Here is a 55,978-nt window from a genome sequence, read left to right on the forward strand (position 1 = left end):
GCGCTCCTGCGCAGCCGCGGCGAGCATCCCGTCAAGGTGCACTCGGCCGTCTATGGCGAGATCAACACCTACCCCGACGACGTCCTCCGCGAAGCGTTCATCCAAGTGCCGCGGTGACCCCCGTGCACGGCACCGACTCGACCATCTCGCCGACCGACCACCGCTGTGGCGGTGGCCGGTCGCTGCGCCGCCCCGCGCGCGTTGGGCGGCAGACCCTGTAGAGGAGACCCCTGATGATCGTGGAGGGCGACGTGCTCGCCGTACTGCCCACGCTCGACACCGGCATTGTCGACGCGGTGATCTGTGACCCGCCGTACAACTCCGGCGGCCGGACCGCGGCCGAGCGGCGCCGCGGGTCGAGCCGGGACAAGTACACCACCGGCCGCCGCGGCGACCTCCGCAACGAGTTGCCGGAGTTCCCGGGCGACAACCGCGACCAACGCAGCTGGGGCTACTGGTGTTCGCTGTGGCTGTCCGAGTGTCTACGCCTCACGGTGCCGGGCGGGTCGCTGCTGGTGGCGTGTGACTGGCGCCAGCTGCCCGCCGCGTCGGATGCCGTCCAGGCGGCCGGGTGGGTGTGGTCGGGGGTGGTGACGTGGGTCAAGCCGCGCCACCGGTCGCGGCCGACACGCGGGGGGTTTTGGCGGCAGACCGAGTACTACCTATGGGGCACGGCCGGGCCGGTGCGCACGGATCACGAGGTGTACCTGCCCGGGGTGGTCGAAGCTACCGCCCCGGCCGCCACCGAGCGGCAGCACCCCACGGAGAAACCGCTGGAGCTTATGCGGGAACTCGTCCGTGTGGCGCCGCCGGGCGGCACGGTGTTGGACCCGTTCGCCGGATCCGGGTCCACCGGCGTCGCCGCCGTGGCCGAGGGGCGCCGGTTCGTCGGCGTCGAGCTGTCCGCCCACTACGCCGAGGTGGCCCGGACCCGGCTCGCCGCTGTCCAGCCCGCCCTCGACGCCCAGGAGGCATAACCCATGACCACGGGGGGAACCTGCCGCGTACCCGAGTGCGACACGCTCGTCGCCGACGCGCACGTGTGCGCCCAGTGCGCGCACCGGCTCACGATCGCGCTCGACGACGTCGCCGACCTTGCCGACGAGCTCGACGTCTCGCTATCGCGCCAGTCGCGCCGTGGTGGCCGGGTCGGCGCCCGATCCGCCGAGGTCCCGCTCCCGTTCGACGTGGGCGCGTCGATCGTCCGGGCCGCGCTCGTCGAGACGCTCGCGACGTGGGCGCGTGTCCTGTCGGGGGACGTGCTCGCCGACCTGCCGGGCATCGACACCCCAGCGTCGGCCGCGGCGTGGCTGGCCGAGCGGGTCGAGGAGATCCGCCACCACGTGGACGGCGGGCACCTGGTCGACGAGGTGATCGCCGCCGTTGAGGGCGCCCGCGACGAGGTGCACGGGCCGCGCTCCGGCGCGTCGATACTGGCCGGGCAGTGCCCGCGGTGCGGTCAGCCGGTCTACGCCCGACAGGGCGCGCCCACGGCGCGGTGTCGCCGGGAGGGGTGCGCGGGGGGGGTGGACGTCGAGGCGTGGCGCGCCGACGCGCTCGCCGCCCTGGCCGACGCGGTGCTGCCCGCGGCCGACGTGGTGCGGGCGCTGGCCGCGGTCGGCCACCCTGTCGAGGCGGGGACGCTCCGGTCGTGGGTGGCGCGCGGCCACCTGGCGACGGCCGACCACCAGGGGGCGGGGGGTCGGGCACGGTACCGGGTGGCCGACGCGCTCACCCTCGCCCGCACCCGTCGACACCAGGGGAAAATCGCCTCGTGACCAGGTCACTTGCTGTTTTTCGAACACGTGTGCAACACTCGGATGCAGCACCACACGTGTACCCAGACCACAGGAGCCCGGCGCCGCGCCGGGCTTTCTCGTGTCTGCCCTCCGGCGACGGGGGCGGAGGGCAGACACACCACACTCCCGGCTGGTGGGACTCGGCGAACGGGGGTGGCCACGGTGGCGCAACCCAACCGCCGCGACGACCCGCGCATCCGCAAGCGGGTGCGTAAGCTGCACGCCCAGGGCGCGTCCCGGAACGCGATCGCGCGCGACGTCGGCGTCGCTAAGGCCACGGTGAGCGCGATCGCGCAAGACCTCGGGTTGAGTTTCGACCGGTCCGGTACGCGCGCCGCTACCGAAGCCGCGCAGGTCGACCACGCGGCCCGCCGCGCCCGGCTCGTGACCCGTTTTTACGACCAGGCCGAGCGGATCATGGACCGGCTCGACCGCGACGAGCACGAGCTCGCCGATGTGTCAGCCGGAAAACTCATCCGCTACACGGTGCGCGACCTGCCCCCGCACGACGTCAAAGCCCTTGTGCACTCGGCAGGGCACGCGACCGACAAGGCGATCCGGCTAGAGGCCGTCGACGCCCACGACGGCGCCGAGGAGGCCGCGTCCATGCTCGCCCGACTCGCCGCCGGAGTCCGCACAGCGTGGCAGACCGGGGAGGGTAGCGCCGGTGCTCGACGACCTCCCGATGAGCCGGAGACAGGTGGAGTCGGTCGCGACGAGTGACGGCGCGGTCAACATCTGGGACGGCAGCATCCGGAGCGGGAAGACGATCGCTAGCCTGCTGCGTTGGCTGATGTTCGTCGCCACCGCGCCCCGCGGGGGCGAACTGGTCATGATCGGCCGCACACGCGAGAGCATCGCCCGCAACTTGTTCGGGCCGTTGCAGGATCCCGCCTTGTTCGGCCCGGTGGCTGCCCACGTGCACTACACCAGCGGGGCGCCGACGGCGACCATCCTGGGGCGCCGCGTACACGTCATCGGCGCCAGCGACGCCAAAGCCGAGCGGGTCATCCGGGGGATGACGGTCGCCGGGGCGTACGTCGACGAGATCACCGTCGTGCCAGAGGAGTTCTTTACGCAGTTGCTCGGCCGCATGTCGGTCGACGGGTCGCGCCTGTTCGGCAGCACCAACCCCGATTCGCCGTCGCACTGGCTCAAACTCAAGTTCTTGGACAAACTGTCAGCCTTGCCGCATTGGCGGTACTGGCACTTCACCATGGAAGACAACCCGGCACTCTCACGGCAGTACATCGACCAGAAGCGCACCGAGTTCACCGGGCTCTGGTACCGGCGGTTCATCTCCGGCGAGTGGGTCGCGGCCGAGGGCGCGATCTACTCCATGTGGCGCCCCGCTAGGCACGTCGTTCCGTGGGCATCCCTGCCGCCCATGCGTCGCCTGCTGGCGGCCGGGGTCGACTACGGCACCACCAACGCCACCGCCGCCGTCCTACTCGGCCTTTCCGAGGGTGGGCGCCTCTACCTCGTCGACGAATGGCGCCACGACCCCCGCACCGGCGCCCCACGCCTCACCGACGGGCAGCTGTCCGGCCGTCTACGGTCGTGGCTCGACGAGCCCCACCTACCCGCACAGCCCGAGATGCGGCCAGAGTGGGTCGCCGTCGACCCGTCGGCCGCGAGTATGCGGCTCCAGCTCTACCGCGACGGCATCACCGCCGCTGCCGCTGACAACGACGTCGGGCGCGGCATCTCGCTCGTCGCCACGCTATTGGCCGAGCGGCGCCTCCTCGTCGCCGACCGGTGCCGAGGGTGGATCTCCGAGGTATCCGGCTACAGCTGGGACCCGGACGCCACCGAGAAAGGCGACGACCGCCCGCTGAAGGTGGCCGACCACAGCCTCGACGCTGGCCGGTACGCAGTGGCCACCACCGAGGCGCTATGGCGCCCCCACCTGCTCGACCCCGTCGGCCTAGCTGCTTAGGAGACTGCAATGCATGACATGCCGCGCCGATTCCGCCTCGCTCGCGACGTCGACGTCACCGGGGTGAGCGGAACGGGAGTGGTCGCCCTCGGCGTGCAGTGGCCGGACGGGACAGTCGTCGTCCGCTGGCTGTCCGAACGTCCCTCGACCGTGTGTTGGAACAGCCTCGACGACGCGATCGGTATCCACGGCCACCATGGCGCCACGCGTGTCGAGTGGCTCGACGACGAACGGGGGTGACCCCCGTGCCCCTTCCCACTGGCAATGTGGCGTGGCCGCCGGAGGACACCCGCCGCCCCCGCGAACTCTACGAAACGTGGGGCGCCTGGTATACCGGTGATCCCGACGAGCTCGCCGCCGTGTATGGCGGTGGCATAGGCGCGGGGCGAGGGTTCTATGAGGACCCGCACCGCGGCGTCATCGGGCGCGCCATCACCCGTGTGGCCCGCTGGTTCTGGGGTCAGGCGCCGACGCCGGGGCAGGCGCCGACGCGGCTACACGTGCCGCTAGCAAGCGATATCGCCGAAGCCAGTGCGCAACTGCTGTTCGAGGAACTCCCGGCGATCACCGTCGACCAGGCTCAGGACCGGCTTGACGCGATCGTCGACGAGGCCGGGCTCCACGCCACCCTCTTGGAGGGGGCGGAGATCTGTGCCGCCTACGGCGGGGTGTACCTGCGCGTGTCGTGGGATACCGAGGTGGCCGGGGTACCGCTGGTCGACGCGATCACCCCCGACACCGCCGCCCCCGAATGGCGGCGCGGCATGTTGTCCGCGGTCACGTTCTGGCGCGTGGTCGCCGACGACCACGGCCGCATCTGGCGCCACTTGGAGCGCCACGAACCCGGCCGTGTACTGCACGGGCTCTATGAGGGGGCGCGGGACCGGCTCGGCCGCCCCGTGCCGCTGGCCGACCACCCCGACACCGCCGGTCTTGCCAAGCAGGTCGACGCCGACGGCGCCATCCCCACCGGCCACGAGCGGCTCGCCGTGGTCTACGTGCCCAACATCCGTCCGAACCGGTCGCTTCGCGGGTCGCCGTTGGGGCGCGCCGACATTGCCGGAGTCGAGCCGCTGATGGACCAACTCGACGAGGTGTGGTCGTCGTGGGGTCGGGAGCACCGGCTCGCCGTCGCCCGCGCGATCGTCCCCCGCTACCTGCTCCAAGACCTCGGAGCCGGGGCGGGCGCCCGCTTCGACGAGCTGCGTGAGTTTTTTACTGGCGTTGATATCCCGCCGACCACCGACGCGACAACCAGTCAGCTAGTGCAGATGATGCAGCCGGATATCCGCGTCGAGGAGCACGCGCGCACGTGTGAGGCTCTGGCCACGCAGGTGATCCGCGGTGCGGGGTACTCCGCGTCGACGTTCGGGGAGGACGGCGGGCAGGCGGTCACCGCTACCGAGGTGCGCGCCCGGCAGCGTCGCACGTATCAGACCAGGGCGCGGAAAATTGGCTACTGGCGGCCCCAGCTGGTGAGCCTCGTCGAGGCGCTACTGGCCGTAGACGCCAGCGTGTTCCCCGGCGCGGGCGCGGTGGCCGAGCGGCCGGTCGTCGAGTGGCCCGACGACGTCGCCCCCGACCCCGAGGCCCTGTCCCGAACCCTGGTGAGCATCGCTACAGCCGAGGCCGCGTCGGTGCGCACCCGCGTGAGGATGCTGCATCCGGATTGGGACGAGGCGGCGGTCGCAGAGGAGGTCGAGCGGATCCGCGCCGACCGGGTCGGCGAGGCGGACCCGTGGGCATCCGGCGCCGAGCTGGCCGGGAACCTCCTCGACGACCGCGACCAGGGCGACCGCGTCGAGGACTGACCCGAGGGGGTGCGCACCCCTATGCCTGGTGTGGACCCTGCCGATATCGAGGAGATCGTCGCCCAGGTCTCGGCGATCTACCGGGAAGCGGAGTTGGCCGTCTATCGGCAGATCAGCCGCCACCTGATCCGCTACCCGGGCGCCCCCACCGCGGGAGTCGGGGAGCCACGCCTCGAGGCGATTGGCGACCTCCGTCGCTCTGTCGAGGCGATCCAGGCCGGGCTGGAGGCTGACGGGTCGCGGGCTCTGCGTGAGGCGGTCGCCCGTGCGTGGCAGGTCGGGGACCGGTCGGCTCTCGCCGATATCCCCGCCCGCTGGTATGCGGCGTCGGGGATCGGTGACGCGGCCGAGGAGGCGCGCACGCAGGTGCCGCAGTCTGGCGCGATCGAGGCACTCGCTACCGCCCTGGTCGCCGACGTCGGCGCCAGGGTGCGAAACGTCTTGCGTGACGCGCTCGATGCTTACCGGTCCGCGGTGGCCGGGGCGACGGCGCGCATGCTCGCCGGTGGCCAGACACGGCGTGAGGCGGCACAAGCCGCATGGGCGGCCCTGGTCGATCGAGGTGTCTTGGGTTTCACCGACCGGGCGGGGCGCCGGTGGCGTCTCCACACCTATGTGGAAATGGCGGCCCGCACCGCCTCGGCGCGCGCCGCGGTGCAGGGGCAGGACGACCGGCTCGGCGCTCTCGGTGTCGACCTGGTGTACGTCTCCGACCACGGGCAGGAATGCCCGCTGTGCCGACCGTGGGAAGGAAAGATCCTTCACCGCGTCTCCGGCCCTACCGGGGAAATCCGGGTACCGCACGCACTCACCGACGAGCCCATGACGGTCGAGGTCGCCGGGACGCTGGCCGAGGCGCGCGGTAAGGGCCTATTCCACCCCAATTGCCGCCACTCGATCAGCGCCTACCTGCCGGGGGTCACCACGATCCCCACCCCGGTCGCCGAGCCGGCCGCCTATGAGGCGCGCATGCGGCAACGCGAAATCGAGCGGAAGATCCGCCGATGGAAGGAACAAGCGACGGCCGCGACGACGGACGAGGCGCGCACGGCCGCGCGCCGACGCGTGCGCGCATGGCACGCCGAGATGAGACAGCATCTCGCCAACCACCCCGAGCTGAAACGTCTGCGCTACCGCGAACAGGTCGGCGCCGGGTCGACTCCGCCGGACGACCGGCGCGACGACACCGTCGCCCCCATAGGCCCCGACGTGCAGCCGTCCCTCGACGGGACCGGCGCCGAGGCGGTGCGGCGCACGTCCGTGCGCGACGAGGAGCCCGCGGCCGGCGCCGACGAGCGGACCCCGGCCGCCGGTCAGCCGGAGCTAACCGAACTCACCCGCACCGAGCTACGCGCCCTGTCGGACGACGAGCTCGACGCCCGCATGGGTGCGGTGATCGCGACCGGCGACTACGAATCGGCCACGGCGCGGCAGTTGCGCCGTGAGATGGACCGGCGCGACCAGGTGGCGCGCCAGCGGGAGCGGCGGCGTCGGGAGCGTGAGGCGCGCGACCAGGCGCGGCACGCGGCCATGGCCGAGCTGGTCGAATCCGGCGTGCCATGGGAGGAGGCCGCGGCCGAGGTTCTTGGAACGCCTGTCGAGGCGATCCGGCGGCGCGAGTTCACGCGTGAGCACCGCGCAGGCGAGAGTGACCGGCGTAGCTTCACGCAGTTGGCGCGCGAACAGTACCGGCTGTTCATCGAGCGCACCTATGTCGCCGCAGAGACGGAGACCCGCGGGTTTCTGCTCAACGCCGCAGGTGAGGCAGCGGGGATCGATCCCATGTCGTTGTTCTCCGGGCCGAGAGCGCGCGTCGAGCGTTACGCTAGCGAGGAACTCAAGCGCTGGTTTGACGAGCATGGCCGCACGATGTTCGCCCAGTTCGTCGAGGAGATCGAACAGGGTCGCCGTACCGGCGCCCCGGGACGCGACTTCAACCGGTAGGAGGCACCCGCCGTGTCGTTCGCTGGTGACATCCTCGACGCACACGCGGCCGGGCGTAGGGCCGCCCAGCAGGGCGCCCTCCGGTCGACGTGCCCGCACGACCCGGACAGCAGCGACCCCCGCACCCGGAACCTGTTCGTGTCCTGGATGCGGGGGTATGCGTCGGTCGTGCCGACGCCGGTCGACTACTCCGGCTGACGCGCCCTGGCGCGTCCCTGTGTGGGCTGACCGAACCATGCGCGGATCTCCGGAAGCTGGCTAGGCGCCCACCCCGGGGTGCCGCCGATGTAGACCCGCGGCTGTGGGAATGGACGGGCACTAGTCAGGCCGTTGCGGCGTAGGGATGTCGTGATGGTCGAGCGGGTGACCCCGACCTCCTCGGCCACCTGCGCAGAGCTCAGATACCGCGACGACGTCCCCGCGATGTTGTCCCGTACTCGGCGCGCGACCGCCTCGACATCAGCCCCGGGGGCGAGCCGTGAGAGCTGCTTACGCGCTGGTAGCCGCGTGGTGTCGCGGTGGCCGAAGTCGGTGGTGATGGCGACCGTGCCATCGCTCCGCTTCACGGTGGCGACCCTGGACAGGTAGCCGCCGAGGATCACCCAATCCCCCCGAGCGACTTTTCCGGCCGTGGTCTTCTCAAGGTCAGACATGTGTCTCGCTTCCTAGAAACCGATGCCGAACAGGGCGCCATCGCGGGTCGGGGCGGTCGTGGGGCGGAGGGCGAACAGGGTGCCATCGCTCGGCATCCCGGGCGCCGCCTGCCCGGTGGCGGGCTCGTCGAGCGCGTCGGCGACCGCGTCGAGCAGGTCGGTCTGCCCGGTCATCTGCTGGCATTCCCACTCGGAGAACAGCGCGTCCATGTCTCTCCCTAGGTGTCGCCGTTGTTGACAGTTTCGAGACTATGACTCTCACTCACAGGTGTCAACGACGGAGACAAAATATCTGCCCCGTACTGCCGTCGGTGCGGGGTTTTCGCATCCCCGGGGCCGGGTGCCCCGGCCGACACGCCCCAGGAGGGCACCATGACCGAACCCACCAACCCCACCAACCCCCAACCGGCGGGCGACGACCCCAGTGGCGACCCGGCCGCCCGTTCGGCACCCGCGGCCCCGGCGCCGACCGACGACGCCGCGCCACACAACCAGGGCGACGGCGACGAGCTCACGCGCCTCGACCCGGTCGACCTCGCGCGCATGGTGCGCGACCTCCGGAAAGAGAACGCGTCGGCGCGCACCAACGCCAAGAGCGCCGCGGCCGAGGAGGCGCGAAAGCAGCTGGCCGCGGAACTCGGCAAAATCCTTGACCCCAACGCCGACGAGGAGGCGGACCCGGCGCAACTTGCCGTCCAGCTCACCGCGGCCCAGCGGGAAGCGGCGACGCTCCGCACGGAGCGCGCCGCGGAGAAGGCGGCGCGAAAGGCCGGGATCGACGCCGACGCCCTCCTCGATTCCAGGTCTTTCGCCGACAAGCTCGGCAAGCTCGACGCGTCCGGCGATGACTTCTCAACCGCGCTTGACGCGCTGGTCGCAGAGTTCGCCGACGACCCCCGATACAAGACCGCCGGGCAGGCTCCGGCGCGCTCCGGTGGCGACTTCTCCGGCGGGACCGGAGACACGCCCGACACCCCCCGATCCGTCGACGACTTCCGCCAACAGCGCCGCAAATGGCGCCGCGGAACCACCTAGCTAGGAGCCGCCACCATGGCTAACACCCTGCTCACCCCCAACATCATCGCCCGCGCCGCACTGGCCAACCTCTATGAGACGACGGTCATGGCGCCGTTGGTGCACCGCGACTACGAACCCGAGTTCGCCGCACGCCGCGGGGACACCATCACCATCCGCAAACCGGCCGTGTTCACCGCCGAGGAGTACGTCCGGGCGAACGGGATCACGATCCAGGACGCCACCGAAAGCGGCGTCGACGTGACGCTCAACCACTTCGCCGATGTCTCGTTCGCGGTGACGGCGGAAGATCTCACGCTGAAGATCCAAGATTTCAACGAGCAACTTCTCGCCCCGGCAATGGAGGCGATCGCGCAGAAGATCGACCGCGACTTGTTGGCGATCCGCGACGACATAACCGCGGAGGTCGGACAGGCCGGAACGACCGGCACCCATGATTGGGATGATCCGCGCGTCATGATCGACGCGGGCAAGACGCTCAACCAGGCCAACGTGCCCCTGACCGAACGTCGGTTCGTGTTCGGCCCGGTCACGGCCGCCGCCTACCAGGCCGACCCGCTGTTCCATGAAGCCGACCGGCGCGGCGACACCGACGGCCTGATGGAAGCTGCCATTGGTCGAAAGTTCGGCCTGGACAACTACATGACACAGAACATCAGCGTCCCGCCACAGACCAGCGGCAACTCGACGACGGAGGTCGGGGTGGCGTTCCACCGCACCGCCGTAGCGTTGGCGTTTCGCCCGCTGGCGCTTCCACGTGGTGCGCAAAACGCGGCGATCGAGACCTACAAGGGGTTCGGTCTCCGCGTGGTCTATGACTACGACATCGACAAGAAGCAGGATGTTGTGTCGATCGATTGCCTGTACGGGGTTAAGACGTTGGACGCTGACCGGGCCGTGTTGGTCAAGGGGGCCGACGTTGTCTGATGACGTGTACGTCTACCGCAACCGCAACACCGGCGACGAGGTCCGGCGGGCCGGGCGGTCGGTCCGTCTCGACCACCTGCCGAACTGGGAGGTCACTGACGTGATCGGCCAGACTCCGCGTCGGCGTGCCAAGAAGACCGCCCACGACGACACCGACGAGGGTGGTGGTGAGTGATGCCGCTGTATGAGTACCGCCGTGGCGGGGACGTAGTCGAGCGCGTGCGCACCGTCCCGAGCGGTTATGAGGACACGCGGCTCGGACTCCTAGTCGACCACCGCACGGGCGCCGACGGGTGGCGCAAGGCCGACGAGCCGACGCCCACACCGGCTCGAACTGTCCGACGGCGTCGATCCCAGCGGGGGGTGACCGGTGATGGCGCGGACTGAGGTCACAGCGCAGACGGCCACGCGCGACGGCCTGTCTCCGAGTATGACCGCCGCCACCAGTGATGGCCACATGTTCGTCAACAACGGGCGCCGGTACGTGAGGATCACGAACACCTCCGCGTCCCCAGTGACCGTGACGATCCCAGTCGGTGCGACCGTCGACGGGCAGACCGTCAGCGGCCGCCAGATCTCCGTGCCCGACACCGACGGCGACGTGTCGACGGGGTTCTGGCCGGTGGCCTACAACCAGCCAGACGGCATGGTGCATGTGGACTACAGCGCGACGAGCGGCGTGTCGGTGGCTGTGGTCGAGTGCCCGCCCGTATAGGGGGTGAGCAGCGATGGCCTATGCCACCGTCACCGAGCTGGAGGACTACCTCGGCCACACGGTCGAGGGGGCGGGCCGGATGCTCGACCGTGCGTCCCGCCTCGTCGACCGCGAACTAATCAGCGCCGTGTACGACCCGGCCGCCCCCGACGTCGTCGAGGCGCTCCGCTCCGCGACGCTGGAGCAGTGCGCCGACTGGGACGAGGCCGGGACCGACGGCACCGAGGCCGGCGACCCGGACCGGTGGTCGTCGGTGTCGGCAGGGAGTGTGTCACTATCCCGCGGCTCCCGTGAGACAGCAGGCTCCGCCTCGACGACGGTCCGGCTGTGCCACCAGGCCCGGCTGATCCTGCAACAGGCCGGGCTGACCAGCCACGCGCCGCAGGTGGGGCGGTGGTGACCATGCCCGGCACCCTCCCCGGATGGATGCTGAAGCGCATGGGGTGGGACGTCACCGTCGAGCCCTACCAGGGCGCCGGACCCTACGGCCCGACCTACGGGGCACCGGTCACCGTGCGGGCGCTCATGGACGCGAAGCGGCGCCTTGTCCGCGACGCACAGGGCGCCGAGACCATCTCGGAGACGACGCTCCGCGTCCGGCTCGACCACGTCGACGATTTCCCGCCCGGGTCTCGGGTGACCCTGCCGGACAGCACACAGCCGACGGTCATCACCACCAGCCGCCACGACGGCCGGTCCTTGCCGACCCCGTCGCATCTGGAGGTGGCACTCACATGACGCTGAAAATGCGACTCCGGCTCACCCAAGCGCGGAAGGGCGCCGAGGCGGCCACCGCGCGCGGACTCGGCAAAGCCGCCGAGCACCTCCTCGGCGAATCGAGGCAAGAAGTGCCATTGGAGGAGGGGACGCTCTCACGCTCGGGTACCTCGGTAGTCGACCGGAGCGACCTGAACGCCGCCGTCTACTACGACACTGTGTACGCCGTCCGACAGCATGAAGAACTGACCTGGCGGCATGACGCGGGACGCAAGGCGAAATACCTGGAAGATCCCTTGAACCGGGAACAGCAAACCATGCTTGCCCTGGTCGCCGCGGAGGTACGGCGGGCGCTCACATGACCCTGACTGAGGAGGTCGCGCAGCTGCTCGACGAGCTCGGCGTCGGCGACTACCGCGCCGACGGCACGCCGGGCGGGACCATCTACCTCACCGCCCTCCCCGATTCTCCCGACGCGTGCATGGCGGTCGCCCGCTACGGCGGCACCGAGGCCGACTCACGCGAGCCATACGACGAGGTGAGCGTCCAGGTCCGGGCGCGTGGCACCGCTACCGACGTACGTACCGGTGAGGCTTTGGCGCAATCGGCCTATGACGCGCTGCACGGACTCGGGTACCGGACCCTGCCGGGCGGGACCTGGTTGCAGCTCGCCGTGTGTACCGGCAGCGGACCGGCCTACATCGGTCGCGACGCGTCCGGGCGCGACGAGTGGACGGTGAACCTGCATGCCGAGGTCATGCGTGTGACAGAAAACCGGCCCGGCTGACCCCTGACAATCTGATCACGCCCCGCCGTGTGCGGGGTTTTCGCATGTAAGGAGGCCCGGCAATGACGCTGGTCAAGGTCAACGCCAGGGACATCATCATCGAAGCGTCGGACGGCGCCGCGACGCCGACGTGGGCGGAGATCGGCGGACTCACCAGCGTGACCGTCAACGCGTCGGAGAACGAGGAGACCGCCGACACCACCGACTTCGACAGTGATGGCGCGTATGAGCAAGACATCATGCAGAGGGGCGCCACCCTCGAAATGGAAGGGTTTCTTAAGAAAGACGACGCTACCGGCGTGCTCGACCCCGGTCAGGCGCAGGTGACGACCAACGCCGGGCAAGACGCTCTCGGCGTCGCGTCACACGCTATGTACCGCTTCCGCTACCCCGTGGATGACACCTGGACTGTGTGGGATGCGACCACGACTGTCGGCGAACAGGGTGGGGGCAACAACGACAAGACGTCCTTCAACGCCACCCTCACGCGGTCCGGCCGGTCGACCACCGAGGCGGTGGTGTGATGGACGTGCACGAGAGCCTCGAGCGGGCCGCGGAGATTCAGGCCGAACGAGACGCCGCGAACCCGCAGGCGAGCGATCATGAGTCGTTCGACGCGTTCTGGGCCGAGGTCGAGGCAAAGCAGAAGGCCGAGAAAGCGCCCCGCACAGAGACCATCCTCGGCGTGACGGTTCAGGTTCCCACGCCCGACACGATGACGCTCCGGTTCCGCCGCCAGCTCGACCAGCTCAACATGGATCGCCGCGGCACCACCGAGGCCGAGGTCCGCGCCGTGCTCGCCGACCTGTTCGGGCCGGATGCACTGGACGCGTGGACCGATGCCGGAATGACGGAGCAGCAGCTAGCTGTCGTCATGGCGTGGGGGATCGCTTGCGCGTCCGGGACCGAGATCACGTGGCGTGAAGCGTACGAGGCGGTCACCGAGGGAAAAGCGCCGGACCGGCTGACCGCCGGGGCAGCGGGGGCGGCCACCTCGACGAGGCGATCCGGCGGCACTGGTGGGCGATCGAAGGGTGGGCAGCGGCGCAAGGGTGGACGCCGGAAGCGCTAGCTGACATGCCGCTCCGCCGGTTCTACAACCTCGTTCTCGCCATGCCGAGAGAGTCGGTGTTCTGGCGCCTGGTCGACAACGAACCGCGCGCCGTCGAGGGCGACGACGCCGCCCGGCTACTCCGCCGCATCTAAACCAGCTGTGAGGGGGTGACCCCCTCATGGCGATGAACGTGGGCGAATTGGTCGCCTACTTGCGGGGAGATGATTCGCATCTACAGCGGGTACTGAAACGGACCGAAACCAGCCTTGCCAGGGTGGGCAAGTTCGCGGGGTTCGCCACCCTCGCCTCTGCCGCGGTATCCCTGTCGTCCGCGATCGCCCCCGCATCCGGGGCGGTACTCGCTCTGCCCCCGGCTCTACTCACTGCCGGAGCGGCGGCCGGGACGCTGGCCGTCGGTGTGTCCGGCGTCGGCGACGCGCTCGCCGCGGCCGGGGGTGATGCCGAGGAGTTCGAGGCGGCGCTCGACGGGCTCGCACCGTCGGCGCAAGGGTTCGTGCGGGCGTTCGCTGGTTTCAAAGCGGCGTTCGCCCCCGTACAGCAGGCGGTACAGCAGCAACTTTTTCAGGGTCTCGGCGCGCAGGTCGAGCGGCTCACCACGACCGCACTGCCCACCCTGCGATCCGGCATGGTGGGTGTGGCCGGTGCGCTGAACACCGCGGCGCGGAGCGCGGGCGACACCCTCGCCAACCCCGTGTTTAACGGGACTCTCGCGCAGGTGTTCGCCGGTACAGCGCAGGCGACACGCACACTCGGCACCGCCGTCGGGCCGCTGCTACAGGTGCTCGCGTCACTGGCCGTGGTCGGCATGCCGCTCGTTCAGAGTTTCGCGGAGTGGGCGGCGGGCGCGACCCGGTCGGCCGCGGCGTTCCTCACCAGTGAGCAGGGCGCCGCGACCATGTCGGCGATGGTCGAGCGCGCCGGACAGGTGCTCGCACAGCTCGGCCGAATCGGCGCCAGCTTAGGTGTGGCTCTCGGCGGGATTTTCGGCGCCGCATCCGTGTCCGGCGAGGGACTCCTCGACACCATCGAGCAGCTCGCCGCGCGTTTCGCCGCGTGGGCGCAATCCGCCGAGGGACAGCAACAACTCAGCGCGACGTTTGACACGCTCGGTCAGGTCGCCACAAGCCTCCTGGAAATCCTGCCCCTGTTGGGCGGGGCACTCGGCGTCGTCGCGTCGGCGTTCTCCGCGCTACCCCCGGGAGCTCAGGGCGCCGTCGCTCAGGTATTGGCTTTCTCGGTGGCGGGTGGCGCGCTGATCTCCCGCCTGTCCGCCCTGTCCGGCGCGGTCAAGGGCATCGGATCAACGCTCGGGTTTCTCGGCGGGCAGATCGGCAAGCCGGACAGCGCGTTCCGCAAGGCGGGGGCGTCGGCCGCGGGATTTGCCGCGCGTACAGCGGCGACCACCGCCAGCGTAGTCGCCAGTGGTACCCGCATGGCCGCATCAGCCGTCGCCAGCGGCGCCCGGGTGGCGGCCACGTGGACCATGATGGGTCTGAAAGCCCTCCTAGCAGCTGCGAAGATGGCCGCGGCGTGGCTGCTGGGATTGGGGCCTATCGGCCTGGTCATCGCCGCCGTTGCCGCGGTGGTCGCCCTGGTCGTCGTTTACTGGGATGAGATCGTCTCGGCGATCACGACCGCGTGGGACTGGATCACGGAAGCGACGTCCGCGACGTGGGCGTGGATGAAGTCCGCCCTCGGCGCGGCGCTCGACTTCATCATCGGCCTGTTCATGAAGTGGCACCCGGTGGGGATCGTCATATCCCACTGGGGCCAGATCAAGGCGGCGACCGGTAGGGCCTGGTCGTGGGTCAAGAGCAAAGTGTCGTCGCTCTGGTCGTCGACGGTCGGCGCGATCTCCAAGGGGATCGCCCGCGCAAAGGCTTACGTGTCGGCCGGGTGGTCCGTAGTCAAAAGCGCGACCGGTAGAGCCTGGTCGTCGGTGAAGTCCAAGGTCTCGTCGCTTCTGTCGGGCACGGTCCGCTTCGTGTCGTCGAAAATCCAGCAGGCGCGCGCATACGTGCTCGCGGGGTGGTCGGCGATCAAGGGCGCCACGTCGCGCGCCTGGTCGGCGATCCGGTCCGCGGTGACGCGGGCGATCCGCGGCGCGTACACCAAGGTGCGCTCGATCGTCTCCCGATTCAAGTCGGTCGGAAAGAACATCATCAGCGGCGTCATCCGCGGCGTGACCGGGTCGGCGTCGAGGCTCTACAGCAAGCTAAAGGGAGTCGCGAAGTCGGCGCTGAACGCCGCGAAAAGCGCACTCGGCATCTCGTCGCCGTCCAGTGTCTTCGCTGATCAGATCGGCCGGTGGATTCCCGCCGGTATCACCAAGGGGCTCGACCAGGGCGAGCGGGCGCTCGACCGGCGCATGTCGGCGATGGCGTCCGGCCTGGTCGACCCGGTCGCCGCCGCGGCCGGTCCGCGGGAGGTGGCGGTGGCCGGAGCAACCGGCGTCGACACGACCGGCCCAGCCGTGGTCATTGAGCGTTTCGAGGCCACCGAGCGGATGAGCGCGCACGACGTCGGCGAGGCACTATACGGCCTGGTCACGGCGAGGGGGTGACCGATGGTCGACGGTCAGATCACATGGGGCGGGCTCACCCTCGGCCGCCCCAGCGTCTACCGGTGGCGACAGCTCGACGGGTGGGAGGACCTGCCCGGCCTCGACTCCAGCGACGAGGCGCGCCCGTCGAGGCACGGCGCATGGGCGGGACGACCACTCGCCGAAAGCCGGACCGTGACGCTCGAGGGATCCATCCGCGCCCCGGCCGCCGAGGTCGGGGCGGCGGTGCGTGCCCTCCGCTCGGCGACGGCTGTGGCCGACGATGCCGACCTCCAGCCCCTCACGATCGCGGCACTCGGCGAGACCCTGACCGCCTACGCCCGCTGCACACAACGCACCATCAGCCTGACCCGAGACGCCCGCCTCGGGCACATCCGCTACACGCTCCAATGGGTGTGTCCAGACCCGACCCGCTACGGCGCCGAGCGGTCGCTCACCATCCCCGCGCCGAGTCAGACCGTTGACGGGCTCGACTACCCGGTGAGCTACCCGCTCGACTACGGGGCGCCGATCACCGGCGGCGCCGGAACCGCCATCAACAACGGGTCGACGTCGGCGCGGCCGGTCATCACGATCACCGGCCCGGCCTCGACACCCCTCATCGCCAACCAAATCACCGGGCTCACGTTGGAGTTCGCCCTCGACCTAGTCGAGGGGGATTCGCTCACGATCGACACCGACGCCGGGACGGTACGGCTCAACGGGAGCGCCGACCGGCTGTACACCCTGACCGCACGAAGCGCGCCCGTGGAGGCGTTCACCCTGCCGCCCGGGGCGTCGTCGATCCGGTACCGGCCTGAGTCGACCTCGACGCCGTCGGCCGCTGCTCTCACATGGAGGGACGCACACCTATGACCGACATCCTTGCCCATGAGTCCGGGGTGACCGGGCTCCAGCAACACCGGCGGCTTATCTCGTCGCTGCTGGCTGGGCTGGACAGTGGCTCGACGCTGGCGCGCCGGTCCGGCCTGCTGTGGACCGGCCAGGATCCCGCTCTGCTGACTGGTGACGACGGCGCGATGACGGCGACCGTGTCCCCGTGGACCGGCATCGTGCAGGGCGCCGCGTCGGACGTGCAGGGCGCCTACCTCGCCAACATGCCCGACCCAAAAACATTGACCTTTGCCGACGGCGACGCGGGCGCCGCCAGGTACGACTGGGTGGTCGCGCGGGTGCGCGACGACGTCGAGGACGCGTCCGGCTTCACGGACGCCGATGTCGTCATCGTGCCCGGCGACGCATCCGGCCCGACCGTTCCGGCAGGCGTTAGTTACATGGTGCTGTGGCGCGTCGAGGTCCCCGCAGATGCGTCGGCCGGGAACGGCGGCATCCCCTGGGGGTCGGCCGTCACCGACTACCGCACCTACACCAGCGCGTTCGGCGGGGCGACCCCCGTGCCCGACATCGCCGCGCGGAACCGGCTCACCGACGTGCGCGACGGCCAGCTAGTGCACGTGTGGTCGCTCGACACCCTGTACATGCGGGTACTCAGCAGCTGGGACCCCATCGCCGGAAGCGGTTTCGTCGACGCGCTGAACGCGACATATCAGCCCCTGCCCGGGGCCTGGACAGCCGTGCCGGACGGCACCGACTACACGAGCACGCTCCGGTGGCGCCGGGAGGGTGACACAGTGCGGCTCGACGGGTCGCTCGTGTCGACCCGGGCGGACACCCCGTACTGGGATTTGGACTCGACCATCAGCGGTCTTGCTCTCCCAAGCGACGCGCGCCCTGCCGCGACGACGGCTTTTGCTATCGGCGGGCAGCAATCCGACAGTTCGTCCACGCGGTCGCCGGTCGTGCGCGCCACGATCAGCGCGTCCGCAGGCACGATCTACCTCCGCGCGGTTGGGCAGTCGACGTACATCGCTCAGCAGCTGGACTTCAGCGGCATCACCTACGTGGCGGGGACCTGATGACCGCGCGCTATAGATACGTGTTCGCCGACCTCGTGTCAGACCGGACCATCGACGAGCTCGATCTCGCCGACGTGAAGTTCGACCGGCGTATCTGCCAAGCCGGGGCTTTCTCGGCGACCCTGCCCGTGCCCAATAGGGCGATGGCGGACCGCGCCGCGCGCGTGGTGCCGCGCCTCGACGGCGACCTGTCGACCGGGCCGGGCCGCACCGTCATGCACGTCTACCGGGCCGGGGCTCTGTGGGGGTCGTACATCATCTGGTCGGCCACGCCAGAGTCTGACGACCGCGGCCGGGTCTCCATCGGTCTCCGCGGCGCGTCCCTTGAGTCCTGGCTGTGGCACCGGGAAATCCGGACCGACATCACCTATGACCAGACGGATCAGTTAGAGATCGCGCGGTCGCTGGTCTTCTTTGCGCAGGAGATACCGGGGCAAGCGGGCGTGAGCGGCGCGGACATCGGCATTACCTTCCCTCTACCGCCTCCCGAGTCGGGGATCCTCCGAGACCGGGAGTACAAGGCGAGCGAAGCGGAGACCTACGGCAAGAGACTGGAACAACTTTCCGAGGTGATCGACGGTCCCGAGTGGGCGATCCGCACCTATACCGACGCGTCCGGCGAACGCGTGCGGGAATTCGTCGCCGAGCAGCAGCTAGGGCAGGGATCAACGGATCACGTGTTCAGCCAACCCGGCAACATCATTGCGTGGTCGTATCCGGCTGACGCCACTGACGCCGCCACGTCGTGGCAGGCCCGCGGGGACACCCCGAACGACGATGTAGCAGCGGATAGTGAGCCGCTGCTTAGCGATTTCTGGTATTCGACGAGGCATCTCGATTCGGGGTGGCCGCTGCTGGAACGCACCGAGGACTACCAGAGCGTCACGGACATCGGCACGCTCAACGGCTACGCCCGGTGGTGGGCGAGCAGGCGTAGCGGCATGGTGCGCATCCCCCAGGTGACCGTGCGGCTCGACGAACACACGTCGTTCTCACCCAACCGGATCGGCGACTACGCGCGCCTCACGTTGGTGAACCACTGGTTTCCGCCGCTGCCTGACGGGTCGCCCACCTTTCGCCGCACGTGGCGCGTGATCGGCGTCGAGGTCACCCCGACCAGCCGCGCGGACGGCCAAGAGCGCGCGAAGCTCATTTTCGAGGAGCCGACCGACCAGCCCGCCGGATCGCTCACGGGGGTGACACGTGCCTAGACCCCTCTACCCGTCCGACATCGGCGGACGGATCCGCCGCCTAGAAGACCGCACACGGGAGGCGTGGACGGCCGCGCAGTCGCGCGCCCGGTTCGCGGCGATCCGGGCCGCGTCCATCGTCATCGGCACCGCCACGGGCAACCAAATCACGATCGACCCCGACAGCTCCGGCGCCGAGCCGCGGATACGGTTCACCCTCCCCGACAGCGCGGGAACCGCGCGCCTGTCGGCGACCCTCGACGGTACAGACCCGGTGATCGCGCTCGCCGTGTACGACTCGGCCGACACCCTCCGGTCCGGCATCCGGGCCGGACCCGACGGGGCACGCATCACGGCCTATGACACCGGGGGTGCGATCGCCTCCTACGTGTGGGCGCAGCCGGACGGGACCGTGCACTACCTCGGCACGCTGATTCAGGACTAGGAGGCCACGCGTGAGCGACGAGAAACCGTATGCCGTGGTGACGGTGGCCGACGTGTTCGCCGAGGTGCGGACCCTGTCCGGGCAGCTGTCCACCATCAGCACGCAGCTGGCCGCGATGGAACGCCGCGTCGCCGATCTAGAGCAGCGGGCGGACGCGGTCGACCGGTGGCGCTATGCCCTGCCGGTGTCGACCGTGTCGGCGCTGGTCGCGGCTGTGGCCGCGGTGTTGGCGGCGGTTCTCGGCTGACCCCCACTCACCAAATCCCACCACCTGACCCCGGCCGTCTGGCTGGGGTTTTCGCATTTCAGGAGGCCATTGTGGTCGACATCATCAGCCGCTCACGCTGGGGCGCCCGCTCCCCACGCCACCGTGTCCGGGTGCCGTGGTCGAGCCGGACGGAGTTCATCGTCCACTACACCGAGGGACCGGCCAGCCAGAGCCCGCGCAGTATCCAGGATTTCCACATGGGCAAACGCGGCTGGTCGGACGTGGGCTACAACCTGCTCGTTGACGACCAGGGCCGCGCCTATGAGGGGCGCGGCTGGTCGGTGCAGGGCGCCCACGCCATCGGACACAACCGCTCGGGTATCGGCGTGGCGTTCATCGGGCGGGACGGCGACGCCACCCCTGCCGCCCGGCGCACCATCCGGGCGCTGTACGACGAGGCATGCCGCAGGTCCGGCCGGACTCTCGCCATACGCGGCCACCGTGACGTCAACAGCACCAATTGCCCCGGTAACGCGCTCTACGCGTGGGTGCGCGCGGGCATGCCGGCCGACGAGTCCGACGAGTCAACGCCGGCCGGCGTAGGGAGCCGGCCGGGCATGTCGGCGCCGGACTACCCGTTGCCGGCCGGATGGTATTTCGGGCCGCGCTCCGGCCCGGTCTCCTCCGTGTCCGGCTACTACTCCCACCGGTCCGACCTCCGCCGGTGGCAGCAGCGAATGAAGGACCGCGGTTGGACGATCGCGGCCGACGGGTTGTACGGGCCGCAGACGCGGCGGGTCGCGACCGCATTCCAGCGAGAGAAGTCTTTGGCCATTGATGGCCTGATCGGGCCGGAGACATGGGGCGCCGCGTGGACCGACCCCATCACCTAGCCCCATGGTTCACCGCAGATACGACAAGGAGCGCGTCATGTCCCGCGTTGAAACGAAGGTGACAGCGTCGTCCGCCTCGGCCGCCGCCGTCACCGTGATCATCTACGTGACCGGGCTCGTCGGGGTCGAAGTGTCCGGCGAGGTCGCCGCGGCCGCAGTCACCCTGATTGCTGCTGCGGCTGGATACTTAGCGCCGCACACCCCACGACCCGACCACGACTGACCTGGTAATATTCGTACACGCGTTCGATGAGGAGGGGAAGCCTCGCCGGACGCACCGCGCCCCCGTCGCCATCATGGCGACGGGGGCGCCTTTTCTTTTCGGTACTGATCAGTGCGGGATGCCGTCGATCAGGTCCCGACCCCCCTTGCGGAGTAGGGTCGCGCCGACGAACGCGCCGAGCTCTGCGGCGCGCTCGGGCTTGTCCCACTCCTTGGCGTACACCCAATCCGAGCCGTCGCGGGTGAACACCTTCCCGAACAGCGCGATTTGCCCATCGGGGGTCGTGGTGGCGTGCCCGGCGATCGGTGAATTGCAGTGGCCGCGGAGCACTCCGAGCATGCTTCGCTCGGCCGTGATGTGAACGCGCGTCTCGGCGTCGTCGAGCTCCTTCAACAACTCGTCGACGCCGTGGTCGGCCGACCGGCATTCGAGACCGAGAATGCTCGCCCCGACGGCGGGGCACATCATGTCGAGCGGCACCAGCTCGACAGCGCGGTGCGCGAGCTCCGCGCGCTGGAGACCGGCGTAGGCGAGTACGGCGGCGTCGTACTCCCCCTCGTCGAGGCGCGAGATGCGGGAATTGATGTTGCCGCGGAAGTACTCCACTTTCAGGTGGGGGTAATGCTGCCCGAGCTGCGCCCGGCGCCGCACGGCCGACGTGCCGACCCGGGCACCCGGGGGCAGGTCGGCGAGGCTCCGCGCCTTGGAGACAGCCGGGACGAGGAGGCAGTCGCGCGGATCCTCGCGGGGCAGGTAGGCCGACCAGGTGAACCCGTCCGGGCGGGGGACATCGCCGGGGACGTCCTTCATGCAGTGCACGCACAAGTCGACCTCGCCGAGGGCGAGTGCCCGGTCGAGTTCCTTCATGAACGCGCCTTTGCCGCCCAACTGGCTCAGGTCGCCGCGCCACTTGTCGCCCGCGGTCGTGATGGGCACGATGTCGGTCGGCTGGTCGGGGGCGACGTCAGCGAGGAAAGCTTGAACCTGTCGGGCTTGCGCCATGGCCAGGGGCGAGGAGCGTGTGCCGATACGGAGCGGAGGGCGGTCGTCGAGCATGCGACCAAAGTACTCGGCCGCGGTTGCCGGTCTGACGCGTTCGGGCAGGTCATGACGGGTCGTCACGATCTCTCTTGACTCGGGCAAGGGGGTCCTTCCTGGGCTGAGTGAGTGGATACAGGGCCGCGCCCCGGCCGGGGCCGGGGCGCGGCCCCTACTGGCGCCGCCCCGGGGGCACCGACCAGGCCCCAGGGGCGGCAGGGGCAGGGCGCCATATCCCCTCGACGCGGCCCCGCCCCCGTGTGCCGGGGCGGGAAGCGTCACCCCGGCACGGTGGTGGCCGCCCGGCCCCAGGAGGGAGTCACCGGGTACCAGGCGGCAGCTCATCTAGCCGGGCGACCGCGGCCGCGTGGCGCGGTCCGCTATCCGCCACGCGGCGCGGTGCGCCGCCTCGTGCGCCAGGTCGGACAACCGCCACATGGCCTCGGCCGCCTGGTCGGCGCCGTCACCGGTGGTGGGCACGGTGATGCGCGCGTCGCCGAGCATGATGTGCACGCATGTGCCGTCGGCCGACTCGGTGATGCGCATGGCGTCGGGGTCGAGGTCGGCGACATCGATGGTGGTCGACCAGGTCTCTCCGGTGACGTCCATGTGCGGCCCGGCGTGGTCGAGCGGGCGGGCGCACGGCAGCCATGCCACACCGGGCGCGGTGTGCTGGTGGCCGGGGCGCCGCTGGGAGCACCGGGGTTCACTGGCCGCGCCATGGCGTGAGAGGTAGGAGGGGGTCACCGGGGCACCTCCTCGCCGTGGCCGAGGGTGCCCTCCACACGGCGGGACAGCTCCCGCACCTCACCCCACACCGCCATCAGACGGCGTCCGGCCGGGGTGAGGGGGTGGTCTCCGGTGTGGGGGTCGACCTGGTCGGGGTCGCGCAGGTGGTCGAGCACGTCGGCGATGATGCTGTCGGCCTGCCGCACCATGCCGAAGGCGGCGCGGAGCCGACGCTCGTCGGCTGGGGTCGGCTCGGCCCGGAAGTAGCTGCGCGGGACGGCGGTCATCGGGCCACCCCCGCCCGTGCGTAGCTGTCGAGGGCGGCGCGCTCAGCGGCTGCGTGAGCGGCGTCGTCCGCCGCGGGGGTCCGCGTGGCCGCCGCGTAGGGGCGCAGCATGGCGGGCGGGTCGAGCATGTCCAACACGGCCTCCAGCCCGGCCACCGACGAGGCCGCAAAGATGATGGCGGGGTCGACACGGTGCCGCGCGACATAGGGCGCCAACGCCCCGTGATCGTAGGTGAAACCCCAGATGCCGGAGTGCCGGGTCAGCTCGGCGAGCCGGTAGAACGCATCCCGATCCGGGATCCGGCGCGGAGACGGCGCCGGAGCGGGGGGCGACGGCTTCGCATACGGGCGCGGACGGTGGGTCGAGCGCCGCAGGGGCGGGGTTTCACCGCCGGGGCGCGTCTGGGGTTCGGGCGACTCAGGCGTGTGGCCACTGGCCGCGTGCCGACCAGCCGGAGACGGCGGGCGACCGGTGAGGCGGAGCAGCAGAGCCACTAGAGGGATGAGCAGGGACACAAAAACGTGCATTGAAACCCCTAAGGGGTCGGGCCGGATGGGAGGTCCGGCGGGATCTTCAGGTAGTCGCCATAGTCCCGCAGCGGCTAGAAAAATTCAATGCACACTTTGAAACTGGTACACGCATTCAGACAGGCATCATGTTTCTGTGATGACGGACCACTACTACATGGGCGGTGTACCGATTTGTCCGATTCACCTGTGACGGGCGTAGGATCTGCTGAGGTCAGCAGGTCACAAGCGAGGAGCGACCCCGAGATGGCCAGTAGCCCAACCTTGCGGCGTAGGCGCCTGTCCCGGCACCTACGCGAGCTACGTGAGGCGAAGGGGTACACCGCTCAGTACGTAACTACCGAAGCGAAGAAGCGCGGTGTCGGCAGGTGGTCGCGCGGCAAGCTGACTCGGATCGAGAACAACGAGTGGACACGGCCTTCCCCGAAAGACGTTGAGGTCCTGCTCGACATCTACAAGGTGACAGACCCCGAGCAACGCCAGGCATACGTCACGCTCGCGAAACAGGCCCGTCAACGCGGCTGGTGGGTCGGCTACTCCGACGTTCTCGGCAAGGGCGCATACGTCGGCCTTGAGATCGAAGCGTCCCGGATCCGCACCTATCAGGCGCTACTGATCCCCGGTCTCCTCCAGACGGCGGGCTATGCCCGATCCGCCATGCGGTCTGCGGGTATCACGGATACGGACGAGATCCAGCGCCACGTCGAGGCGCGCATGCTGCGCAAACAGATCCTTGGGAACCCCGATTCTCCGCGGGTTTGGGCCATCATCGACGAAGCGGCCCTGCGCAAGATCCCACCGGAGATTCGCGAGGAACAGATCCGCTATCTACTCGACGTACAGCGGCCGGAAGTGGGCGTACAGGTCCTGCCGGACTCGGCCGGGCTGCACGCCGCGACGGCTGGAAGCTTCGTGATCCTGGACTTTCCAGAGGATCCCTCGGTGGTATACCGAGAGGACATCCTGGCATCGGCTTTCTATGAGGACCCTCGCGAGATCTCACGCTGTGAAGTGATCTACGACCATGTACACGCGTCAGCTCTCAGCGTCGAGGACTCCCGGGCATTCCTAGAGGCCCTGCTGACGACCTGAAGGACCCCAATGCTTACCGAATCCCACCTGACATTCCGCAAATCCAGCTACAGCCAGGGCGGCCGTGAAGACTGTGTCGAGGTAGCCGACCTCACAGGAGGTGCAGCCCTGCGCGACTCCAAGCACCCGCACCTCGGGCACCTGGCGTTCAGCGCTAGTGAGTGGCGTGCGTTCCTCACTGACGTAAAGAGCCACCGTCTGTAGCCGCCTGCGAAAACAGTGAAGGCCCCGGCACCAACCGGGGCCTTCACTGTGCTTACCTGAAGCATCCCGCCGCGAGTCTATCCCGGTCGAGCCTGGTGCCGCCACGCGTGTCGCCCGCTCAGGACTCGGCCCGGTTCGTCGGCCCATAGCCGGTGGGTGCCGTTCGGGGTGATGGTGAGCCCGAGCCGGTCGCGGCCGGGGCGCCCTGTCCGCTCCCACGCGGCGCGTGCGGCGCCGATCTCCGCCCACAGGTCCCGGGGACCGGACCGCTTCGCTTCGTACCCGTCCTGGCCGACCTGGGGCACGTATTCGCCGAGCGCCCACGAGTCGCCGTCGCGGTCGACGACGAACACCGACGCCTCACCCGCGGCCGCGAAATCGTCTTCTGCCGCTTCGTAGGACGCGTACCCGAGACCGGGCACCAAGTGGCCGAGCATGACTGTCCAACCGGGGTGACGGTCGCTCACCCACCGCGGGTTGACGGTGGTGTGGCCGGTGGTCACGCTCGGCGCGTCCTCATTCACGAACGCGGAGATGCCTACCGCGTCGTACCGGTGGTCGCGCATGAGCATGAACGCCGCATCCCCGATGATCCGCCCCGACGCCGCCCCGGTCTCTTCGACGACCAGGCGCACCAGCACCGCCGACGAGAACCCCGGCCCCGGTGCCCATGGGGTCACGATCACCCCGCCCGGACGCACCGCCGATAGCCACGCCGGGGGGATTCTCCGAACGGCAACGGTCGACAACAACCGGTCGAACTGTTCACCGTCGACCGGTTCCGCGCCGTCCGCGACGAGCAGCCGCGGCTTATACCCGAGCCGGTCTAGAGTCGCGCGCGCCTGCTCGGCGACCCCCTCGTCGACTTCGACCGACGTCACGTTCTCGTCGCCGAGACGCTCGCAGAGAAGCGCGCAGTTATATCCGGTACCCGTGCCGACCTCCAGCACGCGCATGCCCTCGGCGACGTCGAGCGCCTCCAGCATGGCGACCACGAGCGAAGGTTGGCTAATGCTGCTCGTCGGCGTCCGGCCCGACCCGTCATCCCCAACCGGATGCCCGTCGTCGACCTGAATCATCAGCGCGTAATCCTCATAGATCCACCGCTGTATGTCCGGGTCAGTGTCACGAGGGTACGGGCGGAACACCGCGGGGTCGCCGGAGTCTCGCACCCACACGGTTTCGGGGATGAACGCCGCGCGATCGACAGCGAGTACCGCCCGGTGCCATGCCGGATCCTGTATCGCTCCGCGGGACGTGAGGAACCGGGCGAGTCGCGCGCCTGGTCGTGGGCCGGTCACTTGTTCGGATCCTGTCCATCACCGGACTGGTCGGGGAAGCCCTCGCTGCCATGTTTCGAGGGGTTTTGCCCGTCGCCGTCTTTCCCCTTGCCGCCGTCGGCGGGCTTGTCCTGGTCTCCGTGTTTGCCCACGAGCATCCTCCGCTGAGGTCGAGGACTGTGCACCGACGACCGTAACCCGACGATCGCCGCGCGTCACTAGAGCGACCGAAGACGGCCACGAGCCATACCCACTGCCCCGGACGTCTCGCAAGTGGTGGCCGGGCCACGACCGGCCCGGCCACCAAGTCGATGTCAGCGAGAATCCGTGCCTCGTCGCCCTAGATCCGGTCCGCTACCCCGAGCTTCTGCGATTCCTTCCACGCCAATCGATCGCGTGACTCCGAAACGTACAAGTTGATCATGTCATCCGATGACCATCCGGCTCGCGCTTTCAGCGTGTCTCGGCTCCCGTCCGCGTCCAGGTGCCACGTGGCCATGCTCCGCCGGAACCGGTGCGGGTGGATTCGTTCCTTGATCCCCGCTTGCTCTGCGCGCTTCTTCAGGACCATCTGTACGCCCTGGCGCCCGAACGGGTGACCACCGCGCCCTAGCCACAGCTGCGGCAAGTAGGCATGGCGAAGGGTGGACCGTTTGCGTACGTACCGGTCGAGGGCAATCTCCGTCTTGCGACCGATGTCGACCAAGTGCGACTGGCCACCCTTGATGCGGATCCGCACCAACGGCGGCTGATGGTCGAGGAAAACGTCGTTCCTGCCGTCGTTATCGATGCTGGGAAAGTCGGGATCGTACGTCATCCCGACAAGCCCGGAGAGCCGCATTCCAGTGTCGGCCAGAATGCGGATGATCGCGGCGTCGCGCAGGTCCAGAAAGCTCCGGCCGCTGCACGCCTTGAGCATCGCGGCGACCTGCTCCTGAGTCAGGGGCGGGCGCTTGATCCGGTCCTGATGGGGAGCATGCACCTCAAGCATCGGGTTCTTGCCGGGCGCAACCATCTTCTCTGTCTCGACGGCCCACGCCCAGAACGCGACGAGATTGCGGTAGTGGTGGGCGGCGTTGCCCGGGGACGTCGTGTCGGTGGTGTCGGCAAGCCAGTCGGCCAAATCCTCGCCACGGATCTTCTTCACTGTGGCGGGCAGCTCGTGCTCGTCCAAGTAGGCGGAGAGAAGTCGGATGGTCTTGAGGTAGTTGCGGATCGTGTAGGGACTCGCGGGCTTCCCCTTCTGCCGCCTGGTGGCCACCCCGGCGCGGAGGGCGCGCTCCCAGGAGCGCGCGAGCTCCGGCAGCTGGTTCTTCCGCGCTTTCTTCTTTTTTTCTGGCATGTACTACTCCTGCGGTCGCGGCACGCGGCTCGTGAGCACATAGTGCTTACTTCGACCGTCGTGCTACGGGACGAGTGTTCGAACCCCTCGCATTTCCGCAGGTAGCACGCCCAATTTCGGCCAGATGAGCGCCTCAAACAGCAGACACTACAGATTGTAGTAGACGCGTCGGCGCCTGCTCGGATGCCCCGGTCTTCCACTGTTTTCAGCCCACGCGTGGCACATATCAGGTCACAACGTGGCGCATCGACGTGTGCTGTGTGCTCGGCCTAAGACCCACCCTCAGGGGCGATGGGCGGGGTCGCACCGCCCCCAATGGGTGACGCGCCGTTAAATCAACCAGCCTCGACGAACGCTTCGCGGAGGTAGTCGTGGACAGCGCGTTCCGGCACTCTGTACGAGCGGCCCACGCGGATCGCGGGAAGCACGCCGGAGTGGACCATTCGGTAGACGGTCATCTTGGAGACACGCATGATCGTGGCGACTTCGGCCACGGTGAGGAACCTGACCTCTTCCAGAGGTGCCTTACTCCCGTTCATCTTCTGCAACGCCCTCGCTTCCGGACGTGCGCGTAGGTGTCACTGCTTCTGTCGGCCGACGCGATGACCCCGTACGGCAGTGAGGGGGAGACTCCCGGCCGCTACGCCCCATCGCCGCGCCGGCGTGCCGTTCGGTAACTGCTGACACGTCCGGTTTCAGGGTAGATCCGCGTGCACGGCTTTGAAAGGCCGGTTTTGCTGTCTCTGCAGCTACATGAGGGCAGGGGGTCGCGTGAGGTTTAGCGGTTGGGTATAAACGGCTCGCCTGTCACCTGAACCCCGCCCGGTGCAGCACATAGTCGGACAGCGGACGGTAGTCGTCAGTGGAGTATCCGTCGTCCAATGGGACCGTGGTGAGGAGTTTTCCCTCGTGTTCGGCCAGGAACAGCGCAGGATCGTTACAATCCGCGAACCCGATGGTGGGGATACCCGCTTCGCCCGCGGCACCCGCGAAACCATGATCGGCGATGACCAACTGCGGCCACTCTTCGCCCCGCTCAGTAAGGGAGTTCAGGGCTGCCCGCATTCCGAAGGGGTGGTGGCTGTGCCGCGGCGCCTCACCGTCGATCACGAGGCCGACCCCGTCGCGCCATACGAGGATGCGGCGGTTGGGGGGATGTTCGGTCGTCACTTCATAGGAGTATCCGCCCCCCGCGGTGACGACCTCGCAGCCGCGCTTCTCCAGTTCGTCCTTCCAGAGCTGGTAGGTCTCCAGGAGATTGCGCGGGTGGCCGGTCGCGAACATCACGCGCTCCCGCTTCCGCGCCGCCTCGGCGAGCCGGTCGCCCAGGGCCTCCAGGGCGTCCACGGTCAGGTCGGGGTCGATGGTGTCGATCCCCCACTGGTGCGATTCGTCGGCGACCACCCCGCAGCGCTTCGCCATCAAAGCGAGGACCTCGGAGAACGACCACTCATGGGCGAAGGTGAGACCGAACTGGTAGTAGGGGTCCTTGTGACATAGCCGCCGGTAGTGCCGGAGGTTGCCCTGCCGGGGAGTGTCCACATGCCCGGCTATTCCGGTCCGTACCAAATGCGCGATGAGTTCTGCGCGCGAAGGCGGCGTCACCAAATATCCCCCTCCCACTGCCGGATGCGGCGATCCGGCTCGTTCCCGGCCGACGAACTGTTCCACACTCCGGGCGAAACGGCGCATACCGCTCCGCGCGGAACGGTCCACCACCGATCCGCCGGGAACGGACAGCACGCGTCGTCATACCCTGTCCACCTCGGATTCAACGTCACGCCCCGGCAGGCGGCCGACGGGGCGACCCGCTCTCCGCGCCCGCCCCGACCCGCCTGACCGGTCGACTCCCGATCCACATCCCGGAGTCACAGGCTCGGGTCGATCCCGTGACTGGGGAAGACCGCCTTTCGGGTCTCCTGAATCGCCTGGTCCACCGGGTCATCCGGGTCGAATCCCGCGTCGAACGGGGTGAAGTCGGGGGAGCGCCCGTCCGTCATATATAGCGGAGGGGCCTCGCCGGTGCGCTCGCGAACGAAGCCGCGCCAGGCGTCCGGAGTCGCGACCCCGGGGTCGATATCGACCCCGGCGGCCTCGGCCAGCAGGTGCGTCCAGGCGCGGGGGACCACCTGGACCAGCTCGTATCCGCCACCGCCGAGGACCACCCAGCGTCCTCCCGCGGTCTCCTTGGCCAGCTTGTGCATCGCACTGTAGATCCGGCGCTGGCCATCCAGGCTGAGGGTGAGGTTGGCCAGCGGGTCGAGCAGGTGGGTGTCGGCGCCCTGCTGGGTGACCAGCACCTGCGGCTGAAACTCGCTCAGGAGCGGCGGAACGGTGGCCTCGAACGCCCGCAGCCACCGGCTGTCGTCGGTCCCGGCGGGCAGGGCGACATTGACGGCGTACCCTTCGGCGTTCGGCCCGCCGACCTCGGCGGGGCGCCCAGTGCCGGGGAAGAGGGTCAGCGGCGATTCGTGCAGGCTGATCGTGAGGACGCGCGGATCGTCGTAGAACATGGCCTGCACGCCGTCGCCGTGGTGGACGTCGACATCGACGTAGGCGACGCGCTTGGCGCCCTGTTCCAACAGCCAGGCGATAGCCAGGGCGGCGTCGTTGTAGACGCAGAAGCCCCAGGCGTGCTTCGGCATGGCGTGGTGCAGCCCGCCCGCGATGTTGGCGGCGTGCTCGGTCTCGCCGCTCCACACAGCGCGGGCGGCCGCGACAGAGGCGCCGCCCACGAGCGCGGACGCGTCGTGCATCTTCTCAAAGACGGGGTTGTCGGGGGTGCCGAGGCAGTAGTGCTCGTCGCCGATGAGCGTGTCGCCGGCGCGCTTCACCGCTTCGATGTAGCCGGGGTCGTGGATGAGTTTGAGCAGGTCGTCCGACGCCGGTTCGGCGTCGATGAAGGAGACCCCAGGCGCGTCGAAGACGCCCAGCTCGCGGCTGAGGGCCATGGTCAGCTCCACCCGGACGGGCGCGAGCGGGTGCTGCGGCCCGAAGTTGTAGGCGGTCAGCCCATCATCCCAGGCCAGGTGAAGCGAGCAGGCCATGCGCCCTCCCAGCGGTCGGCATCTGGTTGTGTGCCCAACAACACAGTAGTCAACTGGTACAAACCAATGGACCGTCGGGGGCATTCCCCCCGGCGCCTGTTTTCCCATTGTTGCCGGGGCCGCCGGTCCCGGACCGTGCCGCACCGCCCCGGTCAGGGCACGCGTTCGCCGGGATCGAGGCGGCCGCGGACCTGCCGGCGCCCGGTCACCCCTCCGATAGCGCGCGGCTGCGGTCGCGTGCGGCCTCGATGGCGTCGGTGAACGCGGTGCGGACGCCGTGGCGGTCCAACTCCCGGACCGCGGCAGCGGTGGTTCCGCCCGGAGAGGTCACGGCCTCACGCAGGACGACGGGGTGCTCGCCGGACTCGTTGAGCATCGCCGACGCTCCGGCGATGGTCTGCCCGACGAGCCGCTCGGCGGTAGCGCGCGGCATCCCCATGGCGACACCGGCCTCGATCATCGTCTCCGCGATGAAGTAGAAGTAAGCCGGGCCGCTACCGGACAGCGCGGTGACGGTGTCCATGTGCTTCTCGGGCACCTGGACCACCTCGCCGACCGAGCGCAGCAGTCGCTCGGCGTGGTCGAGCTGCTCAGGCGTGGTGTGCGTGCCCGCGGCGATCGCCGTCATGCCCTTGCCCACCAGCGCGGGGGTGTTGGGCATGGCGCGGACCACGGCGACGTCGCCGCTCAGGTGCTTCTCCAGCAGCGAGGTGGTGATCCCGGCCGCGACCGAGATGACCAGGCGCTGACCGCCGCCCATGTGCGGGGAGACGTCGTCGAGGAGGTCGACCATGTCCTGCGGCTTGATCGCGAGCAGGAGGGTGGCGGCGCGCTGGGCCGCCTCGGCGGCCGGCACGGTCTCCACGCCGTAGCCCTGACGCAGCTGCGCGGCGTGTTCCTCGCGCGGTTCGACGACAAGGACGTCGGCCGGGTCGTGCCCGGTCCCCAGCAGCCCGGCGAGCAGGGCCTCGCCCATCTTCCCGGCACCGATGATCGCGATCATTCATTCCACCTTTCGAACGCTTTCAACGGTATAGGCGCTCGGCTACTCCCCGCTTCGTCTTTCTCACTTCCTGGACAGGACGGACCGCGCGGCGAAAACGAGGTTCGCCGGACGCTCGGCGAGGCGGCGGGCGAGGTAGCCGTACCAGTTGTCGCCGTAAGGGACATAGACCCGCACCCGGTGGCCGTCGTCGGCGAGGCGGCGCTGCTCGTCGGCGCGCACGCCGTAGAGCATCTGGTACTCGAAGTCCCCCGGGCCCTTGCCGTAGCGGCGGGCGAGCGTCCCGGCGATGTCGATCAGCCGGGGATCATGCGTGGCGACCATCGGATAGGCCTCGCTGGCCATCAGCACGCGCAGCGAGCGCACATAGGCGGCGTCCACGTCGCGCCGCGCCGTGTAGGCCGTGGCGGGATCGGGGGCATAAGCGCCCTTGCACAACCGGATCCGGGCCTTGGGTGCCGCCATCGCCGCGGCGTCGGCGTCCGTGCGGTACAGGTACGACTGGAGTACGCAGCCCAGCCACGGATAGCGGTCGCGCAGCGAGGAGACGAGGCGCAGCGTGGCGTCCACGGTGTCCGGCGCCTCCATGTCGACGGTGACCGTCGTCCCCATGTCGCCCGCCGCGGCGCAGACGCGCCCGATGTTGTCGGCGGCCAGCGCCTCCCCTTCGTCCCCAAGAGCGAGCCCGACCGCCGTCGCCTTCACCGACACTTCGGCCCACCCGGACAGCCCGGCGTCGTCGAGGCGCTCCAGGAGCCGCAGGTACCCGCGGGTGATGTCGTCGGCCTGGGCCGGATGGGCGGTGTCCTCCCCGAGCAGGTCGATGCTGGCGTAGATCCCGCGCTCCGCCAGCTCCCCCGCCGCACGCACCGCGTCGACCGCGCTCTCCCCCGCGACGAACCGGTCGATCACGCCGCGCGTCATCCGCGACGACGAGACGAAGGACCGCAAGCGCTCGTTTCCGGACACCGTAAGAAACGTGTTCCGCCAGACCATCCGTCGCTCCTCCTCCACAAACCACGACACCGGGGTCTTTCGAGCCTACGCCGTGGGACTCCGCACTTCCCGGATGGAACGCGCGCCGATGGACACGTGGGACGAGGTGGCATGGCCTTACCTGAGCACATCGTCGGCGGCTTGGAACGATCAGACCACAGCGAAGCTGGAGCGGTTGGTACAGCGCTCCTCTGGTATCAGGAGGCTCGTCGGCACTCGCTCAGTCTCATCCTGCGGGTACAGCACCGGCCACTGCGCTGATCAACCTAGCTGTCCCTCCGAGAGCTTCGTCGATTTACGTCCCTCGGTTCCCTGACGCCAGGCTGTTCCTCCCCGCCGCCCTCGATCATGGCGCGGAGCGCCGGGGCGTACATGGCGACGATCTCCTCGGTGTCGGCCGAGCGGACCACCTCGACCCCCACCACGTGGCGCAGCAGAACGATGCCGAACAGCTGGGAACCGATCATCGCGGCGCGCAGCGGCGGGAGCCCGAGCTCCGTGGAGATGTGGTGCACGACCAGGTCGTTCATGAACCCGCGCACGGCCTCGGCCGCCTTGTCGTGGCTGGTGGCCGAACGGACGAGGGCGAGCATCGGATCACGGGTCCGCGGGTCGTCCCACATGCGGAGGAAGAAGCGCAGGATCGCCTCGGCGTGGTCCCGCTCGCGGTCGGCCATGATCGCGCGCACTTCGTCGGCCGGGTTGAACGGCAGCCGCATCGCGGCGATAAACACCCGTTGCTTGGCGCCGAAGTAGTGGTGGACCAGGGCGGGGTCGACCCCGGCCGCGCGGGCGATGCCCCGGATCGTGGCGCCGTCGTAGCCCTGGTCCGCGAACTGCTCGCGTGCCGCCCGGAGGATCTCCTCACGGGTTTGCGTGGTGCCTGGCCGTCGCCCTGTTCTCGCCATGGCGACCAGAATGTCAGGCTTCGTCCGCGACAGTGCCGTCACTGTCCACGACGAAGTGGCGCGGCGGGGTGGTGTCGGCCCGCCTCCGCATCGCGATGCGCTCGCGGCGGTCGGCGGTCTCCTCCCGCCGCGTGCCCTGGTCTTCGGGGGACGTCCCCCGCACCTCCGCGGCGAAGTGCAGTCGCGTGAACGCCAGTGCCTCGGCCAGCTCCAGCTGGCGCGTCTCGCGGTCGGCGGACTTGCGCGTGTTCACTTCCAGCACCAGCTGCCCCTCATATCCCGTGGAGGCGAGGTGTTCCAGCAGTTCGGCGCAGGGTTGGGTGCCCCGGCCCGGGATCAGGTGCTCGTCGAAGTTCTGCTTGCCGGTGCCGTCGGCGAGGTGCACGTGGGACAGGCGGCTGCCCAGTTGCTTGGCCATGTCCATCGCGTCGGAGCGCGACATGGCCGTGTGGGAGAGGTCGAGCGTCACATCGGGGTAGTCGCGGTCCAGGGGGTTCCAGCTCGGCGCGTAAGGTACGGCCTCCTTGCCGCGCATGTGCACCGGGTACATGTTCTCGACCGCGAAGACCACATCGGTCTCCTCCTGCATCCGCGCGATGCCGGACTCGAACTCCCGGGCGTAGTCGCGCTGCCAGCGGAACGCCGGGTGGACCACGATGGTCTTGGCCCCCAGCTTCTCCGCCATCTCCTTGGAGCGCACCAGCTTGCCCCACGGGTCGCGGCCCCAGACGGCCTGGGTGAAGATCAGACAGGGCGCGTGGACGGCGAGGATCGGAACGCCGTGGTAGTCGGAGAGTCGTCGGAGCATTTCGATGTCCTGGCTGACCCGATCCGTGGACACCAGCACTTCCACGCCGTCGTAGCCGAGTTTCGCCGCGAGTTCGAAGGCCACTGGAGTTTTCTCCGGGTAGACCGACGCCGACGAGAGCACAACGGGCGCGTCTGGAACCTGGATAGCGCTCACCTGAACAAGACTATGCGGTACGGCCGCAAGTTGGCTCGGATGCTCCGCCGATCGCTATCGTCCCGGGGGTGAGAGCAGCGCTGCAGGGGGCGATTCCCAGCCCCAACATCTGGAACAGCCCCGGAGTGTACGAGCTGGAGAACCGGGCGGTCGACCCGGACGGGGTCATCGACGCCGCCATGCGCCGCGTCCGGGGGATGGGCGGCGCGCACGTGCTGGACATCGGCTGCGGGACCGGCTTCCATCTCCCCCGCTTCGCGGCCGAGGCGGACCGCGTCACCGGGATCGAACCGCACGGCGAACTCGCCGCCGCGGCACGCGCCCGCGCCGCCGGGCTCGCCAATGTCACGGTCCGCACGGGCGTCGCCCAGCGGCTCCCCGTCCCCGACACGTCCGTGGACCTGGCCCACGCCCGCTGGGCCTACTTCTTCGGCCCCGGCTGCGAACCCGGCCTCACCGAGCTGCGCCGGGTCATGCGGCGCGGCGGCGTCGCGTTCGTCATCGACAACGACGCGACCCGCAGCACGTTCGGCGGGTGGTTCCGGCGCTTCCTTCCGTCCTACGACCCGGCCGCCGTCGAGCGTTTCTGGGCGCGGCAGGGCTTCGAGCGCGAACAGCTGACCATGCGCTGGCTCTTCGACAGCCGCGACGACTTTGAATCGGTCGTCCGTATCGAGTTCACCCCCGCCGTCGCCGAGGAGGTCATCGCCACCCACCCCGGACTGGAGGTCGACTACGCGATCAACCTGTGGTGGCGTGAATACTGACCGGGTCGGGTGACGTCCGGCCCCAGGGCCCCGTGCGAACCATCGCGGCCCGCGGTCCCCCTTCGGGCAACCTCGCACAACAGCGCCCGCCTTCCCCACCCTGTGGACAACTGGACCAAGATGTCCGCGGCGACCGCTAGCGTGCTGTCATGGCCAAGCCTCCCAAGACCACGTTCCGATGCGCCGAATGCGGCTGGACCACGCTCAAGTGGGTCGGGCGCTGCGGCGAGTGCCAGGCGTGGGGCACCGTCGACGAGGTCGGCGCCCCCGCCACCGAGGTGATCGCGCCGTCGCGTGTCAGCACTCCGGCGCTCCCCATCACCGAGATCGATGTGGAGGCCGCGCACGCCGCCCCCACGGGGCTCGACGAGCTCGACCGGGTGCTGGGCGGCGGCGTGGTTCCCGGCGGCGTGATGCTGCTGGCCGGTGAGCCGGGGGTCGGCAAGTCGACGCTGCTCCTGGAGGTCGCGGCGCTGGCGGCCGACAGCGGACCGGTGCTGTATGTCACGGGCGAGGAGTCCACCGGCCAGGTGCGGCTGCGCGCCGAACGGCTGGGCGCCCTGTCGTCCAAGCTCTTCCTCGCGGCGGAGACCTCGGTGTCCGCGGTGGTCAGCCATGTCGACGCGGTGGCGCCGCGCCTGCTGATCGTCGACTCGGTGCAGACCATGGTCTCGCCCGAGGTCGCCGGTGTCCCCGGCGGGGTCACCCAGGTGCGCGAGGTCACCGGGGCGCTGATCCGGCTGGCCAAGGAGCGCGGCATCGCCGTCGTGCTCGTCGGGCACGTGACCAAGGACGGGTCCATCGCCGGTCCGCGGTTGCTGGAGCACCTCGTCGACGTCGTCCTGCAGTTCGAGGGCGACCGCCACTCCCAGCTGCGCATGCTGCGCGCGGCCAAGAACCGCTACGGCCCCACCGACGAGATCGGCTGCTTCGAGCTCAGCGACTCCGGCATCATCGGCCTGCCCGACCCCAGCGGCCTCTTTCTGACCCGGCGCAACGAGCCGGTGCCGGGCACCTGTGTCACGGTCACGCTCGAAGGGCGGCGCCCGCTGATCGCCGAGGTGCAGGCGCTGGTCTCCGCGTCCAACCTGCCCGCACCCCGCCGCGCCACCTCCGGCCTCGACACCGGCCGGGTGAACATGGTCATGGCCGTCCTGGAGCGGCGGGCCGGTGTCCGCATCGCCAACGCCGACGTCTTCTCCTCCACCGTTGGCGGCGTGCGCCTGGGCGAGCCCGCGGTGGACCTCGCCCTGGCACTGGCCACGGCAAGCTCGGTGAAGGACGCCGCACTGCCGCGGGGGGTCATCGCCATCGGCGAGGTCGGCCTGGCGGGCGACGTCCGGGCGGTCAGCGGCGTGCAGCGGCGGTTGATGGAGGCCCAGCGGCTCGGCTTCACCCAGGCGATCGTGCCCAAGCACAGCGAGGAACCGGTCGAGGGTATCGAGACCATCGGCATCGAGGACCTCGCCGAGGGGATCCGACTGGCCCTTCCGGCCCGCCGCCGGTCGTAGGGACAGGGCGCGGCCCGGTTCCGGGGGTGTTCCCCTACCTGAGCGCCGGTCCACTGTCCGTCCGACCGCCCATGGCCCCGCCATCGCCCGGTGCGGAGCGGACGGGGCCTCTGGTCGGCGCCGGGCGGCCAGTGCGGCCTAGTTCAGCCGGAAGACCTGACGCTCGGCGCCCACGTCGTAGTCGCTCTCCAGGGTGGCCACGTACGTGCCGGGGCGGCGGGCGTCGACGTCGCCGTCGCGGCAGTCCTTCCAGGACCGCTTGCGGTCCCAGGTGATGGTCCGGGACTGCGGAACGCCGCGCCGCAGCTGCTTCTTCACCACCGCCTTGTCGCCCTTCGCGCAGTCGGCGGTGGAGAAGACCCGATCGTCGCCGGAGGCGATCAGCACCTCCATGGTCGTGGGACCCATGTCCACGGTGCAGGTCTGCTCGCCCGTGTTCACCACAGTGATCTCGATTTCAGGCTTGTCGTCCCATGCGTAGTCGGACTTGTCGGTCTCGAACGTCACCACGACGTCCTGCGGTCGGCACGGGTCGCTGGCCTTCGTGGGCACGGGCACCGACCTGGCGCCCTCCGAGCCGCCCGAGCCACTGGATCCGCCCGACCCCGTGGATCCGCCGGATCCCGAGCCAGACGCCGCGGAACCCTCGTCACCGTCGGCTCCACCGCCCTCCGCGCCCTTCCCCGCGCCGGGATTCGGGCTCGCGGAGCGATCGGGCGCCGGTTTCGGTGAGACACTGGGCGATGAGGGCGCCTGAGGTGAGGGACTGGCGTCCGCGTCCGCCGCCGCTCTGTCCTGATCGGACGATGAGGGGCGAGAACACGCGTAGGCGATCAACGCCACCACGAGGAGGAGCCCCGCCAAAACGAACACACGCCGCTTCCAATACGTTTCCGGACTAACAGGTCCAGGGTGCCCAGCACTAGCCGCCATGGGGCGTAGTATTCCGGGTTTCCCCGCGTGTCACACACTCAACCCGCCGAACTCTCCACTGATTGCGCATGTTCGACAACCCCTACAGCTCCGCCATTCTCAGCTGGTACCAGGCCAACGCCCGCGATCTTCCCTGGCGTCGCCCGGATGCCTCACCATGGTCCATCCTGGTCAGCGAGATCATGCTGCAGCAGACGCCGGTCGTGCGGGTGTGGCCCGCATGGGAGGCGTGGATGGAACGCTGGCCCACGCCCGCCGCTCTCGCCGCCGAACCGTCGGGCGAGGCCGTCCGGATGTGGAACCGCCTCGGTTACCCGCGCCGAGCCCTCAACCTGCACGCGTGCGCCCGCGAGATCGTGGACCGGCATAACGGCGAGGTGCCCGACTCCCACGCCGATCTGCTGGCGCTGCCCGGTATCGGCCCCTACACCGCCGCGGCCGTCGCCAGCTTCGCGTTCGGCCAGCGGCACGCCATCCTCGACACCAACGTCCGCCGGGTCCTCGCGCGCGCCGACACGGGCATCGAATACCCGCCCAAGACGCAGAGCAAGGCCGAAGTGCGCCTGGCGGAGTCGCTGCTCCCGCCCGAAGCCGACGTGGCGGCGCTCTGGGGCGTGGCCATCATGGAGCTGGGCGCCCTGGTCTGCACGGCCCGCTCCCCCGCCTGCGCCGACTGCCCCATCGCCGACAAGTGCGCCTGGCGGCTGGCCGGCAAACCCGCCCACGACGGCCCTCCCCGCCGCGGCCAGACCTACGCGGGCACCGACCGCCAGGTCCGCGGCCGCCTCCTGGCCGTGCTCCGCGACGCCTCCGGCCCGGTCCACAAGCCCGCCCTGGACGCGGTCTGGGACGAGCCGATCCAGCGGGAGCGCGCCCTGGACGCCCTGGTGGCCGACGGCCTGGTCGACCCCCTCGACGACGGCCGCTACGCACTGCCGGGCTGACGCGAGGCGGTCTGCTGCCGCCTCGGTTCGCCACGCAGCGGCCAGACTGGGCCCGCGGTGGCCTGGGTCTGCTGGGCGGCCTTGTCGGCGTTCTGCTGATCCGGTGTCCTGTGGTGAAAAGCGGCGCCGAGGGCGGTGGGGGCTGGGGGCGCCGGTCCCCTGGCGGGCTTGGCCGGGCGGGGGGCCGATTGCCGCAAGTTCCCCGCGATGATCATGGGAACGGTCCCGGTTCTGTCCGGTTTGCCGGGATTATCCCCATGATCATCGCGAGACGTGGTTCCGGGCATCGCCTATCCCTCCCTGCGGCCACCCGGTCCGCCCGCCAGGGGGACCGGCGCCCCCAGCCCCCCACCGCCCTCGGCGCCGCTTTTCACCACAGGACACCGGAAAGGATCAACGGCGACAAGGCCGCCCCGCAGGCCCAGGCCTCACCACTCTCCCTACTGTGCGACCTCCGGGTTCATGCCCTGCCCCGACCACAAACGCGAGGAGCGGGCCCGCACCCTGAGGGTGCGGGCCCGCTCCTGTTGGGACGGGATGCGGTTGAGCGACGACCGTTCGGCTACTCGCTCTTGCCCGCCGCTGTCTCCTCGACCGCCGGGGTGTCGGGGACGGACTCGGGCTTCGGCACACCGTGGAAGGTGAACTTGGCGTCCGTGCCCTCGCCCTCCGCGTCGATCACGATGATCTGTCCGGGCTGGACGTCGCCGAAGAGGATCTTCTCCGAGAGCTGGTCCTCGACCTCGCGCTGGATGGTCCGGCGCAGGGGCCGGGCGCCCAGAACGGGGTCGTAGCCGCGCTCGGCCAGGACCTTCTTGGCCTTCGGCCGCAGCTCCAGGCCCATGTCGCGGTCCTTGAGGCGCTCGTCGAGCTGGCTGACCATCAGGTCGACGATGCTGATGATCTCCTTCTCGGTGAGCTGGTGGAAGACGATGACATCGTCCACACGGTTCAGGAACTCGGGCCGGAAGTTGCTCTTGAGCTCCTCGCTGACCTTCGCCTTCATCCGGTCGTAGTTGGTCTTGGCATCGTCCTCCTTGGCGAAGCCCATGGCCGCGCCCTTGGAGATGTCTCGCGTACCGAGGTTCGTCGTCATGATGATGACGGTGTTCTTGAAGTCGACCGTGCGGCCCTGAGCATCCGTCAGGCGGCCTTCCTCAAGCACCTGCAGCAGCGAGTTGAAGATGTCGTTGTGCGCCTTCTCGATCTCGTCGAAGAGGACCACGGAGAACGGCTTGCGGCGCACCTTCTCGGTGAGCTGGCCGCCCTCCTCGTAGCCGACATAGCCGGGAGGCGAACCGAACAGCCGCGAGACGGTGTGCTTCTCCATGAACTCGCTCATGTCGAGCTGGATCAGCGTCTCCTCGTCGCCGAACAGGAACTCGGCGAGCGTCTTGGACAGCTCGGTCTTACCGACACCCGACGGGCCGGCGAAGATGAACGAACCACCGGGGCGCTTCGGGTCCTTGAGCCCGGCCCGGGTACGGCGGATCGCCTGGGAGAGCGCCTTGATGGCGTCCTCCTGGCCGATGACCCGCTTGTGCAGCTCGTCCTCCATGCGCAGCAGCCGGGAGCTCTCCTCCTCGGTGAGCTTGAACACCGGGATGCCGGTGGCGGTGGCCAGGACCTCGGCGATGAGCTCCTCGTCCACCTCGGCGACGACGTCCATGTCGCCGGCCTTCCACTCCTTCTCCCGCTGCGCCTTCTTGTTCAGCAGCTGCTTCTCGTCGTCGCGCAGCGACGCCGCCTTCTCGAAGTCCTGCGCGTCGATCGCGGACTCCTTGTCCCGGCGGACCTCGGCGATCTTGTCGTCGTACTCGCGCAGGTCCGGCGGTGCGGTCATGCGGCGGATGCGCATGCGCGAGCCGGCCTCGTCGATGAGGTCGATGGCCTTGTCCGGCAGGAAGCGGTCGCTGATGTAGCGGTCGGCGAGCTGGGCGGCGGCCACGAGGGCGCTGTCGGTGATGGACACCCGGTGGTGCGCCTCGTAGCGGTCGCGCAGGCCCTTGAGGATCTCGATGGTGTGCGAGATCGTCGGCTCGTCGACCTGGATCGGCTGGAAGCGGCGCTCCAGCGCGGCGTCCTTCTCCAGGTGCTTGCGGTACTCATCGAGCGTGGTGGCGCCGATGGTCTGCAGCTCGCCTCGGGCCAGCATCGGCTTGAGGATGGAGGCGGCGTCTATGGCGCCTTCCGCCGCGCCCGCTCCGACCAGCGTGTGCAGCTCGTCGATGAACAGGATGATGTCGCCGCGGGTGCGGATCTCCTTGAGCACCTTCTTCAGGCGCTCTTCGAAGTCACCGCGGTAGCGGCTGCCGGCGACCAGCGCGCCCAGGTCCAGGGTGTAGAGCTGCTTGTCCTTGAGCGTCTCGGGGATCTCCCCCTTGACGATCTTCTGGGCCAGCCCCTCGACCACGGCGGTCTTACCGACGCCGGGCTCACCGATGAGGACCGGGTTGTTCTTGGTCCGGCGCGACAGCACCTGCATGACGCGCTCGATTTCCTTGTCCCGGCCGATGACCGGGTCGAGCTTGCTCTCGCGCGCGGCCTGGGTCAGGTTCCGGCCGAACTGGTCCAGCACCAGGGAGGTGGACGGCGTGGACTCCGAGGAGGCGCCCGTGGCCTGCGGTTCCTTGCCCTGGTAGCCGTGCAGCAGCTGGATCACCTGCTGGCGCACGCGGTTAAGGTCGGCACCCAGCTTGACCAGCACCTGGGCGGCCACGCCCTCACCCTCACGGATGAGGCCAAGCAGGATGTGCTCGGTACCGATGTAGTTGTGCCCGAGCTGCAAGGCTTCCCTGAGGGAGAGCTCCAGGACCTTCTTCGCGCGCGGAGTAAAGGGGATGTGACCGGAGGGAGCCTGTTGACCCTGGCCGATGATCTCCTCAACCTGCTGGCGGACCGCCTCCAGGCTGATTCCCAGACTCTCCAGGGCCTTCGCGGCGACGCCCTCACCCTCGTGGATGAGACCGAGCAGGATGTGCTCCGTACCGATGTAGTTGTGGTTGAGCATCCTGGCCTCTTCTTGGGCCAGGACCACCACGCGCCGTGCGCGGTCGGTAAACCTCTCGAACATGTCTCGTCGCTCCTCACAGAGCGGTCCGGCAGGGACGGAAGCTCCGGCCCTCACTTTTCCGCATTCCGGCCCTACCGGGGAGTGAGCCCCTGTAGGGCGCTACCGCACCCGTCCACCAAGCCGTCCGGTCCACCCGGACCGACCCGACAAACACATCCCGCACGGTGGCCGTCCCAGACCATCCGTGCCAGAGACTTTCCCCGACGATAGGGCGTTCACCCTCATCCAACTACCAATCGGGCCTTCAGTGTTCCAAGTACGCCGCAAGCGAACGGCCCGCGTCCCCCCGGATAGCGAGGGCACACGGGCCGTGCTGTGGATACATGCGATGCTGTGCTCTCAGCGAACACCGCCCCGTGGGGCTGGACGCCGTCCGGGCCGGGTGATCCGGCACTAGTCCCCGGACGTGTCCGCAAGAAGCGCAGTGGAGTCCCGCACAGCCACGGGGTCTCTCCGCGGCCGTGCACCACGGCACGATGCACGCCACGCCCGCATCGCGTGTGATCAGCGCTGGGCGGCCTCGTACTCGGCGACGATCGCGGCCGGAATGCGACCCCGCTCGTTCACCTGCTTGCCGGCGGCCTTGGCCCACGCGCGGATCTCCGCGCTGCGCTCGCGGCTGGGGGCGCTGCGCTGCTGCTTGCGTCCGCGGCCGGTCTTCGCCGGAGCCTTGCGTGCGGCATCGACGAACGGAGCGATCGCTTCACGCAGCTTCGACGCGTTGTCGGCGCTGAGGTCGATTTCGTAGTTAGTACCGTCGACCCCGAACGCAACGGTCTCCTCTGCTTCGCCGCCGTCGAGATCGTCGACGAGAAGCACCTGAACCTTTTGTGCCATAGATACAAACCTTTCAAGAGTGCGGTGCGACGGCACCTTAATATAAAGCTATCCGGATAGCAGCCGGAAGACAATTCTCGGCGCGGCACAAATCGCGCGACCGTGCCTGAGCCTCCCCGGCGAAAAGCTTGGCGCGGCGCCCGATACCCCTGCCGCGCCCCGGAGCGGACGACAGCGGTTAACGCGAGGGCGCTGCCCACATTCCCTTACGTTGTCGGTTAGCGGTCAGTGGTGTCAGGGTGGTCGGCAGGAACTTCCGGAGAAGACCTGTCCGCACCCTTTGCCCCGTCTTCTACCGCAACGGTGGTACTCCCCGCCGGAGTCGCGGTTGAGGCCTCACCCCGCGTGGAACCCGTTGCGTCGTCGACTTCACTGACGAGCCGCCCATCCGACGTTCTCGGGGCCATCTCCTTACGGAGCAGCTTAACGATGAACGTGCAGAAGACCGCCGCGACAACAGCAGGGGGGATCAGCGCCGACAAAATATCAGTCATCGAGCGCACTCCCCTTCCTTGTCGTTACCTTATGCAGCAATTACCCCACGCAGGGGCGTGTTCGGGTCACTTGGACGCTCCTACGGCATCCCCAACCCGGCGCGAAGGGGGACTCCGCCATCATAGACACCGTCCGCCCCTTTCCAGGACCCCCGCGTGCGAGGAAGCCGGGTTCATCGACCCGGGCACCGGCCGGGGACGCAATAAGGAGCGCGCCGCCCCGGTGACTTCGCGGCCACCCATATGCATGGGGGTTCGCGACCGAATCACCGGCGAACTGACAACGCTTCGTAGCCACATGCGAGCGGAATCACCCCCAAGTAGGTGGGGGATATGAAACCGGCGTCACTGAGCCAGCCCGGAGCGTCCGGAAGGAAGCCTCCCGCGACCTCTCGATCACAATCCATAGATTACCTGCCTCTATACCCCACTCTCGCCCTGGCCGACGGGAACATGCAAACGACCTCGGCAAGTTGTGGGATCGTGACTCTGGCGGTACCTAAGGGGACACCATCTAAGAAGAGCGTAAGTCCCAACGGCACGCTACAAGAGGACTTTGCGAGGTCCGGCCGCAGGGTTGAGACCTGGTCTGCATATTCACACCAAGTACTCACGGGCTCGCTGTGGGATTCCGGTCATGAACGTCGAGCCCCATGGGGCTGCCGTACTGCCATTGACCTGCCCGGCGTCGGTGATTTCACTCACGCCCGCCCGGTATGGGGATCTGCGCGCCAATCTCGCCCCCGCCGCGCCCCATCGATCCGGATCCCGACGAAATCGACGCAAGGAAGCTGCGCACACTCCCCACCAGTTGTCAGAAACCACCGGGATTCATGCCCACTGCGGAGAAACCCACCGTCGATAAACTACAACGGGCGTACCCGAAGTGGCCCCTCTTTTGATCTATGCCCCGACTACCGCCCCTACGGGGGCATCGGGGCTCACTCCTCCAGATACACGAGCATCCGGGTGTTGCCGAGCGTGTTGGGTTTGACCCGCTCCAGGTCGAGGAATTCGGCTACGCCTTCGTCGTACGAGCGCAGCAGCTCCTCATAGACGCGCGGGGAGACGGGCGTGCCCTGGATCGGCCGGAAGCCGTGCTTGCCGAAGAAGTCGGTCTCGAAGGTGAGGCAGAAGACCCGGCGCACCCCGACCTCGCGAGCGCGCCCCAGGAGCTCACTGACGATGCGGTGGCCGACCCCGTGCCCCTGGAGGGCCGGATCGACCGCCACGGTGCGCACCTCCGCGAGATCCTCCCACAGGACGTGGAGCGCACCACAGCCGACGACGGTCCGCCGGTCGCCGTCGTCGGCCTCGGCCACCCAGAATTCCTGGATGTCCTCGTAGAGGTTGACCGTGCTCTTAGAAAGGACACGGCGTTCCCCGCTGAACATGTCCATGAGCCGGCGGATATGGACAACGTCTGGTGTCCGCGCGCGGCGGATGGTGACCTGCATTATCGGCATGACCGAATCTACAGTACCCACCCGCGTCACCCGACGGGATACCGCCACCACAGAAGTTCCACCCGGGTCTGTGTCCCGGGCGGAACTTCACACGATTCGGTGGCCTGTCAGATCAACTGCTTTCGGGCGGCCCATACCACCGCCTCGATCGGGGTGTTGACGCCCAGTTGGTCGCATATGGCCCGGAGCCGACGGCGCAGGGTGCGCGCGCTGAGTTCGAGACGCCGCGCGGCGACGTCCGTGGTCACTCCGGTGGCGATTTCCGCCAGCAGCTGGAGCTCATCGTCAGTCAGTTCGACCGGCACGCTCGGCCCGCCGTCGCGCGAAGGCGCAGGGGCCGGCACCATTGCCTCGCCGAACGGCGGGACACCGGGATCCTTTACGGCACGACGTACGAGTGTGGCCTGTTCCACTCCGTCCTCCCTCATCCATGGTGAGTGCGGAACAACAACTCGTCGCCGCAGGAACCTTGGGTGAGGTGAGGTACGAACCTCCGGACATATGCGCTCGGGCGTTGACGCGGACCGACGGCAGGTCACCGTGGTACTCGTTCCCCTGGCACAGAAACGAGAAGTCGGTGCGGGCCATGATCCGCGGACCCGATGACCGCGGCCTGGGACGGACAGACCGGGCGAGTGCACACACGGCGAGGGATGGGCGAACCTGCCGGAGCCGTGCTCAGCCATCCTCACTCGCCGTCACCTCAGATCCACTACGGCAAACAGGCGGAAAATCTCCGCTCGCTTCGAAACGCTAAGCGGCCGGGAACAGGGCGTCAAGGTCGAATATATTACTCAGAGTAATTATAAACAGACGTAAAGTTACTTCCGTAGAGAACAAGAACCTACGAAGTCCGCAGTGACCTGCGAAAAGAATCTTCGGCTCAAACAGCCCGCACTGACAGTGATCTACCGAAGAGTACTGAAGAAAGTGACCATGAAGACAGTGCTATGGCCTGGGGCTTTACACAATGACCAAATATCACGATCCGGCAACGCGAACCGCGCGACCGCGGAGGTCATCTCACAAGAGGGCCGTCGGTCCCAAGCGGCGGGGACGGCCCTCCCCTCACTCCGGCTTCACCAACGGGAAAAGCACGGTCTCCCGGATGTTCTTGCCGGTGAACGCCATAAGCAGGCGGTCGATGCCCATGCCCACGCCACCGGTCGGCGGCATGCCGTACTCCAAGGCGCGCAGGAAGTCCTCATCCAACTGCATCGCCTCGGCATCGCCGCCCGCGGCCAGCAGCGACTGCTCGGTGAGACGGCGGCGCTGCTCGACCGGGTCGACCAGCTCGGAGTAGCCGGTGCCCAGCTCCATTCCGAACCCGATGAGGTCCCACTTCTCGGTGAGCAGCGGGTCCTCCCGGTGCACCCGGGTCAGCGGACTTGTCTCCAGCGGGTAGTCGCGAACGAAGGTGGGCCGCACCAGCGTGTGCTCGACCAGCTCCTCGAAGAGGTGCTCGACCAGCTTGCCCTGGCCCCAGTCCGGGCTCCACTCCACCCCGCGGGCGTCGGCGTGCTTGCGCACCGTGTCGATCGACGTCCGCGGCGTGATCTCCTCGCCCAGCGCCTCGGAGACCGCGCCGAAGAGGGTGACCGACGGCCACGCGTCGCCCAGGTCGAACTCCTCACCGTCGCGCTCCACGACCAGCGAGCCGAAGACCGAGCGCGCCGCCTCCTGGATCAGCGTCCGCGTGATGTCGGCCATCACGTTGTAGTCGGCGTAGGCCTGGTAGAACTCCAGCATCGTGAACTCGGGGTTGTGCGTGGAGTCCGCACCCTCGTTCCGGAAGTTCCGGTTGAGTTCGAAAACCTTCTCCATGCCGCCGACCGCGAGCCGCTTGAGGTAGAGCTCGGGCGCGATGCGCAGGTAGAGGTCGAGGTTGTAAGCGTTGATGTGCGTGGTGAACGGGCGGGCCGTCGCGCCGCCGTGCACCGGCTGCAGCATCGGCGTCTCGACCTCGATGTAGCCGAAGCCGTCCAGGGTGGAGCGCAGCGCCCGGATCGCGGCCGAGCGGCGGCGCACCATCTCCCGCGACTCGGGGTTCACGATGAGGTCGACGTAGCGCTGGCGGACGCGGGCCTCCGGGTCGGTCAGCCCCTTGTGCTTCTCCGGCAGCGGGCGCAGGCACTTCGCCGTCAGCCGCCATGCGTCGACCATGACCGACAGCTCGCCGCGCCGCGACGTGATGACCTCACCCTCGACACCGACGTGGTCGCCGAGGTCGATGTCGCCCTTCCAGGCGGCCAGTGACTCCGCGCCCAGCTTGTCCAGGGACATCATCACCTGGATGTCGCCCGACTCATCGCGCAGCGTGGCGAAGCAGAGCTTGCCGCCGGTGCGGTAGAGCATGACCCGGCCGGTGATCCCGACGCGCTCGCCCGTTGCGGTGTCGGGCTCCAGGCCCTCGTGTTTCTCCCGGATCGCGCCAATGCTGCTGGTCCGGGGAAACCCGACGGGGAAAGGGTCGACCCCTTCGCCCCGCAGGCGGTCCAGCTTCTCGCGCCGGACCCGCATCTGTTCGGGCAGCTCGTCGTAGGATTCGTCCAGCACATCACTCACAGGCCCGATCCTATCGGCCCGTTCCGGGTGCCCGGGGCGTACGGCGGAAGCGATCAGCAGTGATCGAAGGCACCGATCACCCGACGTTACGCGTGAACACGAGACGCAGGCCCACCAGGGTCAGCCAGGGCTCATGGACGTCCACGGTCTCGCACTCCTCCACCACCAATGGAGCAAGACCGCCGGTGGCCACCACCGTGACCTCGTCGACGTCGTCGGTCAGGTCCTGTGCCATGCGGTCGACGATCCCGTCGACCTGCCCCGAGAACCCGTAGATAATGCCCGAGCGCAGCGCCTCGGTGGTGTTCTTGGCGATGACGGAGCGCGGTTTGACGATCTCCACCATGTGCAGCTGGGCGCCGCGCTGCGACAGCGCCTCCACCGAGATGTCGATTCCGGGGGCGATGGCGCCGCCGACGTACTCGCCCTTCACGCTCACAGCGTCGAACGTGGTGGCGGTGCCGAAGTCCACGACGACGCAGGGGCCGCCGTAGAGCTGCACGGCGGCGAGCGCGTTGATGATGCGGTCGCTGCCGACCTCCTTGGGGTTGTCCATCCGGACCGGGACGCCCGTCTTCACCCCCGGCTCGACGATGACCGCCGGGAGGTCACCGAACTGCCGCCGGATCATCTCGCGCATCTCGTGCTGCACCGAGGGCACCGAGCAGCACAGCGCGATCCCGTCGATGTCGCCCACGCTGTGCAGCTCGCTGGAGCCCACGAGGCCCCGCAGCACGACGGACCACTCGTCAGCGGTACGACGCGCCTCCGTCCCCACGCGCCAGTGCTCCATCAGGTCGTCCCCGTCGAAGAGACCGAGAACGGTATGCGAGTTGCCGACGTCGATAGCGAGCAGCATCTGGGCCTTATCCGAGGTTGTGGGGCGGGTTAATGGCTTTCACGCAGATCGAGCGCGATATCCAGCGCCGGGCTGGAATGTGTGAGGGCACCCACCGCAAGATAGTCCACCCCGGTCTCCGCCACCCGGGAAGCAACAGAAAGAGTCAAACCTCCACTGGATTCGAGTCGGGCGCGGCCCTTCACGAGGGCCACGGCCTCGCGTAGCTCCGGGACGGAGAAGTTGTCGAGCAGGATCTCCTCGGCTCCGGCCGCCAGTGCCGGTTCGATCTGCTCGATCCGGTCGACCTCGACCTCCAGCGGCACGTCCGGGTACACGGCGCGGACCGCCCGCACCGCCTCGGCCACCCCTCCCGCGGCCAGCACGTGGTTGTCCTTGATCAGCGCGGCGTCGCACAGCCCGAAGCGGTGGTTGACCCCTCCGCCGCAGCGCACCGCGTACTTCTCCACGGAGCGCAGGCCAAGGTGGGTCTTGCGGCTGTCGCGGACCCGCGCCCGCGTCCCGGCCACGGCGTCCACCCAGGCCCGGGTGGCCGTGGCGACGCCGGACAGGTGGGTCATCAGGTTGAGCGCGGTCCGCTCGGCGGTGAGCAGGTGGCGGGTACGGGCGGTGACGGTCATCAGGACGTCGCCGCGGCGGACCCTGTCGCCGTCGGCCGCGTGCCGCTCCACTTCCATGATCCCGTCGGCGACCATCCAGAAGACCGCCTCGGCGAGCGGGAGTCCGGCCACCACACCGTCGGCGCGGGCCACGACGTCGGCGGTACGGATCTGGGCGGCGGGGATGGTGGCGTCGGTGGTGACGTCGGCACCGATCCCTTCGCAGTCCAGGTCCTCGTCGAGCGCGTCAGCGATCAGCCGCTCGACGGCCTCCGCTCCGCGCCGCCGGACGTCGCCCTTTGTCACCTCGGCGAGTTCGGCCAGAAGGTGGTCGGGCAGCCGGGCCGTCCCTCGCGACCGGTCCACGGACATGGCCTTGCCTCCGATCAGGACGGCGACGTTCGTCGGCTCCGTACGAGCTGTCGGTCGGCACGCGGGCAGCCGCCGGGCGCGGTGCAGAGCGGCGGCGGTGAGCGTGCGCGCCACCGTCAGCAGGTTGGTGGCCTCCCACGCCGGGGTTCCGGGTTCGGCGTCGGCATTGGCCGAATCCACCGCCAGCGCGTCGAGTTCGCGCAGCGCGCGCTCCAGTCCCTCCGCGTCCCGGACGACGCCCACGTAGCGGGACATCGCGGCGCGGACGTGCGGGACAACGGTCGGCGAGACCAGGCCGGAGGACGGGTCCCCGTCCGGTGGCTCCTCCGCCGCGCCGGCGGCGCGGGAGGCCGGGTCGGCAGCGGTCGCGGCGTGTTGGGCGAGCCGCTCGGCGACCCGGTGGGCGAACACGACGCTCTCCAGCAGGGAGTTGGACGCCAGCCGGTTAGCGCCGTGCACCCCTGTACAGGCGACCTCCCCGACGGCGTACAGCCCCGGGACGTCGGTCGCCCCGTGCAGGTCCGTGGTGAGCCCGCCGGAGGCGTAGTGGGCGGCGGGCGCCACCGGGATCAGGTCGGTAACGGGGTCGATGCCGTGTTTGCGGCAGGAGGCCAGGATGGTCGGGAAGCGCTCCTGCCACATCCGCGCGCCGAAATGCCGGGCGTCGAGGAAGACGTGGTCGGCGCCGGTCGCGGCCATGGCCTCGGCGATGCCCTGGGCGACGACGTCGCGCGGGGCGAGGTCGGCGAGCTCGTGCCGGTCGCGCATGAAGCGGCGGCCCGCGGCATCGACGAGGAAGGCGCCTTCGCCGCGGACCGCCTCGGAGATGAGCGGCTGCTGGCCGCGCGCGTCGGCCCCCAGCCACAGCACGGTGGGATGGAACTGGACGAACTCCAGGTCGCGGGCGCTGGCCCCGGCGCGCAGACCGAGCGCCACACCGTCGCCGGTGGACACCTCGGGGTTGGTGGTGGAGGCGAAGGCCTGCCCGATACCGCCGGTGGCCAGCACGACGGCCCCGGCGTGCGCGGCACCCACGCCGTCGCGTTCGCCCTCGCCCATGACGTGCACGGTGACGCCGCGCGCCACTCCGTTGCCGAGCAGCAGGTCGGGAACGAAGGCGTGCTCGATGAGCTCCACGCGCGGTTCGGCCTTGACGGCGTCGCTCAGCGCCCGCTGGATCTCGGCGCCGGTGGCGTCGCCTCCGGCGTGGGCGATGCGGCGGGCGCGGTGGCCGCCCTCCCGGGTCAGGGCGAGCTCGCCGGCCGTGGTGCGGTCGAAGGAGGTGCCGCGGTCGATCAGCCAGTGCAGCGCCTCGGGTCCCTCGGTGACCAGGGTCCGCACCGCTTCCGGCGCGCACAGCTCGCGCCCGGCGACCACGGTGTCGACCATGTGCGCGACGGGGGCGTCGGACGGGTCGACCACGGCGGCGATCCCGCCCTGCGCCCAGCGCGTGGAGCCCGTGGAGAGGACGTCCTTGGTGACGAGGACGACCCGCCCCGTCGGATCCAGTTCGACGTAGCGCAGTGCGGTGCTGAGCCCGGCGATGCCCGACCCGACGATGACGACGTCGGCCTCGACGGACCAGCCGGGCGCGGGCGCCGTGAGCCGGCGGGGCAGCGGCGCCTGTCTCTCGCTCACCCGTGTGACCTCCTTGGTGTTCGCTTCGTTCGGCTCCGGGGCGCACGCCGCGGCCCGGGAGACCGGAGGGGGTGGGCCCGCCGAACGTGCCGCGTCCCGGAGGGCCCCGGGACGGGCACCCGTGCTCAGAGCGTGAGCGGCACGTTGTCGATCAGCCGGGTCTTGCCGACCCACGCGGCCACGGCGAGCACGGCCTCGCCTCGGAAGTCGTTGGGGACTTCGCCGAACGTGTGCGCGTCGACCAGGGCGAGGTAGTCCACGGCGACCGGAGGGGTCGCCAGGGCCGCCTCGTCCAGGACGGCGCGAGCTGCGCTGAGGATACCGACCGGCCCGGTCACGGACGCGTCCGCCCCGGACAACAGGGCGCGGGACAACGCGAGGGCGCTGGTGCGCTCCTCGGGGCTGAGGTAGGCGTTGCGGCTGGAAGTGGCCAGGCCGTCGGCGTCGCGGACGGTCGGCGCGCCCATGACGGTGATGGGCATGCACAGGTCGCGGACCATGCGCCGGACCACGGACAGCTGCTGGGCGTCCTTCTGGCCGAAGATGGCGACGTCCGGGCGGACCAGGTGGAACAGCTTGCTGACCACGGTGAGCACGCCCTCGAAGAAGCCGGGCCGGAACTCGCCCTCCAGCACCCGGCCCATCGTGCCGGGGTTGACCGTGACCATCTGTTCGCCGGGGTACATCACCTCGACCGGCGGGGCGAAGACCACGTCGACGCCGTCCTCCGCGCAGATCGCCAGGTCGGCGTCGAACGTGCGCGGGTAGCGGTCGTAGTCCTCGTTCGGACCGAACTGCAGGGGGTTGACGAAGATGCTGACTACCACCGCCTCGGCGCGCTCGCGTGCGGCCGCGATCAGGCTGCGGTGTCCGCTGTGCAGCGCACCCATCGTGGGCACCAGCGCGACACGGCCGAGGTTGGAGCGAAGCCGGTCGAGCTCCTCGGGCGTGCGGGCGATGGCCGGGGCGGTGCGGGGAGGAGTGGTTGCCGGTTTGGTCATCTCAGGTGTCCTCAATGGATCGGGGCGGGGTGTCGGCTCACGCCTGGAGGACGTCCAGCAGGCGCTCCGCGTCGTGCGGCTTGAGCAGTCCGGCGGCCAGGGCGCGGTCGGCGGTGAGGCGGGCCAGCGCCACGTAGCTCGCGACGCTCTCGGGCGCGTAGGCGCGCAGTTCGGCGAGGTGCGCGGCAACGGTTGCCGAGTCTCCGCGCAGCACCGGGCCGCTGAGCCCGTCGATCCCGAGCCGCAGGGCGTTGTCGAGCGCGGCTCCCAGCAGGGGGCCGAGCATGCGACCGGGCTGCTCCACTCCGGCGGCGGTGAGGAGCGCGGCGCTTTCGGCCACCAGGGTGACCAGGTGGTTGGCGCCACCGGCCAGGGCCGCGTGGTACAGCGTGCGGTGCTCCTCGGCGATCCACACCGGCTCGGCCCCCATCTCCACGACGAGGGCCTCCGCGATGGGCCGCAGGGCGTCGGGGGCGGTGACACCGAAGGAGCAGGTGGCCAGGCGGTGCAGGTCTTCGTCGCGGCCGGTGAACGTCATAACCGGGTGCAGGGCCAGCGGCAGGGCGCCCTTGGCGGTGGCGTCGTCCAGGACGCCGTAGCCGTGGCTGCCGCTGGTGTGGACGAGGAGCCGGCCCTGCACGTCGGTGCCGGTCTCGACGAGGCCGCGCACCAGCGGGCGCAGGGCGTCGTCGGGAACCGTGAGCAGCACCAGGTCGCAGGAGGCGACGACCTCGGCTGGTTCACACAGGCGCGCGTTGGGCAGCCGTCGCTCGACGCGGTCGCGCGAGGCGGCGGAGACCGCCGACGCCGCTGCGACGGTGTGCCCGGCGCGCTCCAGGGCGGCACCGACCACGGACCCCACGCGGCCGGGGCCGATCACCCCGACCGTCAGCCGGGCGGGTCGCTGCTGTGTGCTGTCCATCGGATGGCTGCCCCTCGTTCCAGTCCACGGGCGGGTACCGGACGTCGTGCGCACAGCCTACTGTCCGTGATGAACGCCGAGCACGCGTGACCGCGACACGTTGGACGTGCGAAGACACGGAAAAACAGGCTATCGCCAGCGAAACGGCTGTTCGCTTGTGCACCACCGGGTGAACTGGGCGGCCCCCGGGCCCGGCCACGATTCCCGGATGAGCACGGACAGAGACGGGATGGGGTCCGCTCCTTCCGGCAGGGACGGTGACCATCGTCCGAAAACGCGAACGGCGCCGACTCCGGGGGATGAGGAGTCGGCGCCGGATACCCGCCCGCGGTGCGCATCCACGGTCGGGCCTGAGCTTGAGGGGGTTGACGGTTGTCCGGGCGCGTGCGCAGCGCTACCCACGCGATCGGACATGCCAGGCAGCGGTGTGCCGTCCTGCTAGCCCGCGGCCGAGGCCACGCTGACGATGGCGGGCACGACGGGAACGACCCCGACGACCGGGGTCATGGCGGCGGTCGAGGCCGCGGCGCCGCCGGTGGCGGCCGAGACGCTGCCCGCACTGGCGGCCACCGGGGCAAGGTTCGCGCCGCCGACGGCAACCGCGTGGGCCGGGGCGGCCGAGAGGAGGACACCCGCGGAGGCGGCGATGACGGCACCGGTGGCGATGGACTTCTTCAGCACTGGATGACTCCTTGTACAGACCGACCCGGCGGAACCGGCCGGCCATCGGGGGGGGTGACTACGTGAGCACTTTCCGTGCTCAGGTGCCATTTAGCCAGACACGACCCCCCTCGCGCAGCGAAATGACCTCGAACAATGACGCGGAGAAGCAGAGCATCCACTTGCTGTGACGCGACTTATCCGGATTTTGGGTGTGGAACCCCTGTGACTCCTGAGGTGGATGTGACGCGTGACACACCCGATTCGGACAGTTCCGCCCGTCACCTAACCGGCTTTTCAGCTCGAACAGTTCCGGCCCCGCCCCAGCTGGGACAGTCCCCCGCAGAGAGGCGAGAGGGTCAAGCGGTCCACAGCCACGCCAACCGGCCTGCGCCCGATACCCGGAGTCCGAGACAACAAAAAAGAGGATCGGCGCCGCCCGGGGGGAAGGACGGCGCCGATCCTCTGGCGTCGGGTCGCGGGCGCGGTGCCGCGCCCGCGACCCGACCGACTAGTTCTGGTACGCCTTGGCGTTGCCCTTGCAGAAGGCGTTGGCGACGCCGACGATCGGGATCGAGTTGCCGCAGATGGAGGTGTTGACGGCCACCGGGATCTGGGTCTGGGTCCCGCCGAGGACGCTGCCGTCACCGGAGGTGTGGGCGCCGTCCGAGGCGTGGGCGGGGGCCCCGGTGAGCAGAACGCCAGCGGCGGCAGCGGCGACGGCGGCGGTGGCGAAGGTCTTCTTCATCACTTGTGGATCTCCTCATTCAACCGGGCGACCCCAGCCACCCGGAAAGCTTGCTTTAAGTGGGTTCGTGAACACGTGGTGTGTTCGATCTCTATGTAGCCACACTTCGCCGGGTCCCAGCAGCAAAATTCGGAACATGAGTAACAGCCCGGAGTCTTTCATTGACCGGGAGTAATGGCACAAGTCGCGACATGGCGACAGGAAACACAGCAACACACGGCAGGGCGAGTGACACACATCACACTTTCGGCGCCACGTCTTGGGGCTTTTCGGTTGCAGACACCCTCTGGGCAAAAGAGGCCACGCGCGCCGCGGCGGTGAGCAACACAAGCCGGTCAGGGTGCAGCCAAGGCCACGCAGCCGCGGAAAACCCGCCAGTTGACCTACTTCTCCCCGCACCAGGTGAGTTCACACCCGCTGATCACACCTGAATAACGGGATCACGCAGCGGGGCCGGGCCCCTCACTGCGCGTGGCCCACCGCTCCGGACCGGCCGCGGTCGCCCGCGCCGCGTGCCCGCGCTCGGCGACACCGTCGACGACGCGGCGCGCCTCGGCCAGGTCGCGGCCGACGGCACGGGCCCGGATCGGCCCGGGAGGGGTGTCCGCGTCCACGTCGGCGACGCCCCGCCAGCGGCTGATGGGGCCCGCCGTCAACCGGACGCTCTGCACCCGCGCGTGCGGAACGATCTCCGTCACCCGGCACACGATCCCCCGCCGACTGACGAAGAGGCGGTCATCGATGCCCAGCGCGTCATGCGCGGCCCCACTGCGGCGCGCGGGGCGCAGGGCGACCCGCGCCGCGTCCGCCCCCGGGAAGATCTCACCGACGAGCGCGTAGGCCACGGGACGCGGCACCACGGGAAACAGCGTCGAGGAGTCCATCTGCCGCTCGCCCACGTACCCGGCGACGTTGGCGTCCACCCGGACCACACCCAGCGCCCGCCACAGCAGCGGCTCGACGATCCGGACCGCCTGCACCCGCCCCGGCGGCACCGTCTGCATGCGTGCCTGGAAGATCCCGTAACGCAGCCGCAGCCCGTCCGGGGAGCGTGAGGCGTAGAAGTCCGTGTAGCGCAAGAGCGGGCCGATGAAGCCCTGCATCAGACCGAGCAAAAGCGGGATGGCGGCGCCCAGGACCCCCGGCTCCCCCCTAGAGACCCCCGCGGCCATCAGCGCCAGGAAGAGCACGAACGCACCGAGCACCGGCAGACGGAAGGCCAGCGCGCCGAGCAGCAGCCCGAACGGGAGGCGGTACAGCGGCCACTCCGGCGCTTCGGGGGTCGTCCCGGACAGTCCGGCAGCGTGGGCCAGCAGCGACGCTCGCAGCCGTTCGGCCGTCCTCCGGCTCAGGTAGCGCAGCCGGACACAGCTGGCGTCTCCTCCGGCCAATTCAATCCGCAGCTCCGCCAGGCCAAGGATCTGCATGAGCAGTGGGCGCACGACGTCGACCGCCTGCAGGCGGCTCAGCGGGACCTCGCGCGAGGCTCGCCGGACCACCCCGCTGTGCACGACGAGGTGGTCCGCCCGCAGCCCGAAGGAGGAGTTCCACCAGGACAGCAGGGCGTAGACGGTGGCGCCGAAAGCGACGGCGAGCGTGCTCAGCAGCATCAACCCCGGCCCGACGCCGATCAGCAGCGGACCCGGAACCGCGATGAAGACCAGGGAGACCAGCAGGACCTGGAAGGGAACGGTCGCCCAGTGCGGCCGGTGGGATCCGCGGGTGACGTCGTCGTCCTCGTCCTGCCGCGGCGCCCGAGCCGCGGCGGGCGGTGGCGGAGGCGGATGCGGCATGCCGTTCGGCGGGCCGGGAACTGCTGGAGGCAGGAAGCGCACGTTTCCGCTGTGGGCGGCCAAGGCCCCTGAGCGCGGGTCACCGTAGGCGGCCCCGGGAGGGGCGGGCGCGCCGCCGGAGATCCGCTGTGGTGCGGGGGAGGGTGTCCCGGGGTGCCCGTGCCCACCCACGCCATATCCCGGGCCGGGACCGGGGGGCCGCGGCCCCTGAACCGGATGGCCGGTCGGCGCCGGGGCCAGGGCTCCGGTGGCCGGATCGTGTGCCGACGGATACCACGACGGCCCCGGCGGACGCGCGTCCGACCCGGGATACGGGTGCGCCGCATACGGCCCCGGCCGAGACGACCCCGGGGTGGGGTCGGCCGGGGGCAGGACGGGCGGTGAGAACCGCGGTCTCCCCCGGCGGGTCGCCGCGGCCCCGCTGTCCGGGCCCTGGGGAGCGGCGGAGCGGTCAGCCAGCGGGTCACGGGTCGTGTCAGGACCGACCGGCGGGGCGTGCTCCGCCCCCGCGCTCACCCGCGACCACAGTGGTGTGACCG

General features: G+C 69.5%; 63 protein-coding genes (2 of these 63 only partly in view). 33 read left to right on the forward strand and 30 right to left on the reverse strand.

Annotated features, from left to right (window positions below; genetic code table 11):
- The 9 genes from ABD259_RS10055 to ABD259_RS10095 form a co-directional block, all read left to right on the forward strand.
- On the forward strand, positions 1-117 hold the 3' end of the coding sequence (locus ABD259_RS10055) for a BRO-N domain-containing protein (protein WP_344161655.1). The gene continues 561 nt to the left of window position 1, outside the view; only the last 117 of its 678 coding nucleotides appear in the window; its start codon lies beyond the left edge, outside the window; it ends in the stop codon at positions 115-117.
- A 116-nt stretch (positions 118-233) separates the two neighbouring features.
- Positions 234-977 (forward strand): DNA-methyltransferase, encoded by a 744-nt coding sequence (locus ABD259_RS10060; RefSeq protein WP_344161658.1) that lies wholly within the window; start codon positions 234-236, stop codon positions 975-977.
- Between the two features lie 3 nt (positions 978-980).
- Positions 981-1,778: a hypothetical protein gene (locus tag ABD259_RS10065; protein WP_344161661.1), complete on the forward strand. Its 798-nt coding sequence runs from the start codon at positions 981-983 to the stop codon at positions 1,776-1,778.
- Positions 1,779-1,961: 183 nt separating this feature from the next.
- Positions 1,962-2,522, forward strand: a complete 561-nt coding sequence (locus tag ABD259_RS10070; protein WP_344161664.1) for a hypothetical protein — start codon at positions 1,962-1,964, stop codon at positions 2,520-2,522.
- Positions 2,485-3,738, forward strand: coding sequence for a PBSX family phage terminase large subunit (locus ABD259_RS10075; RefSeq protein WP_344161667.1), 1,254 nt, complete (start codon positions 2,485-2,487; stop codon positions 3,736-3,738). The genes ABD259_RS10070 and ABD259_RS10075 overlap by 38 nt, the downstream gene beginning before the upstream one ends.
- Before the next feature lie 9 nt (positions 3,739-3,747).
- Positions 3,748-3,978, forward strand: a complete 231-nt coding sequence (locus ABD259_RS10080; RefSeq protein ID WP_344161670.1) for a hypothetical protein — start codon at positions 3,748-3,750, stop codon at positions 3,976-3,978.
- 5 nt (positions 3,979-3,983) lie between these two features.
- The gene (locus ABD259_RS10085; RefSeq protein WP_344161673.1) at positions 3,984-5,549 is read left to right on the forward strand and encodes a phage portal protein; all 1,566 of its coding nucleotides are present in this window, start codon (positions 3,984-3,986) and stop codon (positions 5,547-5,549) included.
- A gap of 21 nt (positions 5,550-5,570) precedes the next feature.
- Positions 5,571-7,493: a phage minor capsid protein gene (locus ABD259_RS10090; protein WP_344161676.1), complete on the forward strand. Its 1,923-nt coding sequence runs from the start codon at positions 5,571-5,573 to the stop codon at positions 7,491-7,493.
- 12 nt (positions 7,494-7,505) lie between these two features.
- On the forward strand, positions 7,506-7,691 hold the full coding sequence (locus ABD259_RS10095) for an Rmf/CrpP family protein (protein WP_344161679.1): 186 nt from the start codon (positions 7,506-7,508) through the stop codon (positions 7,689-7,691).
- On the opposite strand, the gene ABD259_RS10100 is transcribed toward ABD259_RS10095, so the two are convergent.
- Both ABD259_RS10100 and ABD259_RS10105 read right to left on the reverse strand, forming a co-directional pair.
- On the reverse strand, positions 7,679-8,146 hold the full coding sequence (locus tag ABD259_RS10100) for a hypothetical protein (RefSeq protein WP_344161682.1): 468 nt from the start codon (positions 8,144-8,146) through the stop codon (positions 7,679-7,681). The two genes, ABD259_RS10095 and ABD259_RS10100, sit on opposite strands and share 13 nt — an antisense overlap.
- Positions 8,147-8,158: 12 nt before the next feature.
- Entirely contained in the window at positions 8,159-8,356 is a 198-nt protein-coding gene (locus ABD259_RS10105; protein ID WP_344161685.1) for a hypothetical protein, read from the reverse strand.
- A gap of 162 nt (positions 8,357-8,518) precedes the next feature.
- Between ABD259_RS10105 and ABD259_RS10110 the strand changes: the two genes are divergently transcribed.
- The 19 genes from ABD259_RS10110 (at position 8,519) to ABD259_RS10200 (ending at position 20,840) form a co-directional block, all read left to right on the forward strand.
- Positions 8,519-9,181: a hypothetical protein gene (locus ABD259_RS10110; protein WP_344161688.1), complete on the forward strand. Its 663-nt coding sequence runs from the start codon at positions 8,519-8,521 to the stop codon at positions 9,179-9,181.
- Between the two features lie 15 nt (positions 9,182-9,196).
- Positions 9,197-10,108: a major capsid protein gene (locus ABD259_RS10115; RefSeq protein WP_344161690.1), complete on the forward strand. Its 912-nt coding sequence runs from the start codon at positions 9,197-9,199 to the stop codon at positions 10,106-10,108.
- A complete protein-coding gene (locus ABD259_RS10120; RefSeq protein WP_344161693.1) occupies positions 10,101-10,283 on the forward strand; it encodes a hypothetical protein in 183 nt (60 codons plus the stop codon). Before ABD259_RS10115 ends, ABD259_RS10120 begins: the two co-directional genes overlap by 8 nt.
- 198 nt (positions 10,284-10,481) lie before the next feature.
- On the forward strand, positions 10,482-10,823 hold the full coding sequence (locus ABD259_RS10125; RefSeq protein WP_344161696.1) for a hypothetical protein: 342 nt from the start codon (positions 10,482-10,484) through the stop codon (positions 10,821-10,823).
- A gap of 13 nt (positions 10,824-10,836) precedes the next feature.
- Entirely contained in the window at positions 10,837-11,223 is a 387-nt protein-coding gene (locus tag ABD259_RS10130; protein WP_344161699.1) for a hypothetical protein, read from the forward strand.
- Complete coding sequence (locus ABD259_RS10135) at positions 11,220-11,561, forward strand: hypothetical protein (RefSeq protein WP_344161702.1); 342 nt, start codon at positions 11,220-11,222, stop codon at positions 11,559-11,561. The genes ABD259_RS10130 and ABD259_RS10135 overlap by 4 nt, the downstream gene beginning before the upstream one ends.
- Positions 11,558-11,902, forward strand: coding sequence for a hypothetical protein (locus tag ABD259_RS10140; protein ID WP_344161705.1), 345 nt, complete (start codon positions 11,558-11,560; stop codon positions 11,900-11,902). Before ABD259_RS10135 ends, ABD259_RS10140 begins: the two co-directional genes overlap by 4 nt.
- Positions 11,899-12,327, forward strand: coding sequence for a minor capsid protein (locus ABD259_RS10145; RefSeq protein ID WP_344161708.1), 429 nt, complete (start codon positions 11,899-11,901; stop codon positions 12,325-12,327). Before ABD259_RS10140 ends, ABD259_RS10145 begins: the two co-directional genes overlap by 4 nt.
- Positions 12,328-12,389: 62 nt before the next feature.
- On the forward strand, positions 12,390-12,851 hold the full coding sequence (locus tag ABD259_RS10150; protein ID WP_344161711.1) for a phage tail tube protein: 462 nt from the start codon (positions 12,390-12,392) through the stop codon (positions 12,849-12,851).
- Positions 12,851-13,399, forward strand: a complete 549-nt coding sequence (locus ABD259_RS10155) for a hypothetical protein (RefSeq protein WP_344161714.1) — start codon at positions 12,851-12,853, stop codon at positions 13,397-13,399. Before ABD259_RS10150 ends, ABD259_RS10155 begins: the two co-directional genes overlap by 1 nt.
- A 5-nt stretch (positions 13,400-13,404) precedes the next feature.
- Entirely contained in the window at positions 13,405-13,533 is a 129-nt protein-coding gene (locus ABD259_RS10160) for a hypothetical protein (RefSeq protein WP_344161717.1), read from the forward strand.
- A 266-nt stretch (positions 13,534-13,799) separates the two neighbouring features.
- The gene (locus tag ABD259_RS10165; protein ID WP_344161719.1) at positions 13,800-15,965 is read left to right on the forward strand and encodes a phage tail protein; all 2,166 of its coding nucleotides are present in this window, start codon (positions 13,800-13,802) and stop codon (positions 15,963-15,965) included.
- Positions 15,966-15,968: 3 nt separating this feature from the next.
- The gene (locus ABD259_RS10170) at positions 15,969-16,820 is read left to right on the forward strand and encodes a phage distal tail protein (protein WP_344161722.1); all 852 of its coding nucleotides are present in this window, start codon (positions 15,969-15,971) and stop codon (positions 16,818-16,820) included.
- Entirely contained in the window at positions 16,817-17,881 is a 1,065-nt protein-coding gene (locus ABD259_RS10175; RefSeq protein WP_344161725.1) for a hypothetical protein, read from the forward strand. Before ABD259_RS10170 ends, ABD259_RS10175 begins: the two co-directional genes overlap by 4 nt.
- Positions 17,881-19,092, forward strand: coding sequence for a hypothetical protein (locus ABD259_RS10180; protein ID WP_344161727.1), 1,212 nt, complete (start codon positions 17,881-17,883; stop codon positions 19,090-19,092). The genes ABD259_RS10175 and ABD259_RS10180 overlap by 1 nt, the downstream gene beginning before the upstream one ends.
- Positions 19,085-19,516, forward strand: coding sequence for a hypothetical protein (locus tag ABD259_RS10185; RefSeq protein ID WP_344161729.1), 432 nt, complete (start codon positions 19,085-19,087; stop codon positions 19,514-19,516). The genes ABD259_RS10180 and ABD259_RS10185 overlap by 8 nt, the downstream gene beginning before the upstream one ends.
- Before the next feature lie 10 nt (positions 19,517-19,526).
- Positions 19,527-19,763 (forward strand): hypothetical protein, encoded by a 237-nt coding sequence (locus ABD259_RS10190; RefSeq protein WP_344161731.1) that lies wholly within the window; start codon positions 19,527-19,529, stop codon positions 19,761-19,763.
- Positions 19,764-19,834: 71 nt separating this feature from the next.
- Positions 19,835-20,617, forward strand: coding sequence for a peptidoglycan recognition protein family protein (locus tag ABD259_RS10195; RefSeq protein WP_344161733.1), 783 nt, complete (start codon positions 19,835-19,837; stop codon positions 20,615-20,617).
- Positions 20,618-20,654: 37 nt separating this feature from the next.
- Positions 20,655-20,840, forward strand: coding sequence for a hypothetical protein (locus ABD259_RS10200; RefSeq protein WP_344161736.1), 186 nt, complete (start codon positions 20,655-20,657; stop codon positions 20,838-20,840).
- A gap of 108 nt (positions 20,841-20,948) precedes the next feature.
- Here ABD259_RS10200 and hemC read toward each other — a convergent pair whose 3' ends face one another.
- The 4 genes from hemC to ABD259_RS10220 all read right to left on the reverse strand — a co-directional run bounded on the left by hemC (position 20,949) and on the right by ABD259_RS10220 (position 23,421).
- Complete coding sequence (gene hemC, locus ABD259_RS10205) at positions 20,949-21,983, reverse strand: hydroxymethylbilane synthase (RefSeq protein ID WP_344161739.1); 1,035 nt, start codon at positions 21,981-21,983, stop codon at positions 20,949-20,951.
- 240 nt (positions 21,984-22,223) lie between these two features.
- Positions 22,224-22,625, reverse strand: a complete 402-nt coding sequence (locus ABD259_RS10210; protein WP_344161742.1) for a hypothetical protein — start codon at positions 22,623-22,625, stop codon at positions 22,224-22,226.
- Positions 22,622-22,894, reverse strand: a complete 273-nt coding sequence (locus ABD259_RS10215) for a hypothetical protein (protein WP_344161746.1) — start codon at positions 22,892-22,894, stop codon at positions 22,622-22,624. Before ABD259_RS10215 ends, ABD259_RS10210 begins: the two co-directional genes overlap by 4 nt.
- Entirely contained in the window at positions 22,891-23,421 is a 531-nt protein-coding gene (locus ABD259_RS10220; RefSeq protein ID WP_344161749.1) for a hypothetical protein, read from the reverse strand. Before ABD259_RS10220 ends, ABD259_RS10215 begins: the two co-directional genes overlap by 4 nt.
- A gap of 246 nt (positions 23,422-23,667) precedes the next feature.
- On the opposite strand from ABD259_RS10220, the gene ABD259_RS10225 reads away from it, so the two are divergent.
- Positions 23,668-24,513, forward strand: coding sequence for a helix-turn-helix domain-containing protein (locus tag ABD259_RS10225; RefSeq protein ID WP_344161752.1), 846 nt, complete (start codon positions 23,668-23,670; stop codon positions 24,511-24,513).
- A gap of 9 nt (positions 24,514-24,522) precedes the next feature.
- Entirely contained in the window at positions 24,523-24,717 is a 195-nt protein-coding gene (locus tag ABD259_RS10230; RefSeq protein WP_344161755.1) for a DUF397 domain-containing protein, read from the forward strand.
- 77 nt (positions 24,718-24,794) lie between these two features.
- Here ABD259_RS10230 and ABD259_RS10235 read toward each other — a convergent pair whose 3' ends face one another.
- The 10 genes from ABD259_RS10235 to ABD259_RS10280 all read right to left on the reverse strand — a co-directional run bounded on the left by ABD259_RS10235 (position 24,795) and on the right by ABD259_RS10280 (position 34,257).
- Positions 24,795-26,018, reverse strand: coding sequence for a methyltransferase domain-containing protein (locus ABD259_RS10235; protein WP_344161758.1), 1,224 nt, complete (start codon positions 26,016-26,018; stop codon positions 24,795-24,797).
- Positions 26,015-26,149, reverse strand: a complete 135-nt coding sequence (locus ABD259_RS10240; RefSeq protein ID WP_344161761.1) for a hypothetical protein — start codon at positions 26,147-26,149, stop codon at positions 26,015-26,017. The genes ABD259_RS10235 and ABD259_RS10240 overlap by 4 nt, the downstream gene beginning before the upstream one ends.
- A gap of 188 nt (positions 26,150-26,337) precedes the next feature.
- On the reverse strand, positions 26,338-27,339 hold the full coding sequence (locus ABD259_RS10245) for a tyrosine-type recombinase/integrase (RefSeq protein WP_344161764.1): 1,002 nt from the start codon (positions 27,337-27,339) through the stop codon (positions 26,338-26,340).
- A gap of 335 nt (positions 27,340-27,674) precedes the next feature.
- A complete protein-coding gene (locus ABD259_RS10250) occupies positions 27,675-27,878 on the reverse strand; it encodes a helix-turn-helix domain-containing protein (RefSeq protein WP_017593285.1) in 204 nt (67 codons plus the stop codon).
- Positions 27,879-28,146: 268 nt separating this feature from the next.
- Positions 28,147-28,944 (reverse strand): phosphatase, encoded by a 798-nt coding sequence (locus ABD259_RS10255; protein ID WP_344100567.1) that lies wholly within the window; start codon positions 28,942-28,944, stop codon positions 28,147-28,149.
- A gap of 263 nt (positions 28,945-29,207) precedes the next feature.
- Positions 29,208-30,386 (reverse strand): acetoin utilization protein AcuC, encoded by a 1,179-nt coding sequence (locus ABD259_RS10260; RefSeq protein WP_344100569.1) that lies wholly within the window; start codon positions 30,384-30,386, stop codon positions 29,208-29,210.
- 205 nt (positions 30,387-30,591) lie between these two features.
- Positions 30,592-31,389 carry a pyrroline-5-carboxylate reductase gene (gene proC, locus ABD259_RS10265; RefSeq protein WP_344100571.1) on the reverse strand — a complete coding sequence of 266 codons (798 nt, stop codon included), beginning with the start codon at positions 31,387-31,389 and terminating at the stop codon, positions 30,592-30,594.
- 63 nt (positions 31,390-31,452) lie between these two features.
- The gene (locus tag ABD259_RS10270) at positions 31,453-32,385 is read right to left on the reverse strand and encodes a proline dehydrogenase family protein (protein WP_344100573.1); all 933 of its coding nucleotides are present in this window, start codon (positions 32,383-32,385) and stop codon (positions 31,453-31,455) included.
- Between the two features lie 266 nt (positions 32,386-32,651).
- Positions 32,652-33,293, reverse strand: coding sequence for a TetR/AcrR family transcriptional regulator (locus ABD259_RS10275; protein WP_344100575.1), 642 nt, complete (start codon positions 33,291-33,293; stop codon positions 32,652-32,654).
- A 13-nt stretch (positions 33,294-33,306) separates the two neighbouring features.
- The gene (locus ABD259_RS10280; RefSeq protein ID WP_344161767.1) at positions 33,307-34,257 is read right to left on the reverse strand and encodes a sugar phosphate isomerase/epimerase family protein; all 951 of its coding nucleotides are present in this window, start codon (positions 34,255-34,257) and stop codon (positions 33,307-33,309) included.
- A 68-nt stretch (positions 34,258-34,325) separates the two neighbouring features.
- On the opposite strand from ABD259_RS10280, the gene ABD259_RS10285 reads away from it, so the two are divergent.
- Together ABD259_RS10285 and radA are read left to right on the forward strand one after the other, a co-directional pair.
- On the forward strand, positions 34,326-35,024 hold the full coding sequence (locus ABD259_RS10285; protein ID WP_344100579.1) for a class I SAM-dependent methyltransferase: 699 nt from the start codon (positions 34,326-34,328) through the stop codon (positions 35,022-35,024).
- Between the two features lie 149 nt (positions 35,025-35,173).
- Positions 35,174-36,535 carry a DNA repair protein RadA gene (gene radA, locus ABD259_RS10290; protein WP_344100581.1) on the forward strand — a complete coding sequence of 454 codons (1,362 nt, stop codon included), beginning with the start codon at positions 35,174-35,176 and terminating at the stop codon, positions 36,533-36,535.
- Positions 36,536-36,673: 138 nt separating this feature from the next.
- Here radA and ABD259_RS10295 read toward each other — a convergent pair whose 3' ends face one another.
- Positions 36,674-37,093, reverse strand: a complete 420-nt coding sequence (locus ABD259_RS10295) for a hypothetical protein (RefSeq protein ID WP_344100583.1) — start codon at positions 37,091-37,093, stop codon at positions 36,674-36,676.
- Between the two features lie 443 nt (positions 37,094-37,536).
- Here ABD259_RS10295 and ABD259_RS10300 point away from each other — a divergent pair, with 443 nt between their 5' ends.
- A complete protein-coding gene (locus ABD259_RS10300; RefSeq protein WP_344161770.1) occupies positions 37,537-38,412 on the forward strand; it encodes an HhH-GPD family protein in 876 nt (291 codons plus the stop codon).
- A gap of 562 nt (positions 38,413-38,974) precedes the next feature.
- On the opposite strand, the gene ABD259_RS10305 is transcribed toward ABD259_RS10300, so the two are convergent.
- The 13 genes from ABD259_RS10305 to ABD259_RS10365 all read right to left on the reverse strand — a co-directional run.
- On the reverse strand, positions 38,975-41,485 hold the full coding sequence (locus ABD259_RS10305; protein ID WP_344100587.1) for an ATP-dependent Clp protease ATP-binding subunit: 2,511 nt from the start codon (positions 41,483-41,485) through the stop codon (positions 38,975-38,977).
- A 504-nt stretch (positions 41,486-41,989) separates the two neighbouring features.
- The gene (locus ABD259_RS10310) at positions 41,990-42,322 is read right to left on the reverse strand and encodes a histone-like nucleoid-structuring protein Lsr2 (protein WP_344100590.1); all 333 of its coding nucleotides are present in this window, start codon (positions 42,320-42,322) and stop codon (positions 41,990-41,992) included.
- A 218-nt stretch (positions 42,323-42,540) separates the two neighbouring features.
- On the reverse strand, positions 42,541-42,816 hold the full coding sequence (locus ABD259_RS10315; RefSeq protein WP_344100592.1) for a hypothetical protein: 276 nt from the start codon (positions 42,814-42,816) through the stop codon (positions 42,541-42,543).
- A 941-nt stretch (positions 42,817-43,757) separates the two neighbouring features.
- Positions 43,758-44,282, reverse strand: coding sequence for an amino-acid N-acetyltransferase (locus tag ABD259_RS10320; RefSeq protein WP_344100594.1), 525 nt, complete (start codon positions 44,280-44,282; stop codon positions 43,758-43,760).
- Between the two features lie 107 nt (positions 44,283-44,389).
- A complete protein-coding gene (locus ABD259_RS10325; protein WP_344100830.1) occupies positions 44,390-44,629 on the reverse strand; it encodes a LuxR C-terminal-related transcriptional regulator in 240 nt (79 codons plus the stop codon).
- Between the two features lie 721 nt (positions 44,630-45,350).
- Positions 45,351-46,847 carry a bifunctional lysylphosphatidylglycerol synthetase/lysine--tRNA ligase LysX gene (gene lysX / locus ABD259_RS10330; protein WP_344100596.1) on the reverse strand — a complete coding sequence of 499 codons (1,497 nt, stop codon included), beginning with the start codon at positions 46,845-46,847 and terminating at the stop codon, positions 45,351-45,353.
- 76 nt (positions 46,848-46,923) lie between these two features.
- Positions 46,924-47,706 carry a type III pantothenate kinase gene (locus ABD259_RS10335; RefSeq protein ID WP_344100598.1) on the reverse strand — a complete coding sequence of 261 codons (783 nt, stop codon included), beginning with the start codon at positions 47,704-47,706 and terminating at the stop codon, positions 46,924-46,926.
- A gap of 29 nt (positions 47,707-47,735) precedes the next feature.
- Positions 47,736-50,315 carry an L-aspartate oxidase gene (locus tag ABD259_RS10340; protein ID WP_344161773.1) on the reverse strand — a complete coding sequence of 860 codons (2,580 nt, stop codon included), beginning with the start codon at positions 50,313-50,315 and terminating at the stop codon, positions 47,736-47,738.
- Between the two features lie 125 nt (positions 50,316-50,440).
- Positions 50,441-51,316: a pantoate--beta-alanine ligase gene (gene panC, locus ABD259_RS10345; protein ID WP_344100602.1), complete on the reverse strand. Its 876-nt coding sequence runs from the start codon at positions 51,314-51,316 to the stop codon at positions 50,441-50,443.
- 37 nt (positions 51,317-51,353) lie between these two features.
- The gene (locus ABD259_RS10350) at positions 51,354-52,238 is read right to left on the reverse strand and encodes a Rossmann-like and DUF2520 domain-containing protein (protein ID WP_344100604.1); all 885 of its coding nucleotides are present in this window, start codon (positions 52,236-52,238) and stop codon (positions 51,354-51,356) included.
- A gap of 438 nt (positions 52,239-52,676) precedes the next feature.
- A complete protein-coding gene (locus ABD259_RS10355; RefSeq protein WP_344100606.1) occupies positions 52,677-52,919 on the reverse strand; it encodes a hypothetical protein in 243 nt (80 codons plus the stop codon).
- Positions 52,920-53,409: 490 nt separating this feature from the next.
- Positions 53,410-53,646 (reverse strand): chaplin family protein, encoded by a 237-nt coding sequence (locus tag ABD259_RS10360; RefSeq protein WP_344100608.1) that lies wholly within the window; start codon positions 53,644-53,646, stop codon positions 53,410-53,412.
- 440 nt (positions 53,647-54,086) lie between these two features.
- Positions 54,087-55,978, reverse strand: the 3' portion of a protein-coding gene (locus ABD259_RS10365; protein ID WP_344161776.1) for a PH domain-containing protein. Its footprint extends 397 nt past the window's final position; 1,892 of the gene's 2,289 nt are visible here — the last part of the coding sequence; the start codon falls outside the window, past its right edge — the gene reads right to left on this strand; it ends in the stop codon at positions 54,087-54,089.

It is taken from the genome of Nocardiopsis rhodophaea, assembly GCF_039530945.1.
GTDB classification, from domain to species: domain Bacteria; phylum Actinomycetota; class Actinomycetes; order Streptosporangiales; family Streptosporangiaceae; genus Nocardiopsis_C; species Nocardiopsis_C rhodophaea.

Bases quoted from the DNA above. Each gene is read 5' to 3' on its own strand.
- ABD259_RS10270 (WP_344100573.1), bottom strand. From the start codon at position 32,385: ATGGTCTGGCGGAACACGTTTCTTACGGTGTCCGGAAACGAGCGCTTG.
- ABD259_RS10320 (WP_344100594.1), bottom strand. From the start codon at position 44,282: ATGCCGATAATGCAGGTCACCATCCGCCGCGCGCGGACACCAGACGTT.
- ABD259_RS10275 (WP_344100575.1), bottom strand. From the start codon at position 33,293: ATGGCGAGAACAGGGCGACGGCCAGGCACCACGCAAACCCGTGAGGAG.
- ABD259_RS10130 (WP_344161699.1), top strand. From the start codon at position 10,837: ATGGCCTATGCCACCGTCACCGAGCTGGAGGACTACCTCGGCCACACG.
- ABD259_RS10175 (WP_344161725.1), top strand. From the start codon at position 16,817: ATGACCGACATCCTTGCCCATGAGTCCGGGGTGACCGGGCTCCAGCAA.
- ABD259_RS10065 (WP_344161661.1), top strand. From the start codon at position 981: ATGACCACGGGGGGAACCTGCCGCGTACCCGAGTGCGACACGCTCGTC.
- ABD259_RS10230 (WP_344161755.1), top strand. From the start codon at position 24,523: ATGCTTACCGAATCCCACCTGACATTCCGCAAATCCAGCTACAGCCAG.
- ABD259_RS10155 (WP_344161714.1), top strand. From the start codon at position 12,851: ATGGACGTGCACGAGAGCCTCGAGCGGGCCGCGGAGATTCAGGCCGAA.
- ABD259_RS10225 (WP_344161752.1), top strand. From the start codon at position 23,668: ATGGCCAGTAGCCCAACCTTGCGGCGTAGGCGCCTGTCCCGGCACCTA.
- ABD259_RS10250 (WP_017593285.1), bottom strand. From the start codon at position 27,878: ATGAACGGGAGTAAGGCACCTCTGGAAGAGGTCAGGTTCCTCACCGTG.
- ABD259_RS10310 (WP_344100590.1), bottom strand. From the start codon at position 42,322: ATGGCACAAAAGGTTCAGGTGCTTCTCGTCGACGATCTCGACGGCGGC.
- ABD259_RS10125 (WP_344161696.1), top strand. From the start codon at position 10,482: ATGGCGCGGACTGAGGTCACAGCGCAGACGGCCACGCGCGACGGCCTG.
- ABD259_RS10170 (WP_344161722.1), top strand. From the start codon at position 15,969: ATGGTCGACGGTCAGATCACATGGGGCGGGCTCACCCTCGGCCGCCCC.
- ABD259_RS10335 (WP_344100598.1), bottom strand. From the start codon at position 47,706: ATGCTGCTCGCTATCGACGTCGGCAACTCGCATACCGTTCTCGGTCTC.
- ABD259_RS10220 (WP_344161749.1), bottom strand. From the start codon at position 23,421: ATGCACGTTTTTGTGTCCCTGCTCATCCCTCTAGTGGCTCTGCTGCTC.
- ABD259_RS10360 (WP_344100608.1), bottom strand. From the start codon at position 53,646: ATGAAGAAGACCTTCGCCACCGCCGCCGTCGCCGCTGCCGCCGCTGGC.
- ABD259_RS10060 (WP_344161658.1), top strand. From the start codon at position 234: ATGATCGTGGAGGGCGACGTGCTCGCCGTACTGCCCACGCTCGACACC.
- ABD259_RS10200 (WP_344161736.1), top strand. From the start codon at position 20,655: ATGTCCCGCGTTGAAACGAAGGTGACAGCGTCGTCCGCCTCGGCCGCC.
- radA (WP_344100581.1), top strand. From the start codon at position 35,174: ATGGCCAAGCCTCCCAAGACCACGTTCCGATGCGCCGAATGCGGCTGG.
- ABD259_RS10180 (WP_344161727.1), top strand. From the start codon at position 17,881: ATGACCGCGCGCTATAGATACGTGTTCGCCGACCTCGTGTCAGACCGG.
- ABD259_RS10105 (WP_344161685.1), bottom strand. From the start codon at position 8,356: ATGGACGCGCTGTTCTCCGAGTGGGAATGCCAGCAGATGACCGGGCAG.
- ABD259_RS10160 (WP_344161717.1), top strand. From the start codon at position 13,405: ATGCCGCTCCGCCGGTTCTACAACCTCGTTCTCGCCATGCCGAGAGAG.
- ABD259_RS10325 (WP_344100830.1), bottom strand. From the start codon at position 44,629: ATGGTGCCGGCCCCTGCGCCTTCGCGCGACGGCGGGCCGAGCGTGCCG.
- ABD259_RS10305 (WP_344100587.1), bottom strand. From the start codon at position 41,485: ATGTTCGAGAGGTTTACCGACCGCGCACGGCGCGTGGTGGTCCTGGCC.
- ABD259_RS10115 (WP_344161690.1), top strand. From the start codon at position 9,197: ATGGCTAACACCCTGCTCACCCCCAACATCATCGCCCGCGCCGCACTG.
- ABD259_RS10090 (WP_344161676.1), top strand. From the start codon at position 5,571: ATGCCTGGTGTGGACCCTGCCGATATCGAGGAGATCGTCGCCCAGGTC.
- ABD259_RS10080 (WP_344161670.1), top strand. From the start codon at position 3,748: ATGCATGACATGCCGCGCCGATTCCGCCTCGCTCGCGACGTCGACGTC.
- ABD259_RS10315 (WP_344100592.1), bottom strand. From the start codon at position 42,816: ATGACTGATATTTTGTCGGCGCTGATCCCCCCTGCTGTTGTCGCGGCG.
- ABD259_RS10075 (WP_344161667.1), top strand. From the start codon at position 2,485: ATGAGCCGGAGACAGGTGGAGTCGGTCGCGACGAGTGACGGCGCGGTC.
- ABD259_RS10110 (WP_344161688.1), top strand. From the start codon at position 8,519: ATGACCGAACCCACCAACCCCACCAACCCCCAACCGGCGGGCGACGAC.
- panC (WP_344100602.1), bottom strand. From the start codon at position 51,316: ATGACCAAACCGGCAACCACTCCTCCCCGCACCGCCCCGGCCATCGCC.
- ABD259_RS10145 (WP_344161708.1), top strand. From the start codon at position 11,899: ATGACCCTGACTGAGGAGGTCGCGCAGCTGCTCGACGAGCTCGGCGTC.
- ABD259_RS10245 (WP_344161764.1), bottom strand. From the start codon at position 27,339: ATGCCAGAAAAAAAGAAGAAAGCGCGGAAGAACCAGCTGCCGGAGCTC.
- ABD259_RS10150 (WP_344161711.1), top strand. From the start codon at position 12,390: ATGACGCTGGTCAAGGTCAACGCCAGGGACATCATCATCGAAGCGTCG.
- proC (WP_344100571.1), bottom strand. From the start codon at position 31,389: ATGATCGCGATCATCGGTGCCGGGAAGATGGGCGAGGCCCTGCTCGCC.
- ABD259_RS10215 (WP_344161746.1), bottom strand. From the start codon at position 22,894: ATGACCGCCGTCCCGCGCAGCTACTTCCGGGCCGAGCCGACCCCAGCC.
- ABD259_RS10300 (WP_344161770.1), top strand. From the start codon at position 37,537: ATGTTCGACAACCCCTACAGCTCCGCCATTCTCAGCTGGTACCAGGCC.
- ABD259_RS10140 (WP_344161705.1), top strand. From the start codon at position 11,558: ATGACGCTGAAAATGCGACTCCGGCTCACCCAAGCGCGGAAGGGCGCC.
- ABD259_RS10100 (WP_344161682.1), bottom strand. From the start codon at position 8,146: ATGTCTGACCTTGAGAAGACCACGGCCGGAAAAGTCGCTCGGGGGGAT.
- ABD259_RS10260 (WP_344100569.1), bottom strand. From the start codon at position 30,386: ATGGCCTGCTCGCTTCACCTGGCCTGGGATGATGGGCTGACCGCCTAC.
- ABD259_RS10350 (WP_344100604.1), bottom strand. From the start codon at position 52,238: ATGGACAGCACACAGCAGCGACCCGCCCGGCTGACGGTCGGGGTGATC.